The following is a 56,568-nucleotide window of genomic DNA, read 5'->3' as shown; positions in this document are numbered from 1 at the left end:
GGTTCGCGGCTCGGCCGTATCACCACCTTCATGGTCGACATTCTGAGCGGCGTGCCGTCCATCGTGGCCGCGCTGTTCATCTATGCCCTGTGGATTACAACGTTCGGGTTCAGTAAGTCCGGCTTCGCAGTAGCGCTGGCTCTGCTGCTCCTCATGCTGCCGATTGTGATCCGTTCGGGCGAGGAAATGCTGCGGATCGTTCCGATGGATCTGCGGGAGGCGTCATACGCTCTCGGGGTTCCCAAGTGGAAGACGATCGTGCGGATCGTGATTCCGACCGCACTGCCGGGGATTATCACCGGCCTCATGCTCGCGATCGCACGCGTGATCGGTGAGGCGGCACCGCTGCTGATCCTCGTGGGGTATGCGACCTACATCAACTACAACATGATGGAAGGCGAAATGGGCTCGCTGCCCGGCATGATGATCGCCGAACTCAACAACCCTTCGGTGCCTGGCCGTGAACGGCTGTGGGGAGCTGCGCTCACCCTCGTCCTCATCATCGCGCTACTGAATGTGGTCGCGAACCTGATCAGCCGTTACACCGGCGCCCGCAAGTAAAGCCCTTTAGAAGCATCGGAGTTGTCATGGCGAAGCGTGTAGATCTCAAAGACTTGAACATTTACTACGGCAAATTCCACGCCGTATCGGACGTCACGCTGTCGGTGGCACCGAAGAGCGTCACGGCGTTCATCGGGCCGTCCGGCTGCGGTAAGTCGACGGTGCTGCGTTCGCTGAACCGTATGCACGAGGTGACGCCCGGCGCACGTGTCGACGGTGCTGTGATGCTCGACGGTCAGGACATCTACGATAACGGCATCGATCCGGTGGGTGTGCGACGCACTATCGGGATGGTTTTCCAGCGTCCAAACCCCTTCCCGACGATGTCGATCCGTGACAACGTCATCGCGGGCCTGAAGCTGCAGGGTCAGCGCAACAAGAAGACACTCGACGAGGTCGCGGAGAAAGCGCTGCGCGGCGCAAACCTATGGGACGAGGTCAAAAACCGCCTCGACAAACCAGGCGGAAGCCTGTCGGGTGGTCAGCAGCAGCGACTGTGCATCGCACGAGCTACGGCGGTTGAACCCGAGGTTCTTTTGATGGACGAGCCGTGCTCGGCGCTCGACCCGATTTCCACTCTCGCGATCGAAGATCTGATCACGGAGCTGAAGAAGGACTTCACAATCATCATCGTCACCCACAACATGCAGCAAGCTGCACGCGTGAGTGATCGCACTGCCTTCTTTAACCTCGAAACTCAGGGCCGCCCCGGTCAGCTCATCGAGATCGATGACACCGCGAAGATCTTCTCTAATCCTTCCAAGAAAGCGACCGAAGACTACATCTCCGGCCGCTTCGGCTAAGAACGCGTATTTGCCGCGTCACACCACCTGGTCTTCAGGGACTCGCCCGGTGACGAGATAAATCACCTTGCGTGCGACCTCCACTGCGTGGTCGGCAAAGCGCTCGTAGTAGCGGCCCAGGAGCGTGACGTCGACGGCAGCGGCCACGCCGTGCTTCCACTCACGGTCCATCAAGACGCTGAACAAGTGGCGGTGGAGATCGTCCATCGCGTCGTCTTCGTCTAGCAGGTCTTGAGCCATCTGGGCGTCGTGCGTTTCCAGCACCTCCGCAGCGCCTTTCCCCAAGTGAACCGCTACGCGGCCCATTTCCGCGAAGTACGCTTTGACCTCCTCAGGCAGCGCTTGCTTCGGATGTCGGCGACGAGTGATCTTCGCCACATGCAACGCGAGGCGCCCCATCCGGTCGAGGTCGTTCACTGCCTGGATGCCCGCAACCACGGACCGGAGATCGCCTGCGACCGGCGCTTGGAGGGCTAGCAGCGCGAAAGCCTTCTCCTCGCATGACGCACGTAGCGTCTCCATCGCGTCGTGATCCGATATGACCTTTTCAGCTATGGGCAGGTCGGCTTGAAGCAACGCCTGGGTAGCCTGCCCCATCGCATCCTCCGCCATCCGGCACATAGTGGCCAGTGATGTCGCGAGGTCCGCGATCTTTTCCGTGTAAGCAGCCCGCATAACCCCCTAGAGTACGGCGAATTGGGGCCTTGAGCACGATCCGGCGCTTAACGACACGTGAATAGCGTGGAACTCAGGAGCAGGTTGTGTCGCCTGCGTTGGTTACGTCGAGATCCTCAGGAAGTTCCTGATGCGGCTGCAGGCTGCCGGAACTCGAGATCGGCAGCAGGGTGCCCACCGCCGCCGGCGCGATCACGCTGGCGTCGAAGTCGGTCCCAAGCACTAGTTCAACGATCGTTCCGAGCCCACGGACCGGCTGCAGCACCGCGCCGGGGAAGGAAGACGCGAGTGTCGCCGCCGCAGCCTCGTTACCGCGCGAATAGCGAATCACAGTCTCATCCACCACTCGCGGATGGTCGCCAACGCTGTAGATCTGGAAGCCGTAGCCGGCAAGGACGCTAGCGGTGCTGCTGGCCAAGCCGTAGGTCAACGCGCCGTTTGCCACGCGGACTGACACGAGACTGGGATATTGGGCCTCGTATTCCCCGGTTTGGTCGTGCGCATCAGCGCCATTGCGCGCCGGGGCCGCGTCTGTCGCGGGAGGGTCCGACGAGGCATCCTCAGCGTCACCGGACGATTCGCCTGGAAGTGGGCGGTCGTAGATTATTGCCTCGAAGATCGCGTTGATGTCGTCCTCGCGCGGAATTTCATTCATGAACTCGTTGGGTCCCGCTGTGGGGATGGTGAGGAAGGTGACACGGCCCGCGTCGACGCCCTGCATCGATCGTGCGAGCGTGAGCAGCGACTGCGTATCAACATTTTCGACGAAAGTGTGGGTGGTGAACGCATCGACGAATTTGCCGAGCTTGCTCGGGTCGAACATCACCTTGTTAGAAAGCGCCTCGCGCAGCACGGACGACAGCAGCAGTTGCTGGCGTTTGATCCGGCCGTAGTCGTTCGTGCCCTCGGTCGGGACGCGGCGGGCTCGCACATAGTCCAGCGCGGTGTCGCCGTTGACGGTCTGTGTCCCTGCTTCACGAAGAATCCAGCCGAGTTCCTCGTCCCACATCGGTTCGGTTGTGCAGACTTCGACGCCGCCGAGTGTGTCCACCATCGCTTCGAAGCCAACAAAGTCGATACCAACGAACCGGGTGATGTTCATTCCGGAGATCTTCTGGATCGTCCGGATGAGGCACTTCGGCCCGCCTTCGTAGTAGGCGCTGTTGAGTTTGACGTTGTCCTCTTCGGGGACTACCTCGTCGGTGTACGTGGCGGAGTCGTTGTCCCAGCGGTCGCACTCTGGCCGCGTTATGTTCAGGTCGCGCGGAAAGGAAACGATGACCACCCGGTGCCGGTCATCGGGGATGTTCACCAGCATGATCGTGTCGGACCGAGAACCTTCGTGCTGCCACCCGGTGCCGCCGATGGCGGCGTTCTCACCGGCCCGGTTGTCGACGCCAACGACGAGGAATGTTTCGTCTCCCGCCTGGTCCCCAGGGCTGCGGACATCACCGGAATTGCGGTCAAGGGCGTCGACGATAGTGAGTGCCGAATCGGTGCTGCGCACATATGTCCACACCGTGCCGGTAAGCACCAGCGCGCTGAGCGATACCAGGGTGACGAGGGCTCGGGCGGCAATCAGCGCTTTCGAGCGCCGTTTCCGGACTGGGGCGGGGCTCTCGGTGACTCCCACGAATTGGGGGAGGGCCCGTGACCGCGGCTCTGCGCCGTTTTCGTCCGGTTCGCTCACTCGTCCATCCTCGCCTCGTTACTGGTGCTGCCGCGACGGACTGGGCATGTGCGTACGCGGACTCGTATTGACCAGACTAAACATGAAGTTCAGCAGACACCTGATCGCGAGGGTAGAGCACTCGGAAGCAGCAGCGTTGTTTGTGATACTAGTGATTCGGTTTTGTTGTTGTGCGACTCTAGTTACCCGCCGGAATGCATCGCGTCCGCACCCTCTGGCACAGTGCAGTCGAACGGATCGGCCAGCCAGCCATGCGGCAGCACTACCTTCGCCGGTGAGCCCTGCCGGCCCCGTGGGCCCTCCGCGGCAGCTGGGAACGGGGCTTCCCAATCAAGCTGCGCAAGCAGCGTTTCCAGCTCGGAAAGGCTGGTGACGAGGGCCAGTGCTGAACGGAGCTCCGACCCCACGGGGAACCCGCGCAGGTACCAGGCGATGTGCTTGCGGATTTCGCGTAGTCCCTTGAATTCCCCGAAGTGATCCGCCAGCAATTGCGCGTGCCGGTACATGATTTTCGCCACTTCGCCCAAATCGGGCGCCGTCGGCATGGGTCGATCATTGAGCGCAGCGCTCAATTCAGCGAACAGCCAGGGCCGTCCGAGACAGCCCCGGCCCACGACCACACCGTCACAGCCGGTCTGTGCCATCATGCGCGCAGCGTCTTCGGCGCTGAAGATGTCACCGTTGCCGAGAACAGGGACCTCAGTGACGTGTTCTTTCAGCCGTGTGATCTCGTCCCAGTCCGCGGTTCCCGAGTAGCGCTGCGCCGCGGTGCGTGCATGCAGCGCAACTGCCGCGGCTCCTTCAGCGGCGGCAATCCGGCCGGCGTCGAGGTGCGTATGGTGCTCCGCGTCAATGCCAACCCGGAACTTCACCGTGACGGGTATCTGGGTGCCCTCAGTCGCCCGGACTGCTGCAGCCACGATCTGGCCGAACAGATTGCGCTTGTACGGAATGGCGGCGCCGCCACCTTTGCGCGTCACCTTGGGAACCGGGCAACCGAAATTCATGTCGATGTGATCGGCCAGATCTTCCTGCGCGATCATCCGGGCAGCCTCGTAGGTGTACTTCGGGTCAACGGTGTACAGCTGAAGCGAGCGCGGGGTCTCTGTGGGCCCGAACGTCGTCATATGCATGGTGGCTTCGTTGCGCTCCACCAGTGCGCGTGCGGTCACCATCTCGCACACGTAAAGGCCCGCCGTGCTGCCCATCTTCGCGGTCTCGATCTCACGGCACAACGTGCGAAAGGCCACGTTGGTGATGCCCGCCATGGGTGCGAGGACTACGGGGCTGCCCAGCTCAAGCGGACCGATGCGGAGCCGGGACGCTGGCGCCACGGGCATGACGGAGACCTCTGCCACCTGCACTGGACCTTTCTTCGGGACGCAAACACTACAACGATGGTCCCGCGAATGTCCCGCCATTCAAAATGCAGCAAGCGGACTGGTGTTTAGCGCGGCGCCTGCCGGGCACGCGTAACTCATCATTCGGCGCCGCCGGCGTGGCGGTGGAGTTAGCAACAGGTTGATGCCCATGTTCGGAATAGCCTCAGGCATTCGCTTCGTATCCGCCCTCGCTGTGGACACTGTGCACGCAGCTGGCAACGTCATGGCGGGCCGTCAAGTGTGGGCGAATGCCCAGCGCGTCCATATCGAGGCGCGCGGTACACACCGTGCCGACGCGCCCGCGAGCTATCTCGCAGCACTCAAACGTGAAGTGGGAGCTCTCCAAGGTGTTCGCTGGGTGGCCGTCAACGGCATCCTCGGCGATGTCATCGCCGAACATGATGACACTGCTTCGCTCGCGGACTTGCGCGACACAGTTCAACGCGTAGAACACGATTACGGCGCGAATGACCTGCCGCGGGATCGCCCGCTGCACCCAGGCGGCTTCGAGCCAGTGCTGGATGGATTGATCGAGCTAGCTGGTGACGCCGTCGGTGCGACTCTGGGAGTGCTCGGACGGGTTCTGCCGGTGTCGTTGCCGCCGGAAACGATGGCGCTCGTCGCAGGCCTGGACCTGCTGCCAGGGGTCCGCCAGCGCCTTGAGGATCGGTTCGGTCCGGAACGCGTTGAAATGATGCTGTCACTGGCCGCGTCGGCGATCGGCGCTGCGGCGCACAGCCCCATCTCGTCGCTCGCCGACGCCGGTTTGCGTGCTGTCGAGCTGCCAGCGGCACTTGCGCGCCGACGGACGTGGGAGCAGCGGTCACACGAACTCACCGCCACTTCGCGGTTGTCTTCAGCTCGTGCACAGGAACCCCCATCCGCGCGGCCCGTCCCGCTCCCTGCCGGGCCCATCGAGACATATATGCAGCGGGCAAGTACCGTCACCGACGCGACCGCGGCCGCTGCGGCGCTGCTGCAGCTGGGGAACGTGCGCAAAGCTGCCCGTGCGGTTGTCATCGGTGATCCGAAACCCGCCAAGATGGGGTCCGACGCCTTCATCGCTGAACTCGGGCGGACGCTGTCGGTGCGCGGCGCCCTGGTGCGCCACCCAGCGGCACTGCGATGTCTCGATCGCGTCGATACCGTCGTGATCGATGCGGGCGCGCTGGCGTCGCGTGAAACCGGCGAACTCAATCCCCTCAGTGAGGCTGTCATGGCAGCGGCCCATTCAGCGGGCAAAGTTGTGGTGTCACCGAAGTCTTCCGGGTTAGCGGAGCGTGTTGGTGCGGACGACAGCATCGGGGGAGGTTCGCACCTGGCGTCGTCCGTGCATGACTTGCAGGCCAATGGCCATGTCGTGGCTCTAGTCGGTGACCGGAATGATCCTGCTTTCGCTGCTGCGGACTGCGCGATCGGGATCATCACGGAAGACCAGCATCCGCCATGGGCTGCCGACGTCCTCTGCGGTCCCGGCCTCGAAGATGCGTGGTTGCTCCTCAAAGCCTGCACTGTCGCGCGGGTAAGCAGCAACCGCAGCGTGCAGCTGGCGATGCTCGGGTCTTTGTGCGGTGCCGTGCTGGGCCTGTTAGGGCCCGAGCGGGGTGCGTACCGCCGTGGTGCGCTGCCCGTCGCTGTGTCAGCTTTTGTGGCGATGATGGCGAGTGTCTGGTCAGTGCGGGGGCTCACCCATCGCCGTCCGCCCGCGCAGCGTGACGCGACACCGTGGCATGCGATGGCCGTTGCAGAGGCGCTCGAAGCACTGCGTACCGATATGTCCGGACTTCGGGCAGAGCAGGTGGCAGAGCGCCAGACCAACGGGGACGACGATGACTCATCGCAGCAGAATGGTCTGCTGCACGCGACCGCGTCGGAGCTCGACACCCCGCTCACCGCGCCGCTGGCCGCAGGCGCGGGTATGTCGGCGGCGAGCGGATCGCTTTTCGACGCCGTGATCGTCAGCGTCGTCATGCTTGGCAACGCAATCCTCGGTGCCGTACAGAAGCTGGCGGCTGGCCGCGCGGTGCGTACGCTTTCCGAGGCCAGCGTGGTGCGGGCCACCCTGCGTCGCGATAACCGGGAACATACTGCACCTGCCAGTGAACTCGTTCCCGGGGACATCGTGAAGCTGGAAGCGGGTGACTCAGTGCCAGCGGACTGCCGGTTGCTGGAAGCAGAGCATCTCGAAGTTGACGAGTCCAGTTTGACGGGCGAATCCCTGCCGGTCCTGAAGAATCCAGCACCGGTTGATGCCGATGACCTCGCCGAGCGGGCCAGCATGCTCTACGCGGGCACATCTGTGATCGCCGGTGCCGCGACTGCGGTCGTCGTCTCCGTCGGGGATGCCACGGAAGCGGGGCGCAGCAGTGCTCTGCTTGGAGAAGGCAGTCTGCCGGGCGGAGTCGAGGCCCAGCTGCGCACGCTGACTGCGACCTCGATACGCGTGTCGGTGGGCGCCGCAGCCGCGATGCTTGGCATAGGTTTGCTGCGAGGACGGCTTTCGGCGACGGCCAGTTCAGCGGTCGCGCTTGCGGTTGCTGCGGTGCCGGAGGGTCTGCCCTTCGCGTCCACCATCGCCCAGCTCGCCGCCGCGCGGCGGCTTTCGCGCCGCAACGTGCTTGTGCGGGCGCCGCGCACTCTCGAGGCGCTGGGCCGGGTCAGCATGGTGTGTTTCGACAAAACTGGGACCCTCACTGAGGGCCGGATCGAACTGCGCAAGATCAGCGACGCAGCTACCGATAAGCCGCTTAGTGAACTGGATGAGCGTCTGCGGCCGGTACTTGCCGCGGCGCTGCGTGCAACACCAGTTAGTACCGGCGAGCTCCGGCACGGTACAGACCGTGCCCTTGTGTCCGGCGGCGAATTGACGGGCACTGTGCGTGAAGCCGATGAGCCCGGCTGGACGATGGTGCGCGAACTGCCCTTCGCCTATGACCGCGGGTTTCACGCGGTGCTGGGCCGTACCAATGGCCGTCAGATCATCAGTGTCAAAGGAGCGCCAGAGGCCGTGCTGCCACGGTGCTCCGCGCTCCGTGAGGATGGTGCGGTTCGTGAGATGACTGCCACGGAGAGGGAACGTCTGCAGGGGCGTGTCGACGAGCTTGCGGCAGAAGGGTTTCGCGTGCTTGCCGTCGCGGAGCGCGACGCCTCGGAGCGAGAAGACTTCGACGCGGAACGTATCGAGCGCCTCGAATTCGCCGGATTACTCTGCCTGGGCGATCTGGTGCGGTCGACAGCGGCCGAAGCAGTCCGGAATCTGCGCGCGGCGGGCGTCGAAGCGATCATGCTTACCGGTGACCATCCCAGCACAGCTGAAGCGATTGCGGCCGAGCTCGGCATACGGTCAACGGGCCGCGTGATTACTGGACCTGAGGTCGAGACATTGAGCGACACGGAACTTGCGGAGCTGGTCGCGGAGTCCGCCGTTTTCGCGCGGGTGACGCCGACGCATAAGGCAGCGATCGTGCGTGCGCTGCAGGCCGCAGGAAACGCCATTGCAGTGACAGGCGATGGCGCGAACGATGCACCGGCGATCCGGCTCGCCGACGTGGGTATCGCGCTCGGCGCCAATAGCACTCCCGCAGCCAAACAAGCCGCTGACATTGTTGTCACCGACGAACGCATCGAAACGATCGTCGACGCAGTGATCGAAAGCCGGGCCATGTGGCGCTCTGTACGCGAGAGTGTTGCGCTCCTCGTCGGCGGCAACCTCGGTGAGATCGGGTACGCGCTTGGCTCAACGCTCCTCTCGGCGCAGCCTGGCCTCAACGCGCGACAGTTCCTCGCCATCAATCTACTCACCGATCTTGCGCCGGCGCTCGCACTTGCCGCGCGGCCACCACGCGACGTCACCCCAGCCGAGCTGCTCGAAGAAGGACCTGACGCAGCTGTGGGCAACGCACTAAACGGTGAACTCATTGCACGCGCCGCAGCCACCTCCGTGGCAGCGCTGTCCGCCTGGCTCGCGGCCCGTGCTATCGGCCGAGCCAGCGGAGCGCGGTCGGTTGGTTTCGCAACTCTCGTGGGCGCTCAGCTGGCGCAGACGGCGGCGAGCGCGAAAGGCGATCGTGCCGTTCTCACGGCGACAATCGTCTCGGCCTTCGTGCTGTTCGTTCTTGTTCAGTCGCCCGCCAGTTACCTGTTCGGCTGCCGTCCGCTGGGACCGGCCCGGTGGTCCATTGTGATCGCGGCGTGCTGGCTTGCGATCCGGATTGCGGCGCGCATGTCGGAGCGCGCAAAAGAGGAAACACCAGCCGACTGATTCTGGAGCTAACCCCGCCCGATGAATTCGGGCGGGGACCGTCAGTGAGAGTGCCCCCTCTCGGGCTCGAACCGAGGACCTGCGGATTAAAAGTCCGTAGCTCTACCAACTGAGCTAAAGGGGCGTGCGTACTCATTGTGGTGAGCATGCGGGAACCATGCTAGCGAATAGCCGGGCATGCGTGCACGCGGGGCATCCGGTTGTCAGTCTGGAGAGTCAGCCGATCGCTCGACCGTTACATACCGGCCCCGCTGGAGGCCAAATTTCTTGACCGTGAGGCGCGCCAACCACTGATTTTGTACTTTGGCGCCACGTGTCCTATGCTTGCTTCGCTCCCAACGGAAACACTCGTTGGGGAAGCCAGCTGGAGTGATTCAGCGGGCCCCCTTCGTCTAGAGGCCTAGGACGCCGCCCTTTCAAGGCGGTAACGCGGGTTCGAATCCCGTAGGGGGTACACTCTCTTGGGAGTGGAAAGTTGCATATGGCCCTGTGGCGCAGTTGGTTAGCGCGCCGCCCTGTCACGGCGGAGGTCGCGGGTTCGAGTCCCGTCAGGGTCGCTTCGTTGTACGATCGAAGCTCGTCAGCTCCCTCGGGGGCTGGTTCGGCCAGGTAGCTCAGTTGGTACGAGCGTCCGCCTGAAAAGCGGAAGGTCGCCGGTTCGATCCCGGCCTTGGCCACCATATTCTTTACGCTGGTAACGGCGTTATTCGCGCAGGGTATCCGGCGTTGGGTTTCGGGCTTCGATCTTTGCCGCGCCCTCGGCCTGCAGTACACCACCGCGTGCCATCGGCGGGCTCGAATGCCTTCTCGACCTGGTGGAGCGTGTCCATTGCGAGGCGGCCGTAGACGAAGCCCGCGATGATCGCGGGGTGGCCGCGCAGAGTCTGAATTCGAATGTGCCGGAATTCGCACTTACAAGATTAAACGGCGCGCTGCGCGCCCAGACGAACTGCAGTGGTGCGGTTAAGTGCTCCGGGCAGCCGGGCGCGAACAACGCTGTCCGGTCACGTCAGATCGGCAGCCGCCGAATGAGGATCGGCTCCTCGCCGAGGATGGCAACCGCGCCAGCGTCGACGAGAAGGCTCGGCGACAGTCTCTCCCTGGTGAGCCTCCGACGGTTAGCTTGAACTTTCACGCGTGTGATTCAAGCTTTCGCTAGTTAGCTTGAATCACTTACCGACGGTGCAAGGTACCTTGAACGTCGAAGGCCCTGGTTGAAGCAAATCGCAAAAAGGTTGAACAGCATGGACGTCGACGCTCTTGGGAAGTCGCCGATTGGCAAGCTTGTGCCTATCGGGGGCCTCGATCCTCGTACCTCGCGCGAGTGGAAGTACTGGGCGTACCTTCCCGACAACCTTCCTGAACACCCGGCGCTTTCGGCGAAGGCCCTCAATGCATCAGCCAAAGCCGCGATGTCGGTTGCCCGGTTGGACGAGGCTGTTTCACAACTTCCGCGACCCGAGATCATCGTCCGCCCGATCGTTCGCCGGGAGGCCGCGAGTACGTCGGCCCTCGAGGGTACCTACGCGTCGTTCGACGAGGTTCTTGAAGCGGACTTCCTTGAGGACCGAGAGATGTCTTCCGAACAGCGGGAGATCCGCAATTACACGATCGCGACCGAGGCAGCCGTGAAGCAGGTCCACGCGCGCCCTATCTCGCGAACATTCTTGGGGGAGTTGCAGCGGACGATCGTGAGGGGAACGCGCGGAGATACGCCCGACGCCGGTGATCTTCGACCCCATCAGGTGGCGATCGGTCCGCACAACTCGCCGATTGAGGAGTCACGATTCGTCCCGTGCCCACCCGGGGATCAGCTGGAAGCAGGAGTGCTGGCTTGGCAGGAATGGGTAGAGGGCGACAATGATGTCTTGATCATTGCCAAGATGGCCCTCGCGCACTATCAATTCGAAACCCTGCACCCGTTTGGCGACGGCAACGGTCGGCTTGGGCGTTTAGTGGCGCTCCTTCAACTGATGCGTGTTGGCGAGCTGAAGTATCCCGTCCTGAGCATCGCGCCGTGGTTTGAGAGTCGCCGACAGCAGTATCAGGACGGGTTGCTTGCGGTCAGCATCACTGGTGATTTCAATCCCTGGGTGTTGTTCTTCGCCGAGGCCGTCGACCGTCAGGCGCGTGAAGGTCTTGAGCGAATTCAGCGCCTTCTCGCGCTTCGGGACGATATGGTCACGGACGTCAGGGAGTCGGGTCTTCGCGGGTCCTCGGTTGAACTCGCTGAGCTCATCATCGGTTACCCCGTGATCGACGTCCCGACCGTAAAAGCGCTCATCGGAATATCGTTCGAGGCGGCGAACCAAGCAGTGGCCCGGCTCGTCGACAAAGGTCTCCTCCGGGAGATCACTGGACGGAGGCAGAATCGGCTCTTTGTTTGTCCCGCGGTTCTCGAGGCAACGCGATGGAACTAGCTCGCGGGGACCACGAGGCTCATTTTCATCCGCTTTTTTCGCCACGAGGCTCTGATAGTGGATGTTTGACCCTCAATTTTGGTTCGGTTCGATCCCGGTCTTAGCCACAGTGGGCAGTTTCCTTCTATAGAGGGCTGGCATCAGCCCCTGTTCTTCCTGGCGCTCGATGACGGACCAGTCTCATTGCTCGCGATCGCTCAGTTCATTTGTTGTGATCGCAGCGAAAGCGGCAGCATCCTGGATGTGGGGGTCCACGCGGTGCATGGCAGGCCACACGCCGCTCAGCCCTGGAAACTAGTCCATTGCCCGCCCAGCATCGGGCCCTGCTCGAAGATCGTGGGCTCGAACCCCTGTGCGAGCAGCCACCGCGCCGCGACAATACCTCCTGGTCCGGCGCAGATCACCGCGACGGTGCCCTTCATTGAACTACTGTCGCACGAGACCCAACACGTAGTTTTCTTTGTCGCGAATTTCCGGCTGGGCATGGCGCTCGGACGCTGATGATCGTAGGGTCCTAATCATGTATGGATGGACGGTCGGCGAAATGAATGATCAGTCGGGCCGTACGTTCGTAGTAACCGGTGCGAATAGCGGTCTTGGTGCCGTGACAGCCAGGGTGCTCGCGGAGGCCGGCGCTACTGTCATCCTCGCCTGCCGAAATACCGATAAGGGCGAGCGTGTCGCCGAAGACATCGTCGCGCGCCACCCTGAAGCCAGCTGTGAGGTGCGGGAACTCGACCTTGCTGACCTCAGTTCCGTGTACGAATTCGCGAAAAGCTGTCCACGCTTCGATGTGCTGATCAACAACGCGGGCGTTATGGCGGTGCCGAAATCCCGCACCAAAGATGGCTTCGAGATGCAGTTCGGCACAAACCATCTCGGTCATTTCGCCCTAACCGGGCTGTTGCTTGATCGCCTTGGCGATCGGGTCGTCACTGTCTCTAGCGGGATGCACCTCCTTGGCAAAGTCAACCTTGCTGACCTCAACTGGGAGCGGCGCACTTACCGGCGTTGGCCCGCGTACGCGCAGTCAAAGCTCGCGAATCTGCTGTTCACTTACGAATTGCAGCGACGACTCGACGCAGCCGGCTCTCAGCTTCGGGCAGTTGCCGCACATCCGGGTTACGCCTCGACAAACCTGCAGTCACATACGGGCACGATCCAGGACCGGCTGATGAAAATCGGTAACCGGGTCTTCGCGCAAAGCGCCGAGGGCGGAGCGCTTCCGAGCCTTTATGCGGCCACAGCGCCGAGTCTGCCTGGCGGTAGTTACGTCGGCCCCGGTGGACGCTTCGAGCAGCGGGGCTCACCTGTCCTAGTTCGATCTAGTAAGCGTTCACATGATCGGCGTACGGCAGCTTCGCTGTGGGAGGAGTCCGAGGCACTCACGGGAGTGCAGTACGGAATCCGAGCTAGTTTGGACCCAAAGCAAAATTAACTAGTGGTGGTTAGCTGATTCGGCTGCGAAGACCGGGGCAGATGGCTCACGATAGTTGAGGCTTAGTGGTTGCGCGCTCTCGGTGAGCGATCATATAGGTCCGGCGATGAAGCCAGGGGGCAGATGAGGGAGGCGATGAGGGCTCTGAGCACGACAGCCGTCAACGCGCGGACGGAAACGCACATGTCTACCGATCGACTGCCGAAGGGATTCGCGGTACGCCTCGATTCCCGGGTACGCATCACGGATCGCAGCGCGCGGGGACAGGGTGGGGCGAATCTGGTAGCGCCGTTCGGCACGGTGGTCGCCTTGACGGCACACGAATCGGGCATGATCGATGACGGCGTGCTCGAAGTCACTGACCATGTCAGTGGCGCACTTGCCAGGCGCCTTCTCGATCTCGGCGTGGCTCACCCCCGCCCGTCGCGTGGGCCATCGCGTGCCGAACTCACTGTTGTGATTCCTGTTCGCGACGGCGCCGCCTCATTGGATCGATTGCTCGGTGCGCTGACTGGAGTGTCCATCATCGTCGTCGACGACGGCTCGTATCCGCCTATCGAACGACCCGGCATTACCGTGATCCGCCACCAGCAGCCATTTGGTCTCGCGGAGGCGCGGAACACGGGTCTGCGCGCGGCGCAAACCCCGTTTGTCGCGTTCCTGGACCCTTGTGTGCAGCCCGGTTCGCTGTGGGCAGAGGCGCTGCTCGCCCATTTCGCCGATCCTGACGTGGGGCTTGTTGTGCCGCGGTTGAACCCTCTGCCCAGCCGCCGCCGGTGGGCGCAGCGCTACGACGCGATGCGTCCCTCACTTGAGCCCGGCCGCCGCGAATGTGGCTTGAGCCCCGGTGCCGCGCCCTTTGGTGTGCCAGCGTCGGCCCTGGTAGCACGGCGGAAAGCATTGTTGGCAGTAGGCGGGTTCGACGCGGGTTTCCCGGCCGCGAACGGAACTGATGTGTGCTTACGCCTCGTCAATGACGGCTGGCGCGTTCGCTTCGACCCAGTGGCGGTGGTGCAGAGCGAGGCGCCGAGCGATCTGGCGCAATGGGTGAAGGCACGTGCTGTGGCCGGCAGCGCGTCGGCGCGGTTGTCGGCGTCGTTTTCCGATGCGAGCCGACTGGCGCTCTGGTCCCGGGTGTGGCCGGCCTTGCTCGCGGTGTTCGTGTTGTTGGGCAAGCGATCGACGGCCCTGGGGTTGTTCGTGCTGGCGCTCGGCGGGTCGGCTCGTCTGGCGCGCCGGGTGCCGCCCGTCGATAACACCCTCCAGACTGCGGCGACGATGGCCGCGCTCGAACTGCGCGGAGCGTTCTGGCGATGCTCAGCTCTGGTGCTCCGTCACGCGTGGCCGGTGTCGCTCGCTGCGGCTGTGGTGTCCCGGCGTGCGCGGTATGCCCTGGCCGTGCTCGCGCTCGCGGAAGGTGCGTTCGACTGGATGTCGCGCCGCGACTCTGACGACAGCCTCGACCTGGTTCGCTACGCCGTTTTGCGCCGGGTGGACGATATGGCATTCGGTTTTGGGGCGTGGCAGGGGTACCTCGAGGTCAGGAAACTCCGGCAGCGTTAGTCCGGAATTCGCCAGGGCTGCTGCCCGTCCACCTCTTGAACGCGCGCCGGAATGCGCTGGGTTCCGAGAAACCAAGCCCTGCCGAAATCTGGTCGATGGGTTCGCCGCGTCGCAGGCGAGCCAATGCTGCGTCACACAGCACCTCCTGCCGCAACTGATTCACGGAGGTGCCCTCGGCGCGCAGCAGCCGCCGCAAGTGCGATTCGCTCATCGACACTCGTTTGGCCAGCGTCGCAGCATCGGGAATACCGCCCGCGACGCCGCGCTCGAGCATCCGCCTGACCTTCGTGGTGAGCGGTGTTTCACCTGCGGGTTCGCTGAAAAGAACCGCCGGTGAGTTCCGCAGAAACTCACGGAGCGTGTCCTCGTTCTGGACAACTGGGGCGTGCAGTGTGGCCCGGTCGAACACGATTGTGGCGGTGGGGGCGCCGAAGTGCGGTGCCACACCGTAGAGCGTGCGATAAAACCCCGGTTCGAAATCACCAGGTGCGCTGTGCGGCAGTGTCACGCTGACCGGGGTGATCGCGCGCCCGATCAGCCAGCTCGAGAAGCGGTGGATCAGCAGGAAACACAACTCGATCAGCAACTGGGTGACTAAATCAGGCGGCCGGCTGCGCAGATCTAATTCGATTGCTCCGGTCTGCGCCGGGGATTCGGCAGGTGCGTGAAAGCGGAAGTCGATCGGCGTCATCGCGGGCAATGCGGGCAGAGAGGACATCATGCGTCGCAGCGCATGCTCGAGGTCGGGCGAATGAATCAGCGCTAGCGTCACCAGGCGGAACGTACCGCGGGGGACTGGGGCGGCGCCCAGTCCGCCAAGCTCATCACCAGTGATGTCCCAGACTGCCTGGGTAAATGCCGTCGCCTGCTCAGGGGTGATCGGCACGGAGGGATCGTCCAGCATAGGCACGATCTGCGCCCGCTGAAGTGCAGGCTGCAAGTCTATTCCGCGCCGGTCCGCTGCGCGGATCGTGCGTGCGACGTAGTCAGTGGGTATCGGGCGTTTCATCATGTGGCGCTGGGCGTGAGCGTTTTGGTCACACCCCACTCTATGTGATCGGTTCGGTCATAGACTCCGCGCGCCACGGTCCTCGCCCGTGAAGTTACTGCGTCGTAGTGTTACACCGACCGTAGTGTGGTCAAAACCGATCGAAGGAGACCTTCAGCGTGGAACGCTCCCTCTTCACCGATGAACAGATCATGTTCCGTGACTCGTTCCGGGCCTTTCTCAAGGAACATGTCGCACCACACCACGAGCAGTGGGAGAAGGACGAGATCGTCCCGCGCGAATTATGGGTCGAGGCCGGCAAGCTCGGTTTCCTCGGGACTGCTGTCGACGAGAAGTACGGTGGCGGCGGTGACCCGGATTTCCGCTTCAATGCGATTGTGTCGGAAGAGACCACCCGCGGCGGGTACAGCGGTGTCGGCTTCATGCTGCATAACGACGTGGTGCAGCCGTACCTGACCGAACTCGCGACTGATGAGCAGAAAGCTCGCTGGCTGCCCGGTTTTGTCTCCGGTGAACTCATCACCGCGATCGCGATGACGGAGCCTGGCACCGGGTCGGACCTGCAGGGCATCAAGACCAATGCCAAGAAAGACGGCAGTGACTGGATCCTCAACGGTTCCAAGACATTTATTACGAACGGCATCAATGCTGACCTCGTTGTTGTGGTCGCGCGCACCAATCCGGACGCCGGTGCACAAGGCTTCAGCCTTTTTGTTGTCGAACGTGGCATGGAAGGCTTCGAACGAGGCCGCAACCTGGATAAAGTCGGGCTGAAGGCGCAAGACACGGCCGAGTTGCACTTCAACAACGTCCGGGTGCCCGCCGAGAACATGCTGGGTGAGGAAGGCCAGGGCTTCATCTACCTGATGAAGAACTTGCCGCAGGAGCGCCTGTCGATCGCCGTCGTCGCCGCGGCTGCGATGGAGCAGTGCCTCGACATGACGATCGAGTATTGCCGCGACCGCAAGGCCTTCGGCCGAAACATCGGAGCTTTCCAGAACACGCGGTTTGTTCTCGCTGAGCTGGCGACCGAGACCCAGATGGTGCGTCTTGCCGTTGACAAGTACATCGAAATGCTCAACGCGAAGAAGCTCAGTGTCCAGGATGCTGCCATGATCAAGTGGTGGTCGACCGAGCTGCAGACCAAACTCATCGACCGCTGCGTGCAGTTGCACGGTGGCTACGGCTACATGCGCGAATACCCCATCGCGAAGGCATTCCTCGATTCGCGTGTCCAGACCATCTACGGCGGAACGACCGAAATCATGAAGGAAATCATCGGTCGCTCGCTCAACCTCTGAGGACCTTCGCTAAGCGTGTATCGATGTCCCCTCCGCAAGGCGCGCCAGGCGCCGGGCGGCCTCGCCGAGCACCTGGTGCCGTTTGCAGAACGCGAACCGCACCAGGTGTTTCCAGGCTGCGCTATCAGCGTCGTCAGTGAACGCACTGACTGGTACCGCCGCGACGCCGATCGCGGTGGTCAGCTCCCTGCAAAAGACTGCAGCATCGCTGTAACCGAGGGGGCGTGGATCAGCGCAGATGAAGTAGGTACCGTCGCTGGTGTGCGGAGTAAGGCCCGCGTCGTGGAGCGAGCTAGCAAGAAAGTCTCGTTTGCGCTGCAGCGCGTCACGCAATTGAGCCACCCAGGGCTGTTGCGCGCTCAGCGCTGCCGCGACCGCGGGCTGGAACGGGCCGCCGCCCACAAACGTCAGGAATTGCTTCGCGGCACGGACCGCGGCGACGAGCTCGCGCGGCCCGCACACCCAGCCGATTTTCCACCCGGTGACGCTGAACGTCTTCCCCGCACTGGAGATCGCAAGCGTACGTTCACGCATCCCCGGGAAGCCCGCGAGGGGAGTGTGCACCTTCCCGTCGAACAACAGATGTTCGTACACCTCGTCGGTGATCACGATCAGATCGCGGTCGACCGCGAGTTCCGCGATCGCCAGCAACTCGTCCTGGGACAAAACAGTGCCGGTGGGGTTGTGTGGCGAGTTCACCACCAGCACCTTCGTTGCCGGGGTGACCGCGTCGCGCAGCGAATCAAGGTCGAGCGTGAATCCGCGGCCGTTCGGCACCAGCTTCGCACTGCGATGCCGTGCCCCAGCGAGCGCGACGGCAGCGGCATACGAGTCGTAATACGGCTCGATGAGGGCAACCTCGTCGCCGCGGTCGACGAGGGCAAGCAGCGACGCGGCGATCGCTTCCGTCGCGCCGACGGTAACCAGAACTTCACCGTCAGGGTCGTAATGCGTCCCGTAGCGTGCACCCCGGTCGGCGGAGATGGCTTCACGCAGGGCAGGCACACCCGCACCGGGCGGGTATTGGTTGAATCCGCCGGCAATCGCGTCACGCGCCGCGTCCAGCAAGCTGGATGGTCCGTCCTCATCAGGAAAACCCTGGCCGAGGTTGATTGCGTCATGTCGCACAGCCAATTCGGTCATTTCGGCGAATATCGTCGTCCGGAAGGGTTCGAGGCGCGGCACCAGCATCCAGACACTGTAACCGGAATTCCCAGCCCCCAACGGGCCGCGGGAACTCCCGAAACATCACCACAGAAATAGAAAGGAAGATGCACTCGTGACCACAAACAGCGAGGCATTCATCTACGAGGCTATTCGCACGCCCCGTGGCAAAGGTAAGGCGAACGGCTCGCTGCACAGCGTCAAGCCGCTCTCGCTCGTGGTTGGGCTGATCGAGGAACTGCGTCATCGCTACCCCGATCTCGATGAGAAGCGCGTCTCTGACCTCATCCTTGGCTGCGTCACGCCCGTTGGCGACCAGGGCGCAGACATCGCGCGCACAGCAGTGCTCACCGCCGGGATGCCCGACACGGTGGGTGGTGTGCAGATCAACAGGTTCTGTGCGTCCGGTCTTGAAGCCGTCAACATGGCGGCGCAGAAAGTGCGTTCCGGCTGGGATGACATGGTGATCGCGGGCGGCGTCGAGTCCATGTCACGCGTCCCGATGGCGTCCGACGGTGGTGCGTGGGCGATGGACCCAGCCACCTCGTTCGACACCTACTTCGTGCCGCAGGGCATCAGTGCCGACCTCATCGCGACGCTCGAAGGGTTCAGCCGTGATGACGTCGACGCGTACGCGGTGCGTTCGCAGGATCTCGCGGCGAAGGCATGGTCGGGCGGCTACTTCGCGAAGTCCGTTGTTCCGGTGAAGGACCAGAACGGGCTGACGATTCTCGACAACGACGAGCACATGCGTCCCGGTACGACCGCGGACAACCTGGCGGGCCTGAACCCGTCCTTCGCGGGCATCGGCGACATGGGCGGTTTCGACGCTGTCGCGCTGCAGAAGTTCCACCAGGTCGAGAAGATCAACCACGTGCACCACGGTGGCAACTCCTCGGGCATCGTTGACGGCGCCGCACTGGTGCTCCTCGGCACCGAGCAGGCCGGTAAAGACTTCGGGCTCACCCCCCGCGCGCGCATCGTCGCGACGGCAACGAGCGGCGCAGATTCCACGATCATGCTCACCGGTCCGACTCCCGCGTCGGAGAAGGTGCTGGCAAGCGCGGGCCTGACCACCGACGACATCGACCTGTTCGAGATCAACGAGGCGTTCGCGTCCGTCGTGCTGAAGTTCCAGAAGGACCTGAAGATCCCGGACGAGAAGCTCAACGTCAACGGTGGCGCGATCGCAATGGGTCACCCGCTCGGTGCGACCGGCGCGATGATCCTCGGCACGATGGTCGACGAACTCGAGCGCCGCGACGCACGCCGCGCCCTCGTCACGCTGTGCATCGGCGGCGGCATGGGCGTCGCAACCATCATCGAGCGCGTCTGAACCTGTAGATCCTGCGGAATATTCTCGAAAGGCAACAAAATTGAGTGACAACATGATTGCTTGGGAGCAGGACGCCGACGGCATCGTCACGCTCACCATGGACGACCCGAACCAGGGCGCCAACACCATGAATGAGCTGTTCGGCCGGTCCTTCAAAGCGACCGTTGAGCGTCTCGTCGCGGAAAAGGACACCATCACCGGTGTCGTTCTGACGTCCGCGAAGAAGACGTTTTTTGCGGGTGGCGACCTTGACGATCTGATTCAGGCGCGTCCCGAAAACGCCCAGCAAGTGTACGACCAGGTCGCGGAGCTCGCGAAAGGCTTCCGTGCGCTCGAGACTCTCGGCAAACCGGTCGTTGCGGCGATCAATGGTGCCGCGCTCGGCGGCGGTCTCGAACTCGCCCTCGCGACGCATCACCGGATCGTCGCGAACGTGCGTGGCGTGCAGATCGGTCTGCCTGAGGTATCGCTCGGTCTGCTGCCCGGTGGCGGCGGCATCGTCCGTACCGTTCGGATGCTCGGCCTCCAGAACGCGCTCATGCAGGTGCTCCTGCAGGGCCAGCGCCACCGCCCGGAAAAGGCGAAGGAAATCGGTCTCGTCAACGAGCTCGTCGACTCGGTCGACGACCTGATCCCAGCCGCGAAGGCATGGATCAAGGCCAACCCCGAGGCGCAGCAGCCGTGGGACGTCAAGGGCTTCAAGATTCCTGGCGGAACGCCGTCGAACCCGAAGTTCGCGCAGATGCTGCCCGCATTCCCCGCGAACCTGCGCAAGCAGATCAAGGGCGCACCGATGCCCGCGCCGCGTGCCATCATGGCCGCTGCGGTCGAGGGTTCACAGGTCGACATCGACAACGCGGCGAAGATCGAGCACCGCTACTTCGTTGAGCTGGCCACCGGACAGGTCGCGAAGAACATGACGCAGGCGTTCTTCTTCGACCTCCAGGCGATCAACAAGGGTGCCTCCCGCCCGAGCGGCATCGCGCCGCGTGAGATCAAGAAGGTCGGCATCCTCGGCGCCGGCATGATGGGTGCGGGCATCGCTTACGTCTCCGCCAAGGCTGGCATGGAGGTCGTCCTCAAGGACGTCACCATTGAGGCCGCGCAGAAGGGCAAGGGCTACTCGGAGGCGATCGAGCAGAAGGCGCTTTCGCGTGGCAAGACCACCGAAGAGAAGTCGAAGGTTCTGCTTGACCGCATCATGCCGACGGCGGATGCAGCCGACTTCGAGGGCGTCGACTTCGTGATCGAGGCCGTCTTCGAGAACCCAGAGCTGAAGGCGAAGGTCTTCCAGGAGATCGAGGACGTCGTCGACTCCGACGCCGTGCTCGGATCCAACACCTCGACGCTGCCGATCACCATGCTCGCGCACGGTGTGAAGCGTCAGGAAGACTTCATCGGCATTCACTTCTTCTCGCCGGTCGACAAGATGCCGCTGGTGGAGATCATCAAGGGTGAGAAGACGTCCGATGAGACGCTGGCTCGCGTGTTCGATTATGTGCTCGCGATCAAGAAGACCCCGATCGTCGTCAACGACAGCCGCGGGTTCTTCACCTCGCGAGTGATCGGCATGTTCATCAACGAGGCCGTCAAGATGCTCGAAGAAGGTGTCGAGCCGTCGACGATCGAGCAGGCGGGCCTGCAGGCTGGCTATCCCGCCGCACCACTGCAGCTGTCGGATGAGCTGAACTTCCAGACAATGCAGAAGATCTTCAAAGAGACCCTGGAGGCCGCCAAGGCTGAGGGCAAGAAGATCGATGACGCCGCGATCGCGTCCGGCCGTGTCATCGACAAGATGATCGGCGAGTTCGAGCGCACCGGCAAAGCTGGCGGCGCCGGGTTCTACAACTACAAGGACGGCAAGCGCGATGGCATCTGGCCGGGCCTGCGCGAGACGTTCAAATCGTCGCCAGAACTGGACGTGCCGCTCCAGGATCTGATCGACCGCATGATGTTCGCGGAGTCGCTCGAGACCGTCAAGTGCTTCGACGAAGGTGTGCTCATGACGCATGCCGACGCGAACATCGGCTCGATCTTCGGCATCGGCTTCCCGGCCTGGTCGGGCGGTGTCATCCAGTTCATCAAGGGTTACGAGGGGGGCGTTGATGGCTTCATCAAGCGCGCCGAGGAGCTTGCCGCCACGTACGGCGAGCGTTTCACCCCGCACCCGCGGCTGAAGGAAATCGTGGGTAAGTAGCAGCGCAAACTGGGCCCCGGGTGTGCGAGATTGAACACCCGGGGCCCAGTGCTCGTTTAGCTAGCTGAAGTTGAACAAGCTGCCCAAATCGATGCACAAGAAGCCCGTGCAACGTTCTTGAGCAGGGTCGGGCGTGAAGGAAATGACAACGCGAGGCTGCGTAGTGGGCGGTGCGATGCTGATGTCATCGCCAAAGGACGAACCCCCGCCACCCCCGCCAGCCGAACCAGGTGCCGCATCCGCGCCGCCGCCCCCGCCACCGTACAGGCCACTGCCTCCGCCGCCGCCGGCTATTTGTGCGTTGCCGCCTCCGTTGCCGCCAATGCCGACATCGCCCGCCGAGCCTGAATCACCTGAACTGCCGGCGCTACCGCCGGTTCCGCCAGCCGACTCCGTCCCTGGACCACCCCCACCGCCAATACCAGAACCTCCAGCGGCGCCAGCGTGACCACCACTATTGTCTGGCGCGGAGCCTGCGCCGCCTCCGCCGCCGCCCGCGGCAACGATAAGCCGAGAGTCTAGATCCGCTGGGTTGCGGCGAATATCTGATGCCCCGCCTCCTCCGCCGCCCAGAAATGCGCCGCTGCCGCTATCCCCTCCACCATTGAACCCGCCGGCCCCGCCGAAGTGTCCGCTCACGCCGTCACCGCCGACGAAGATGAACAGGCGTGGGGGGTACTCGGAGATCACGCTTGTGACCTGCCCTCCTTGGCCTCCGTCACTTCCTCCTATGCCCTCAGCGGGCATGCCAGCGCCTCCGCTGCCACCAATGGCAACCACATGGAGGTCACCGGTGCCGCCGAAAAGGTCAAGGACATACTGCCCGGGCGAACTGTACGTGCACGTGACGGTGGTTCCGGACGCCGTGCACTCAGACGGAAATTGTGCGGCCGCCGACGAGGGGAGCAGGGTTAGGTGGCCGAGGGCCAGTGATCCGGCCGCGAATACCCCCAATCCGCGCGAACGTGGGCGTTCTCGCAGGGACTTCTGGCTAGTGAGTTCACTGTCCATGGCCGCAGTCCGATCAGTCGAGCCGGATAGTCAAGCGAAATTAAAGGGAAGGCTATCAGTCAGCAAAGCGACTGGGTGGTGTTTGCGTCCATTTTGTCTCGTCCCCTGACTGCTTCCGGCGGTGTGCAAAAGGATGCAAAGCATGCAGCGTTTATGTGAATTGCCACCATCAACATTCGGCCACAGCGCACCTCGGGTCGTTGACAAATTAGTTACAGGGTATTGCTAACTAGTTCCACTGAGAGCAAGCTAGATCATTGTGGCGTGGCCCACACTTGAATCCATCCGTCCTGACTGGAGCGTGCACATGAGCACCACCGAGAATCCTGCCGCCCCTCCGAAGCTGCGCCCCGTCGACATCGCGCACCACACTCACTTGACCGGCGTGTTCGCGCCGCAGCGGGAAGAAGTTGACGTCCACAACCTCGCAGTGGAAGGCGAACTGCCGCACGATCTCTCAGGTGAGTACCTGCGCAACGGCCCGAACCCGCGATTCGACCCCATCGGCACCTATGTGTACCCGATCGACGGCGACGGCATGGTGCATCGCATTGCCATTCGCGACGGCGCGGTGAGTTACACCAATAGGTTCGTGCGCACCCCCATGGTGGTTGCCGAGGAGGCAGCGGGGCGTGCCATTTGGGGTGGCGTCATGGACCCGTACGCACCGCCCGCTGAAGAAGTCGGCCCCGAACTCGCGGGCCGGTTGCGTGATCTCCCAGACATCAATGTTGTCCGCCATGGTGGCCGCCTGCTGGCGATGGCTGAAGCGGCGCAACCGTACCGGCTTGATCCGAAAGATCTCAGCACCCTCGGGCCCGACACGTGTGGCGGCGCGATGCCAGTTGGCAGCACGGCGCACCCGAAAATCGACCCGGAAACCGGGGAGATGGTGCTGTTCAACTATCTATTCGAACCGCCGTATTTGACGTGGGCTGTCATTGCAGCAGACGGCTCGGTTGTGCGCACACCGACCGTCGTTGACGGCTTGGACAAGCCGCTGATGATCCATGACATGGCACTCACCCGCAGATACATAGTGCTCTTCCTCTGCCCCTTGGTCTTTGACTTTGTAGCGGTGTTCCGTGGCGGCTCAGTGCTGGATTGGCGTCCGCAGGACGGGTTGCGTGTCGCGCTCATACCGCGGGACGGGGGACCGGTCCGCTGGTGCGACACCGACGCATTCTGGGTGTGGCATTTCGCCAATGCCTTCGACACGCCGGACGGGCGAGTCACGGTGGACTACGCCGAATGGTCATTTCCCAGCGGATTCACAGGCCAGGAGGAACCCGCTCGCGGAAGAATGGCGCGGGCCGTCATCAATCCGGAAACAGGTGCATTCGACCGAACGGTCGTGAGCGACCGCGACGTCGAGTTCCCGCGGATCGACGATCGCCGCCTCGCTGGTGAGCACAGGCACGCCGCGGCAGTCGGCGATAGTGGCGGGCGCGACGGCGTTTTCGACAGCCTGCTCTTCTTCGACATGGCGCAGGGCCGGGAAACGAGCTGGAACGCGGGCGCGCTATCGGTGGGTGAACCGATCTACATGCCCGGTTCGGAGAATGACTACTGGGGCATGATTGGTACGGACCGCAACGACATGACGTCGTGGTTTGTGATCCTGCCCGTCGACGATCCTGCGTCCGGTCCGCTCTGCCGAGTGCGTATGCCGATCAGGGTGCCAGCCGGGCTGCACGGAGCGTGGCTTCCGGACTGAATGCATTGACAGTCGTGATGGCTCCAGCGTTTACCGTTGAGCCATGACGCAGATCGTTCGCACATCCGCGGTTGCGTGCTAAGTATGTCGGTTTTGGAGCGACTGCAAAGTGTCTTCGTTGCGCTTGCAGCGCTGCTCGGACTCGCTGCGGGCATCGCGCTGCCGATAGGTGCGGCGGTGGGATCTATCGTGCTGCCCGCACTACTGCTGATGATCACGGCTGTTTTTCTGCAGATGGACGCCGCGCAGGTTCGGGCCGCGCGGGACACGAAGAAGCTTGTCGCCGTGAGTCTGGTGATCAACTTTATGTGGACGCCGCTCTTCGCCTGGATGCTCGGAGCGGGACTGCTTGGCGGCGCTCCGGATCTCAGAATCGGATTGCTGTTGCTGCTCGTAACGCCATGCACGGATTGGTATTTGGTGTTCACCGCACTCGCGCGCGGCCATCTTGGCGGTGCGGCGGCACTGCTGCCGATCAACTTGGTACTGCAGTTGCTGTTGCTGCCGGTGTATGTGCTGTTGCTGGGCGGCGAAGCGGCGATGATCGGGGTGGGCCCGCTCTTTGAGGCGATTGTGCTGGTGCTGGCGGCGCCTCTGGTAGTGGCGGTGGTGCTCCGCTGGCTGACAGCGGGGAGTGCGCGCGGCCGAACGCTGACTAACTCGGCTTCCCGGGCGATTCTGCCGCTGCTGTATCTCGCGGTGTTTGCGATGTTCGCGTGGCAGGGTCGGGTGGTGGCAGACCACGGGGGAGAGTTGCTCCTTCTGCTCATTCCGCTTGGCTTGTTTTTCGTGGTGACGCCACTCATCGCGCGGATGGCAGGCTCTCTCAGTGCACTTCCGGATGATCAGCGTGTGACACTGACGATGACGACGGTGGCCCGAAACTCGCCGATTGCTTTAGCTTTAGCGGTGGCAGCGTTCCCGGACCGGCCGCTGATCGCCGTGGCCTTGGTTATTGGCCCGCTGGTGGAGTTGCCCGTGCTTGCGTTGCTCAGTCAGCTGGTGCGGCGCCCAGTTCGCGCGTAAGAGCCGCGATGCCGTCGAGGATGCGTTCGAGCCCGAACGTGAAGTCGAAGTCCAGCTCGTCGTCGGCGTCGAACACGCCGGCCTGGAGGACTCTGGTGACGGCGGGGAAGTCGTGGCGGTTGGTGAGTCTGCGCAGCAGAGCGGCGTACCCGGTGAGCACTTCAGTGGAGTTGCTGCGCTGCATCGCCGCGGTGATCTGGGCGGTGAGAGTGGATTCGCTGCGGACGAACATGCTGACGAGCAGCACCGCCGAGGTCTGCTCCGTTTCGGTGAGCCCGCCACGAGCGAAACAGCGAAGGGCGCTTTCAAACCACCGCACCGAGTTGGGGGTGATGGGCGGGCCGGGGATCGGCACGTTCATCGTCCACAGGTGTTGTTGGTAGCGCGCCCGGAGGTCCCATGCCCACCGGGTAATCCCGCTGCGCCAGGTGTCGGTATCGGTGGGCAGGCCGGGTTCAGGGGGGCCGACGGCGGTGTCGACCATGAGGCTGAGCAGTTCCTCTTTTGACGAGATGTGCCGGTAGAGCGACATTGGCCCCGTGCCCAGCTCAGAGGCGACCCGCTTCATAGAGACGGCGTCGACCCCGTCGGCGGCCGCAACGTCGATGGCAGCGCTGATGATCCGTTCTGCACTGAGGCTCGGCTTGGGGCCGCGCGCCGCCGCGGCTGAAACGCCCCACGCCTTGGCGAGGGCAGGTGTCAGCAGGCTGTTGTCGCTGGGCACGGTCATTCTTCTCCTTCAGTATCGACAACAACCTTAGTGCGCGTATATGATACGCAATTAAGCGTATAGCATACGCAAAAGGAGGAAGAATGACCGATACGATCTGCGAAGTGCGGGGTCTTCGCAAGGCATATGGAAGCCTCGAGGTGCTCACCGGAGTGGACTTCAGCGTGGGAGCAGGAGAAGTCTTCGCGCTCCTTGGTCCCAACGGCGCCGGCAAAACCACCACGGTACGCATCCTGTCGACCCTCACCCAGCCCGATGGCGGCACCGCCACCATCGCTGGGCTCGACGTCGTCAAGGACCGCAAAAGCGTGCATCGCATCATCAGCCTGACGGGGCAGTACGCAGCCCTGGACGGTATGCAAACAGGAGAAGAGAACCTGCGCATGATGGGCCGACTGACGGGACTCTCTCGGGCTGCGGCCCGAGAACGCGCACACGAGTTGCTCACGCTTTTCGACCTCGCGGAGGCGGGCAGACGGCGAGTTGTTACTTATTCAGGTGGTATGCGCCGCCGGCTCGACATTGCCGCCAGCCTCGTCGGCCAGCCGGCCTTGATCTTCCTAGACGAGCCGACCACTGGCCTTGATCCGCGAAGCCGCAAGACGATGTGGGACACGATTACAGCACTTGCCGCGGATGGCGTCACAGTTCTCTTGACGACGCAATACCTCGAGGAAGCGGATATGCTCGCGGATCGGATCGCGCTCATCGACCACGGCCGTATCGTTGCGAACGGCACGCCCGCCGAACTCAAACGACTTGTCGGTCAGGAGCGCCTCGACGTCCGATTTGGGGAAGCCGAGGCGTTCACCCGGGCCACCAGCCTGCACTCGCACGTTATTGCGAACCGCGAGGCGCTGACCGTCGGCTTCGCAACCGACGGTACCGCCCGGCACATCCGTGAATTGCTCGGCACCGTCGACCCGCTCGGCACTGACATCGAGACATTCTCGCTGCACCAGCCGACCCTCGACGACGCCTTCCTGGCTCTCACCGGGCAGCCGAAAGGCAAGGAGACCGCACATGTCTAATGCGATCGTCATGGTGGAGCGCAACATTCGCTTGAGCACGAGGAATGTGGAAGCACTGCTCACCGCGGTGATGTTGCCGATCCTCATCCTCGTGCTCTTCGTCTATCTGTTTGGCGGCGCGATCCAGACGGGCTTCACCGACTATGTCGATTACGCCCTGCCTGGTGTGCTTCTGCTGTGCACGGGGTTTGTATCCGCCCTCACGGCGACTCGCGTCAGCGAGGACCTGCAGGAAGGCATCGTCGACCGTTTTCGCTCGCTCGGGGTGGGCGGTGCGGCAATGCTCGGTGGACACGTTGCGGGCAGTGTGCTCCGCAACGCGGTCTCGATAACACTGCTGATCGCTGTCGCGTTGCTGATCGGTTTCTCACCGAACGCGTCAGCGGCCGAATGGTTGCTGGCACTCGGGGTGCTGCTGCTGTTCGTCTTCGCGATCTCCTGGCTGGCTGCAGTATTCGGGCTGCTTGCGAAAACACCCGAGGGCGCGGCGGGTTTCCAGTTCTTCATCATGTTCCTGCCCTATCCCAGCAGCGCGTTCGTGCCGGTGGAGACGATGCCGACGTGGCTGCACTGGTTCGCGGAGAACCAGCCAGCCACGCCCGTCATCGAAACGGTGCGGGGCCTGCTCCTCGGGACGCCCATCGGCTTAAGCGGTGTGCTCGCCGTAGCGTGGTGCGCCGGGATCGCGGGAGTATCCATGCTCCTCGCTGCACTGCTGTTCCGCCGGCGAGTGCGCTGATACCAGGTTCACGAGTAACGGGACACGTTCACGGGCAGTTGTCGTGAATCTGTCCCGTTACTCGTGCGTTTGGCAGGGCCACCGTTACTGTCAAGTTGTGGCGCTCGCAGTGTGTCTGCTTTTTGATCCGGACTCAGACCGCGCGGTGCGGCAACTGTGGCGCCGCGCAGAGGAACTGGGCTTGCCGACCCTCCTCTCGCACACTCATGGCCAGCACCACGCACATCTGTCGTATGTCGTACTCCTCGAATGGGAGCAGCGGAAAGTTGAGATGGCCCTCGACACTCTGGAGCGCCGGGGCCCCTTCACGCTGTGGTTCGACGCGGTCGGTGTGATGCGACGGGGGAGAGTCTGCTTGATGCCCGCTCCCACCTCCGACCTGGCTGCCCGCCAGACCGCTGTCTTAGACGCCGTCGAGAGCACGGGGGCGCTGGTGCACAAACACTACGCGCGCGGGCGCTGGCTGCCACATTTGTCGATCGTCACAAGGGCGGCGCGGGACCGCGTGCCTGCGGTCTCACATGTTCTCTTCGACGTCCTGCCGCTGCAGCTCACCGTCGCGGGAACCGCGCTGATCGACTCCGCCACCGGAAGAATGTGGCGACTGCGCGGAGTTTTGTGAACTCCCGCTTCACCGGTTTGCCAAAGCCGTCGACGCCCGTAATGTGCGTTATATGGAGCACACGTCAAAGTCGACAATCCGCAGGGTCGGGCTCGCCGACGTCCTCAAGAAGGCACCCGCCCTAATACCGGATGCGCCCAAGATGTTGCGCGGCGCGGTCGGGCTGGTAACCGTCACCGGGGACACCAAAAAGTCACTTGGCCTGGTTTTCCAGGACGCTGCAAGCAGGCACCCGGACCGGCCCTTCTTGCGGTTCGAGGGTGCGGAAATCAGCTACGGTGACGCCAACCGGATCGTCAACCGCTATGCCGCCGTGTACGCCAAGCATGGCGTCGAAAAAGGTTCGGTGGTAGGGATTCTCGCATCGAACCGTCCGCATACGCTGCTCGCTGCGCTCGCCGCAGTCAAGCTGGGTGCGACCGCGGGCATGCTGAACTATAACCAGCGCGGCGATGTCCTCGAACACAGTCTGAAGCTGCTCGGCAGCACGGTGCTCGTGGTTGGCGCGGAATCTCGGGAGGCGCTCGAATCGGTTTCCGCGGAGAAGGTCAAGGGCGTCGTCATCGGTTTGCGACACGGGGACGACATGCTCGACGGAGCAGCCGATCTGGACGACCTCGCCGAAGGGGCTTCGGACGCAGACCCGCGCGCGTGCGCGAACGTCTCTGCGAGAGACAAAGCGTTTTACATCTTCACCTCCGGCACAACGGGGATGCCGAAGGCCAGCACGATGTCGCATATGCGCTGGCTGAAGAGCATGTATGGACTCGGTGGCCTCGGCGTGCGGTTAAAGAGCGACGACGTGCTGTACTCCTGCCTGCCGCTGTACCACAACAACGCGCTGACGGTGTCGCTGTCCTCGGTTCTCGGCGCGGGCGCGACCCTCGCGCTCGGCCGGTCATTCTCGGTGTCCCGCTTCTGGGACGAGGTCGTCGCGACCGACGCGACCGCGTTCTGCTACATCGGCGAGCTGTGCCGGTACCTGCTCAATCAGCCGGAGCGACCGGCTGAGCGGCAGCACAAGGTACGCGTCATCGTCGGCAATGGGCTGCGCCCCGAAATTTGGGATGACTTTCAGCGCCGTTTCGGGATCGAGCGGATCGCCGAATTCTACGGTGCCAGCGAATGCAACCTCGCGTTCGTCAACGCACTCAACATCGATAAGACCGCGGGAGTGTGCCCGCTGCCGTTCGCGATTGTCGACTACGACCAGGAGACCGAAGAGCCGCGCCGCGGGCAGAACGGCAAGCTGCGTAAGGTGAAGCCGGGCAAGCCAGGGCTGTTGATCACCAAAATCACGAGCCGCGCGCCGTTCGACGGTTACACCGATCCCGAAGCGTCCGAGAAAAAGGTGCTCCGCAACGCGTTCAAAGACGGGGACGAGTGGTTCAACACCGGGGACCTCGTGTACAAGCAGGGACTGTTCCACATCGCTTTCGCGGACCGGCTTGGTGACACGTTCCGCTGGAAGGGTGAAAACGTCGCCACGACGGAAGTCGAGGGCGCGCTCGGAAGCCACCCCGGCGTCGATCAGGCAGTCGCTTACGGTGTTGCTGTTCCCGGAACTGACGGCAAGGCAGGCATGGCCGCTGTTAAGCCTTCCGAGGGTGCTGAGTTCGACCCGAAGGCGATCGCTGACCACCTCTTCAGTGAGCTGCCGAGCTACGCGATCCCGCTGTTCATCCGGGTGATCGGCGAAGTGGAGCAGACCTCGACCTTCAAGAGCCGCAAGGTGGATTTGCGGAATGAGGGTTATGACCCCGACAAGGTCTCTGACCCGATCTACGTGCTCGCTGGCAAGGACAAGGGCTACGTCGAGTTCTACCCCGAATACGCCGACGACGTCGCCTCGGGCAAGATCCGCGTGTAACCCCAGAAACAAGAAGTGGCTCCCGGGATTCCCGGGAGCCACTTCTCAATTTTTCGTCAGGCCCCGATCGCGGACGCGATGAGCGGCCAGGAGTCCTTCAGGTCATCCTGCCAGTAACCCCACGAGTGGGTGCCGGTGGGACGCCAGTTGAAGTGCGCCGGAATATCGAGGCTGGCGAGACGTGCCTGCAGATTGACCGTGCAGGGGATCGTCGCGGCTTCGATGATGCCGCCCACGACGATCTGGTTCGCCAATGTCACCGGGTTGTTGTTGACCAGCGGTGACTCGAGAGTGTCGTGGTGGCCGGGCAAGCCTGTGCCGTTAGAGACGTAGATCGCGGTGCCGCGAAGTTTTTCCGCGTTCAGAACCGGATCGTGAGCGCGCCAGCCCGGCCCGTCATACGGGCCCCACATGTTGGTTGCGTCAGCCTGGCCGCGTCCTTCGACAACGGTGCGGACGTACGCCTGGCCCAGCGGGTCAGACACTTGCGCGCAGCCACTGTACGAGCCGACGGCCTTGAACAGGCCAGGACGGGCTATCGCCAGGTTGAGCACCGACGTGGCCGATGTCGACAGGCCCGCGATGGCGTTCACGCCGTTGGCGCCCAGCGCCGCGTCGATGACGGGTGGCAGCTCTTGCGTGATGAACGTCGTCCACTTGTGACGGCCGAGGGTCGGATCGTCACGCTCCCAGTCGGTGTAGTACGAGAGCATGCCGCCGATCGGTGTGATCACGTTGACGTTCTTGTTCGCGAAGAAGTCTTCGTAGTCAGTGCGGGCCGCCCAGGTCGCCGTGTCTTCGCCACCGCCTGCGCCGTTGAGCAGGTAGAAGGTGGGGCGCGGGACACTCGTGTCAGCGGGCCGCAGCACCTCGATGGGAACGATCTTGTTCATCGAGGGGGAGTAGACGTTGACCGTCAGCTTCCGCGGACCTTCTTGGACGGTGGACGTGACGTATGCGCCGGATGTCTGCGCGGTGGCGACAGAAGCTGTCATCGTCATCGGGGCGGCTACGAGAGCTGCGGCAGCGAGAGCTGTGACCAGCTTGCGTCGGAACGTCGTTCGGCGCATTGAAGACCTCACCTTGGTGCGTAAGAAAGTTGACGTGTCGGGTGCCCGAGTTGCGTGCGTACAGGTGTACGAATCGAACAATAAGGTATGGCGCGCACCAGCGCGTCAAGTTGGTACAAATTGGTGACACTCTGTGCCACTTCGGTTATCGCAGAGACAAAGCGGCCCCGGGCGCAGGCCCGGGGCGAGGAGATCGTCAGCCGAAGAAGCTGACCAGATCGTTGATGAACGCGATGAACTCCAGCACGCCGCTCGCGGCACCGAAGATGTCGGAGATCGAGAACGCGAGGTCGGAGCTGGTTTCGAGAGAGCCGCCGATTTCAGCGAGGGATTCAAGACTCATGGGGGACAGTCCTTTGCGGTTTTAGGGGCAGATGTCGGGTTGTGCGTCGCACATTTTCTAGCACAGGGGCAGGCACAGAAAGTGTGCGGCCCTTCAGTGCCCGGAGGCACTGAAGGGCCACGCGTGACCGTTAGGCCAGTGGATCGTCACTCACCGTTGCTAAAGAAGTCGATTGAGCCGATGAAGCTGTCGTTGAACGAAGCGGAGCCGGAGGTGAAGTCACCGAGGCCGCTGAAGAAGGAGCCGAGGTCGGCGAGTGCTGCTGCGAGTTCTGCGAAGTCCATGACTTACTCCTTGGTTTCGTACCTAACGGGCCACGTGTTGACCCCCGGGAAGTTTTTTTACACGACTTCTTAGACAATTTGGTGGGTCCGTTTAGAGAGTTAACGTAGTAGCCAGCTGTCATTTGTGTGACTGACGTCACGTTGATGATCAACTAAGGGTTGCCTGCCTGCAGGTTTTCCCACCATTAACTTTGTGTTCACCCAATGCAATGTGACCATCATCACGCACAATCGGACTAACTTTTAACGCCGACTTCACACGCGGATCACCGCAGGTCATGGCTGTGATGACCGCTCGTCGCAGGGCGCTGACGACTAGCGATCATGATCTTCGGGCGTCCGATCACCGTTTGGCGACTGGCCCGCGGCTCCGTGTTGGGACTTTGCGGGCAAGAATTGTGACGCGCAGCGCAGTGTTTTCGTTCTGTGATAGGCATTGCTGACGATTTGTCGCACCGATTGTTTCACAATAAACAATGCGAATTCATTGATGTGACTGCGGCGCAGGGCGATTCGTTCGCATCCTGGGTGGTTTCCCGGCAGTTCATTCGCCCGGTCGCCGCGGCCACGGCGCCCACAGGTCAGGCAGTGGGCGTCCCTGTTCCCGCGCCGCGGCGAGCCGCTGTGTGATGCTGTCGCGGAATCGGCCGCGCGTCACCAAGCTGCTGCCGGATCGCTGACGCCCGGGACCGCCGAGTGAGTACCTCAGGTGTGCCGTGAAGCCGCGGACGAACTTTTCTTGGTAGCCGCCGCTCACCACATCGAAGACGTGCCTCTCGAGCCGTGCCGCCTCCTCTTCCCAGGTGTCATCACACGCGTCACACCCGCACGAAGGAAAGTACGTGTCGTGCAGGTAGCCCGCGTGCAGCGCGATGCCGGGGTAGGGCGTGTAGCCGAACGTCAATGGAGCGGCGTCACGCCTGGCTGGAGTGAGGCGGACGGCGCGGACGAGGTCTGAAGGCGGCCGCATGAAGTCAGCGCCGCAGTCGTCGTGCTCGTCAACACGCACGTCGTAGCTGGCGGAGAGATGCGCGATCAGCGCGTCCGCCACGAGGTGCAGGGGAGCGAACCGCTCGGGGTGCTGTGTGACGCTGTAGGCGTCCTCAGGCGGGTCGCCATCCCAGCGCTCGCCGTAGTTGATCACCCGACCGTCGTCGTCATGAAAGACGCGGGCGGTGACTGGCGGCCGGACGTACTCTGCGAACACGGCCCCGACCATACGGGGCAAATGAACTCCGCGCAGCTGAGTTTTCAGGGAGGGAGCCCCTGTTAGCGCAGGTCGGCAGGGAGTTCCGCAGGGGGCAAGGTGAGGTAGCCGCGTGATTTCTCGGCTTCCTCGCTCCGTTTGGCGTGCTTGGCGAGAACTTTCCACTCCGAGTCTGAAATCGCGCGTTCCGCCCGCTTGAGCACTTCTTCGTCGCGTGCGGCCCACGCGATAGGTACGGGCTGCACGCGTTGCCAGTACGGCGACATCTTTGACGCATCAGTCACCGCGACGCAGGGAACGCGCTCGCCGACCTTTACCCGGTGGCCGGGCAGGTTCTGGGCGCGACGGGGAACGAGCGCCCACCGCGATTCTTGTGAGCGGTCCCGGGTGAGATTGACCAGCGCGAGCATCGTGAAGCCCCGCGGGCGCACCGCGCTCACGACGGCAGGGACCAGCTCATGCTCGGTGTACATCTTCTTGAGGTCGGAGGCACGTTGCGGCGCGACGACCCCGGCGTAGACGCACCCGATGGCGGCGCCGATGAGGATCATGCCGGTGATGATCGCCCAGGTTTCCCCGACGATGAAGAGGCCGATCGCGGCGCCGAGCATGGCGACCGCGAAAATCCCGGCAGACACCTGCAGCCGGCGCAAGTCGGCGAGCTGCTCGTTCACGCGGCGGGCATGGGGGATGTCGACAAGGAAATCCAGTGTTCGCACATCGACAGCCTACTGGGACGAGTGTGGTGAGCAGGCGCACATCGGCGGGTGCTTCGCCCGTTTCAGTCTTGGCCGCTCAGGTGGCGGTCAAGCCGCACCGCTACGCCATCGAGGAACGTGGCTAGGGTGTCGAGAAACGCGACCTCAAAGGAATTCGACTGTGGGCGGTCGCTGAACGCTCCCGCGTTCAGTACCTCTTGGAGTGCGGGGAATCGTGCCGGGTCCATGACGGCGAGCATGCTCGGCCCCTGGTGTTCCCACCACTGTTCGATGGTCAGCCCGGTCTCTTCGATGAAGCTGATGTTTTCGATCGACGCCCGGGCGGCGCCGCGCACCACGTACTCGATCGCTTCGTTGATCGCGACGGCCGCGTCAGGTGGCAGGCCGGTGCTGAGCACCACGGCGAGGGCCGCGTCATACCGCTCCATTGACAGCGGCCCGGGCGAGACGCGGTCGAGTGGCAAGTCAAGCATCCACGGGTGGCGGTGAAACAGCGCCCACTGCTGATGCGCGCTGCTCTCCAGCTTGGCGCGCCAATCTCCCGGGAGCTCAGATGCGGGTGTGGTTTCACCGTAGGCGCGCTCGAGCATCAGGGCGACGAGTTCCTCCTTGCCCGGCACGTAGCGATATAGCGACATCGTGCCGAGTCCGAGCTGGTCGGCGAGGCTGCGCATGGAGACGGCGTCGATCCCGCGGGCGTCAGCGATCGAAATTGCAGTTGCGACAACCTCGTCGCGGGTGAATGCTCGCTTAGGGCCGCGGGTGCGCGGGGGTTCAGGATTCCAGAGGGTCGTCACGATGCGCTCGAGTTGAGCCTGGATCTCTGAACGTTTGATACCCGAACGTGAGAAGGGGGTGGGCACGGTCACCTTCCTGCACCAGCGTTGCCGGCTAAAACGAAGTATGGTGTACTCAGTAATAACGAAGTACGCTGTACTCAGTTACAGGTTCGATAGTACCAGCAGCACCAATACTCTTGGGGGAGCGTCATGGGGCAACCCGCCCAGATGATTCGTGCGCGCGGCCTCGTCAAAACCTTTGGCGAAGTGCGGGCACTCGATGGACTCGATCTCGATGTGCCGGAAGGCAGTGTGCTCGGCCTTCTCGGTCCCAACGGCGCGGGCAAGACCACCGCCGTCCGTATTCTCACTACTCTGCTGACACCCGACAGCGGCACCGCCGAGGTAGCGGGCGTCGACGTGCTCGCAGACCCGTACGGTGTCCGCTCACGCATGGGCCTAGCCGGCCAGTACGCCGCAGTTGACGAGCACCTCACCGGTTTTGAGAACCTCGACATGGTCGGCCGCCTTTATGGTTTCGACCGTAAACGATCTCGCGCGCGGGCCCGTGAACTCCTTGAGCGGTTCGGCCTTGCTGACGCCGGGGATCGCCCGTCGAAAACGTACTCTGGCGGTATGCGCCGGCGTCTCGACTTAGCCGGGGCGCTCGTCGCCGAGCCAGCAGTCCTCGTGCTCGACGAACCTACAACGGGGCTCGACCCGCGCAGCCGCAACCAGATGTGGGACGTCATTCGTGAACTCGTCGCGGGCGGCACCACGCTGCTACTCACAACGCAATACCTCGAAGAGGCCGATGTCCTCGCCGACAACATCGTGGTGATCGACCACGGGCGCGCTATCGCCGAGGGCACTGCCGATGAACTGAAACGCCAAATCGGCGGCGAGCGCGTGGAACTCGTCATTGAAAACAACGCAGACATTCCAACCGCGCAGGCGGCGATAGACGCAATCGCCACCGGTGAAGTGCATGTCAGCAACTCGGGGCGGTCCTTCAGCGCGCCCGTCAGCACCGGGCCTGAGGCGCTCATGCACCTCCTGCGCGCGCTCGACGGCGAAAAGGTCAAAGTGCTTGACGTTGGACTGCGGCGCCCCACCCTCGACGACGTCTTCCTGTCGCTCACCGGTCACGCCGCCGAAACCAGCGACGAACAAGACAACGCTGACAATGAACCTGCCAGCCAGGAGGCACACCGATGACCTCGACGCCCACACTGAAGCGCACCGTCACCGACAGCGGTGTCATCGCGAAACGCAACCTGATCAAGATCAAGCGAGTGCCAGAAATCCTGGTGTTCGTGCTGATCTCGCCGGTGATGTTCGTCCTGCTCTTCGCCTACGTGTTCGGCGGCGCGATCGACCCCGGAGGGGACATTCCCTACCGCGAATTCCTGATCGCCGGCATCTTCGCGCAGACCGTGGTGTTCGGCGCGACGTTCACCGGTGTCGGCCTCGCCGAGGATATGCAGAAGGGCATCATCGACCGATTCCGGTCACTGCCGATGTCACGCTCAGCCGTCCTCATCGGCCGGACTGTCTCCGACATCGCCTACAACGTCTTGTCGATCGCCATCATGGCGCTGGCCGGTCTGGTTGTGGGCTGGCGGATCCGCGGCTCAATCGTCGACGCGATTACCGCGTTCCTGCTCCTGCTCATTTTCGCGTACGCGGTCAGCTGGATTATGGCGTTCGTCGGACTGATTGTGCCGAGCGTTGACGTCATCAACAACGCGTCCTTCGTGGTGATCATGCCGCTGACGTTCATCTCCAACGCATTCGTCCCGCTCGAATCGTTCCCGCCGGTGCTGCGCACCTTCGTGGAATGGAACCCGGTTTCCGCGGTGACGCAGGCCGTGCGTCAGCTCTTCGGCAACGTCGACCCGAACGTCCCGGTGCCAGACGTGTGGTCAATGCAGAACCCCGTCTTGTACTCACTGATCTGCGTCGTCGTGATCCTGGTGATCTTCGTGCCGCTCTCCGTCAGCCGGTACAAGGCGACAAGCAAGTAGGGCTTCTCCGGGCTGGGTCAAATCGTGGAGGATCAGGGCGCTCAGACCGCCCTGATCCTCCACGATTAATCAGGTGGCACCATGCCGGGGCTGGGGTTCACCCACGGCAGTTCGTATCTGTACCAGCCATCGCCGAGTGGAATCAGTTCAAGGAAATCGTTATCTGGGGGCCCTGCAGGGGCGTGCATCCATCCCTTATTCGCGCCATAAATTGTGAACTTAAAGTACACGTTGCCGTCGGCGTCCTCGTGGACGAACCTGATATCGAAGCGCTCTAGCGGTGAGTCGTTCCACCAGGACACCGACGAGTCATCAGGATCGGCGCGGAGTTCAGCGGCGATCTCGTCCATCTTTGGACGTGCCTGCTCGAAGCTGGGCGCGCCCCACAGCGCAACGAGAATCGCGATGCCCACTGCTACGGGGGCGGGGAGAATCCACCATGACCACCGGCGATCCTGCCCAGCTACATAAATGCTCCGGATTGCCCACCAGAGTCCGCAGCCAAGCAGCACGAGCCCGGAAGCGACGCTGGTAAGGACAGCGCTGTCGTCTCGCGGCCACCAGCGGCACCACGCTGCGACCGCCACTATGAGCGCCGCCACCGTCACTGCGAAATGCCATGTGCCCGGAGGCTTGTTCATCGCTGGGCGCACTGGCTGTGGGGGCGGCACTCCCGAGACAATACGTCAGTCACCGCGAGCCCTTAGGCTGTGTCCAACGTGAGGTGGAGGAGTTCCCATGTCCGACACGACAGTGGCTGCAGTGCTAGCCGAGTTGGCTGCACTCGAAGACCCGAAGATCCGCGCGGTCAACGAGAACCATGGTGACGATCATGGCGTGAATCTCACGAAGTTGCGTGCGATTGCGAAGCGACTCAAAACGCAGCACGAACTGGCGCGGGAACTGTGGCAAACAGATGACACCGCAGCGAAGCTGCTAGCGGCGCTGATGTGCCGCCCGAAGGCGTTCGATCGCGACGAGCTCGACGCTATGCTTCGCAGCGCTCGCACGCCTAAAGTGCACGATTGGCTCGTCAACTATGTGGTGAAGAAGAGTCCGCACGCCGAAGAGTTACGGCAAGCGTGGTTCGAGGACCCAGACCCCGTGGTCGCGAGCGCCGGCTGGGCCCTCACGGCCGAGCGGATCGTGAAGAAGCCCGCCGGGCTTGAGCTGGCGAAGCTCCTCGACACGATCGAAGCAGATATGAAAGATGCACCAGACCGGCTGCAATGGGCGATGAACACCTGCCTGGCTTACATCGGGATCGAGCACGCCGAATGCCGGGCCCGCGCCCTGGAGATCGGCGAGCGCCTCGAAGTCCTCAAGGACTACCCGACGCCACCCGGGTGCACCTCGCCCTACGCGCCCCTGTGGATTGGCGAAATGGTGCGGCGCCAGGAGGAGGCGGCACAATCGTGAACGATCAGGGCGCTCAGGCCGTCCTGATTCTTCACGATCGAGGTCTAGCCAGTCCTGTCGCCGATCGCGGGGCCGGGCAGGTCATCTGCGTCGACGATGCGGTAGGCATACCCCTGTTCGGCGCGACGTTCCCGAACGTCCCGGTGCCAGACATGTGGTCAATGCAGAACCCCGTCTTGTACTCGTTGATCTGCGTCGTCGTGATCCTGGTGATCTTTGTGCCGCTTTCGGTGAACCGGTACAAGGCGACAAGTAAGTAGCGCCGTCAGGTCCGCGGTCTAATGCCGTCCATGATCTGTGTGATGACGTCGCCCAGCATGGTCTCGGCCAGGGCAGCGGGGACAAGCCCCGAGCTGACGAGGGTCGCCATACCGTGGATCGTGGCGAACGAGGCGAAACCGATCGCGGTCGGGTCTCCGTTGATCACTTCGCCGTTACCCTGTCCATCGGCAATCAGCGCGACGGGAACTGAGAATGCCCGCTCGGCGGCGGCGGGCAATTCAATCCCGGCTTCGGGATTGTGCTTCCGGGCGAACATCAACTCCAGCAGCGCGGCATTCTCGGTCGCAAACCGCACATAAGCTCGCGCCACCGACTCGAGCCGCTGCGTGAACGAACCCTCGGACACCGCGCCGGTGAACAAGGCGCCGAGACGCTCGAATCCTGTCAGTGCAATCGCGTCCAACAGTGCCTGTTTGTCACGGAAGTGCCTGCTCGGGGCGCCGTGACTGACGCCGATGTCCCGTGCGAGCTGGCGGAGCGAGAGGCCATCCACGCCTGATTCCCGAAGCGTCTGCTCGGCGCGATCGAGGAGTTCACCACGCAGATCGCCGTGGTGGTAGGAGCGGGGGCTGGATGACGTCATGATCACTGAGGATATCCGAAACCAGCGCCAATGTGGTCATTGACTACTTTGTGGTCAATGTCTACATTGGGTTCATGACGAAATCTTCCTGGACCTCAGCAGAACTTCCCTCTTTCGAGGGCAAGACCGTCCTGGTCACCGGCGCGAACAGTGGCATCGGCCTAGTGGCAGCCCGTGAACTAGCCCGAGTTGGCGCCCGCGTCGTGCTGGCCGTCCGCGATACGCACCGAGGCGCGACCGCGGCCGCCACCATCGCGGGCACCACCGAAGTCCGTGCGCTCGACCTCGCTGACCTCGCTTCGGTTCGCCGCTTCGCCGACGAATGGACTGGCGCCCTCGATGTGCTGGTCAACAACGCGGGCATCATGATGCCGCCCGAAGGCAAGACCAAAGATGGCTTCGAAACCCAGATCGGCACGAATCATCTCGGCCATTTCGCGTTGACCAACCTTCTGCTTCCGCACATCACTGATCGCGTCGTCACTGTCGCTTCGGCGGCGCACCGACGTGGCACGATCGATCTTGACGACCTCAACTGGGAAACGCGCGCCTACAACCGCGTCGCCGCCTACGGACAGTCCAAACTCGCCAATCTGCTATTCAGCCTGGAACTGCAGCGCCGCCTCACGGAGGCCGGCTCCCCGGTGCGGGCCCACAACGCGCACCCGGGCTGGGCTGCGACGAACCTGCAATCACACTCCGGAAACCGCCTGTACGACGGCCTGATGAACCTCGGCAACAAGCTTTACGCTCAGGACGCCGAAGCAGGCGCCGCGCCCACGCTTTACGCGGCGAGCCAGGACCTGCCCGGTGCTAGCTACGTCGGCCCCGACGGTCGCTGGGAGCTGCGGGGCAACCCCAAACTTGTCGGACGTTCACGCGAGGCGCGGGATACTGAACTCGCGAAGAAACTGTGGACCGCATCCGAAGAACTGACAGGTGTACAGTTTCCCGCCGCGGCAGTGAGTGGTGGCCGGTCCGGACAGAACTGACAGGAAGGCACCGCAAAGCCGGGCTCGCAGCGAGCCCGGCTTTGTCGTGCGCTTGCCTCAGGAAGCTGCGCCGACGAGTTCCCTCTTCGACTCGGCCGTGGCGAGCGGGGTGACTGTCGCCTTCTTGGCTGCCGCGCGCTTGCCGACGAACGGCAGCTTGTTGATCAGTGGCAGCTCATCCGGAAGTGAGTAGCGGAAGATCTTCTTCCAGACACTTCCCAGTTGCCGCGCCATGGAAGCCTCGTGGTAATCGATGCCGTAGCGGTCGCAGATCTCGCGCACCTCGACCGCCATTTCCGCGTAGCGGAAGGCCGGGATGTCGGGAAACAAGTGGTGCTCGATCTGGTAGCTCAGGTTGCCGGACAGAACGTTCACCCAGTGGCCGCCGGTGAAGTTGGCGGAACCGAGGATCTGACGGTAGTACCAGCCCGCGTGGCTCTCGTCCTGAGTCTCTTCAATCGAGAAGGTCTGAACTTCCTCGGGGAAGTGGCCACAGAAGATCACCGACGACGCCCACAGGTTGCGCACAAGGTTGGCGGCGGCGTTTCCCGCGAACGTGAACGGAGCTCCAGGGCCCGAGAGGAGCGGGAAGATCACATAGTCTTTCAGTGCCTGCTTGCCGGCCTTGTCACGGAAGCGAGCGAAGCCTTCTTTCGCCTCTGCCCAGGACTTCTCGCCGCGAATGATCTTCTCCGACTCGAGCTCCTGTATGGCCGTGCCCCACTGGAACAACGTCTGCAGGAGCGCTGCGAAAACCGGGTTGAGCAGCCAAATGGGGTGCCATGGTGTTTCGTCGGTCACCCGCATGACGCCGTACCCGGTCGCGTCGTGGTCTTTGCCCACAACGTTCGTGAAGGTGTGGTGAATGTAGTTGTGGGTGTACAACCAGCTGTCGCCGTGGATTGTGTTGTCCCACTCGAAGTTCTTTGAGGTGAGCGCCGGATCCTGCATCCAGTCGTACTGGCCGTGCATGACGTTGTGGCCGATCTCCATGTTGTCGATGATTTTCGACAACGACAGCGCTGCGACGCCACCGAGCCAGGCTGGCGGAAGGAAACCGAGGAAGAGAAGTCCACGGCCAGCGACTTCGAGCTTCTTCTGCAGCGATACGACACCGCGGATGTACTCCGCATCACGTTCGCCGAGATCGGCGACGACGCGGGCGCGGAGCGCGTCCATCTCCTTGCCAAAAGCTTCGATCTGCTCGGGGGACAGCTTTTTGAGGTCATTTGCAGACATGGGGTTCTCCCGGAGTGGTCTAGAAGGATCAGAGGTCGATGGAGACGTCGCCGACAGGCTCGGAGACGCAAAGCTTCACGCTGGTATCGCCATCGCTGCAGACGTCACCAGTCAGGACATTGCGGGTGGTGCCGGAGTCTTTCCGGCGTACGCACGAGAAACAGATACCCATGCGGCAGCCGTACTCAGGTGTGAGACCGGCATCCTCGGCCTGCTCCAGAATCGTTCGTCCACTGTTGGCGACGGTGGTTCCAGTTGCGGAGAAAACGAGTTCACCGGAAGCGTCCTCGCTGCTGGCGGTGCGCACTGGCGCGGTGAACTGCTCGAGGTGCAATTGGTCCGTCAGACCCTCGTCCTCGTATACGGCACGGACGGCATCCATGAGCGGCAGCGGCCCACAGAGGAAGGTTTCCGCTTCCGCGTAGTGCCGGTCAGCAGCGAGCAGGTGCTCCTTGCTGAAATAGCCGTGCAAGTCGCCGCCATCCTTTTGCTCCGTGTAGGCGTGCACGATGTTGATCGATTCGTACTTCGCCTTGATCTCTTCGAGTTCGCGGCGGTAGATGATGTCCTCTTCGGTGAACGAGTAGTGCAAGAAGGTGATCTTGCCGTTGAATGCTTTATCGGTCAGAGTCCGCAGCATCGACATGACGGGCGTGACGCCCGAGCCGCCGCTGATCAGCAGGATTCGCCGCGGGTGCGGCAGCGGCAAGACAAACTCGCCCTGCGCAGGAGAGATTTGGACGATCATCCCAGGTTTGGCGTGTGCCTGGAGGTGCCGCGAGACGAGGCCGTTGGGATCAACCTTGATGGTGAGTTCGATCCGGCCGTCACGGCGGAATTCGGAACAGGCTGGTGAGTAGCAGCGAGTGCGGCGAACACCGTTGATTTCGACTGAGAGGCGGACGAACTGTCCGGCGCGGAACCCAGTCCAGTTTGCGTTCGGCCGCAATGTCAGCGTGACGCTGTCTGCGGTCTTTCGTGCAACGTCGGTGACCTCAGCCCGGATCTCAGTGCCTGACCACAGCGGATCGATCATTTCGATGTAGCGGTCAATTCCGTGCGGGGTAGTCGCGGCCTTTACGAGCGAAGAGCTCAACACACGACGGCCGAGTCTGGATGAAGTGAGAACCTGCGCGCCGAGTGTCATCGATGACTCCCTTTCGGTGAACGTCTGTACACTGAAAGACAGTAGGGTGCGGCTGGATAAAAGTCCAAGTAAAACGAGTGTGACTGTCAATACAGTGGACGATCGTCCGTTGATGAGTGAACGTGCCGGTAGTGGGCGGGCCTGAGTAACGAGCATCCGGTCGCGTAGCGCGAATATCGCAGGTGTGACGGTGGCGCTCAGGGCGTTCGCGGGCTCGCGCTCCACTGCTCACTTGAGGCACCCGCGTGGGACCGAGTGTGTGAGCAAGATGAGGCCACCGGTGGGGTGGCGGCGCTGGAGTGTTCGGTTGTGGGGCGGAGGTTCAGGAAACCCGGTGGCGGTGTGGCGGCGGTGCCTCGCTCGGAGACATCACGGGTGTCGCGGGACATGGCGCTACGCCAGGAGGAGGCGGCAAAATCGTGAAGGATCAGGGCGGCCTGAGCGCCCTGATCCTTCACGATCGAGGCCTAGCTGGTCATGTCTCCGATCGCAGGTCCTAGCAGGTCATCGGCGTCAACAATCCGGTACGCATATCCTTGTTCAGCGAGGAACCGCTGCCGATGCGCTGCGTACTCGGTATCGAGGGTGTCCCGAGACACCACTGAATAGAAATGGGCCTGGTGCCCGTCCTTCTTCGGCCGAAGCAACCGGCCAAGCCGCTGGGCTTCCTCTTGCCTGGATCCGAACGTCCCTGAAACCTGCACGGCAACTGTCGCTTCTGGAAGGTCGATCGAAAAGTTCGCTACCTTACTGACCACCAAAGTCTGGATCTCGCCCCGGCGGAACGCATCAAACAGGGCTTCACGTTCCTTATTTCGCGTCGAACCCTGAATCACAGGCGCATCGAGTTCGGCACCCAGCTCTTCCAGCTGATCGATGTAGGCACCGATAACGAGAGTCTGTGCCCCCGCATGGCGTTGGAGGATTGACTTCACCACCGCTACCTTCGTGTGCGCGGTGGAACATAGCCGGTACCGTTCTTCGGGCTCGGCGACGGCATACGCCATGCGCTCAGACTCCGTCAGCGTGACTCGCACTTCGATGCAGTCCGCGGGCGCGATCCAGCCCTGCGCCTCGATGTCCTTCCACGGCGCGTCATAGCGTTTCGGGCCGATCAGCGAGAAGACGTCACCCTCACGGCCATCTTCCCGGACCAGTGTCGCCGTGAGGCCGAGCCGCCGGCGGGACTGCAAATCAGCTGTCATGCGGAACACCGGCGCGGGGAGCAGGTGCACCTCGTCGTAAATGACGAGCCCCCAGTCCCGGGAGTCAAACAGCTCCAGATGCTTGTACTCACCCTTCGTCCGGCGGGTGATCACCTGGTAAGTCGCGATCGTGACGGGGCGGATCTCCTTCTTCTCCCCGGAGTATTCGCCGATCTCTTCCTCAGTCAGTGACGTGCGGGCGATGAGTTCACGTTTCCACTGGCGGCCCGCCACGGTGTTCGTCACCAAGATGAGCGTCGTGGCTTGGGCTTTCGCCATCGCTGCCGCGCCGACGATAGTTTTCCCGGAACCACAGGGCAGCACTACGACACCGGAGCCGCCTTGCCAGAAAGAGTCCGCGGCCATGCGCTGATAGTCACGCAACTCCCACTCGTCGTGGGTTTCGAGTGATATCGCGTGCGCCTCGCCGTCGACGTAGCCAGCGAGATCCTCAGCGGGCCAACCGACTTTGAGGAGCATCTGCTTGAGGCGGCCGCGCTCACTGGGATGCACGATCACGGTGTCGTCGTCGATCTTGGCGCCGAGCATCGGATTGATTTTCTTGTTCCGCATGACCTCAGCGAGGACGGCACGATCCAGGCTGACGAGCGTCAGGCCATGCGCGGGGTGCTTCACCAGTTGCAGCCGCCCGTACCGCGCAATGGTGTCGACGATGTCCACGAGCAGCGGCTGCGGAACCGGATAACGGGAGAAGCGCACGAGTGCGTCCACAACTTGTTCGGCGTCGTGGCCGGCGGCCCGCGCGTTCCACAGCGCGAGGGGCGTCACCCGGTACGTGTGCACATGCTCGGGTGCACGTTCGAGTTCTGCGAATGGGGCGATCGCCGAACGTGCCTGGTCCGAAAGTGGGTGATCGATCTCGAGTAGCAGCGTCTTGTCTGACTGAACGATCAGCGGACCGTCGGTCACGTCGAATCTCCCTCACTGGTCACTTGCGGCGAACACACCATTGTCCATGGAATCCCCGCCGCCGGCCAGTGCGCAGGTGTACCGAACCTCAGCGTCCCAGGATGGGGCGCAGCCGGTCGAGCACGGCAGGGTCCTCGATCGTTGAGGGCAGCGGCTCATCGCGGCCGTCCGCGATGCCGCGCATCGTCTTACGCAGAATTTTGCCGGACCGGGTCTTCGGAAGCGCCGGGACGACGTCCACGTGCTTGAACACCGCCACCGCGCCGATGTGTTCGCGAACGGCCGCCACAAGCTCAGCTTGCAGTGTGTCCGCATCGATTTCCGCGCCCGCCTTCAGCACGACGAGTCCGCGCGGCACCTGGCCCTTCAGCGGATCGGCAACACCGATCACCGCGCACTCTGCCACTGCGGGGTGTGCCGCGATGACCGCTTCCATCGACCCCGTTGACAGGCGGTGACCTGCGACGTTGATGACGTCATCAGTGCGGCCCATTACGAACAAGTAGCCGTCATCGTCGAAATAGCCGCTGTCGCCGGTGAGGTAGTAGCCGGGGAAGGCGGAAAGGTAGGCGGCGACGTATCGGTCATCATCACCCCACAGTGTCGGCAGTGTGCCCGGCGGCAGCGGCAGCTTGATGCAGATGGCTCCTTCTTCACCGACTGCAGCTTCGGTGCCATCAGGGCGCAAGATTTGCACGCCATAGCCGGGCACCGGGACGGTGGGGGAGCCGGCTTTGATGGGCATCGGCTCAAGTCCCATCATGTTCGCCGCGATGGGCCAGCCTGTCTCGGTTTGCCACCAGTGGTCGACAACTGGAATGCCTAATTTTGTTGCGGCCCAGTGGTAGGTGTCTGGGTCGAGGCGTTCGCCAGCCAGGAAGAGGCAGCGCAGCACGGAGATGTCGTATTTCGATAGGTATGCCGCATCCGGGTCTTCTTTGCGGATGGCCCGGAACGCGGTCGGTGCGGTGAACAACGCCTTGACGCCGTATTGGGAGATCACCCGCCAGAACGCGCCGGGGTCGGGCGTGCCGATCGGTTTTCCCTCGTAAAGCACAGTTGTGGCGCCAAGCAACAGCGGCGCATAGACGATGTAGGAGTGTCCGACCACCCAGCCGATGTCAGATGCGGCCCAGTACACGTCGCCAGGCTGGATCCCGTAGACGTTGCGCATGCTCCACAGCAGTGCGACCGCGTGGCCACCGTTATCCCGCACAATGCCCTTCGGTTTGCCTGTCGTCCCGGACGTGTACAGCACGTACAATGGGTCGGTCGATGCGACCGGCACCGGATCCGCCTCGGGCGCCGCCGCGATGAACTCCGACCAGGCAATGTCTCGGCCTTGCAGCAGTTCCGCAGCAGACTGGGGCCGCTGCAGGATGACGCACTGTTTCGGGCGATGCGCGGCGAGTTCAAGCGCCTTGTCCAGCATCGGCTTGTATTCCACCACCCGGGAAGGCTCGATCCCGCACGACGCAGAAAGCACCACAACAGGCTGAGCATCGTCGATGCGCGCCGCTAGTTCCGCCGGGGCGAACCCGCCGAATACCACTGAATGGACGGCGCCGAGGCGCGCGCACGCGAGCATCCCGATCACGGCCTCCGGCACCATGGGCATGTAGATGACTACCCGGTCACCTTTGCCCACCCCCGCGTGCTTCAGCGCGCCAGCGAATCGCGCCACCTCGGACAGTAACTCGGCGTATGTGTAAGTGCGGTCCGTGCCCGTCACTGGAGAGTCATAGATGAGCGCGAGGTTATCGCCGCGCCCCGCCGCGACGTGCCGGTCGAGCGCGTTCGCGCACGTGTTCAGCTCACCGTCAGGGAACCAGCGATAGAACGGGGCGTTTGAGTCGTCGAGTACCTGTGTGGGCTTGCGCGTCCAAGTGACGTCACTGGCAGCGGCCCGCCAGAAGTCGTGCGGATCGTCGATGCTCGCGTCGTACGCCGCTTTGTACGCTCCTGCCGGTACTGCCACAACAAACCTCCAGTTCGGTTAGTTATCTAGTAGCTCCACTGAACTCATGCGGGCAAGAGAAAAGCGCCGAACGGCGTCTGCGGTGGGATCAAAGGCATGCAACTGTCCGGCCTGCACTGCAACCGGCTCGACCACCCGCACACCGGCGGTGCCTTGCGCATCGACGAAACTGATCAGCACGCGCCGCTGTGCCTGCACCGCGAGTTGCAGCAGCGCAACCGTCGCAGCGGTGCTGCCGGACGCGGACGCGCGCGAATGTGAGGTCCGGATCTGTGTCGCGCGAAGTCCTTCCACCACGCTGACGAGTTGCTCATGTTTCGGCACCGGAAGTGTCCGCGGCACCGCAACTGACCGCTGGCGCCGCGCCTGCAACCGAACACCCCGGGGACGCAGATCGATGATGTCGCCGCTCTCGTCCTCACCTGCTGGGGTAAAGCCCGCTGAGCGCAGACGTTCCAGCACGTCACCAAGCGGCAGTTGGGACACCGCCACCGTGGGGGCCAGCGCCCGCAGGCCCAGCTCGGCCGCCGCGGCTGAGGCAAGGACTTCCTTCATCATCGCGGGGTCTTCGCACCGGATGAATGACGACGCCATGCCCGCGCGCAGTTGCCCGTGCCGCCGCGCCGTGTCGTCAACCAGGTATTTCAGGGCCTGCGGAACGGGTGTCCGCGAATGTTTGTCGAACAGAGTGTGTATGGCGGTTGCTGACATGCCGCTGTCCAGTGCGCGGAGCACGCTGTGTTCGGTGACGCGGTACACCGTTGCCGCGCCAGCCGATTCGACGTCCGCCACGAGGTTGACCTGGTCGTGGAGCTCCGGCACGAGCGGCCCGGGCGCGACAACGGTCAGGTCGGCCTGGACAAGCACATGATCGAGCGGTTGCGGCAGTAGCGGCTGCATAATGTCCGCGAGTTCAGGAAGATCAGGGTCTGTGAGCAGCGCCCGCCCGGGGGCGGTGAGGATGCCGCCCACGACCAGCCCGAGCGCGGACGCTTCGGCGAGCGTGCTGATGACCGCCTGCCCGGCGAAGCGCCGAGCCGCGCGGGGGCGCCGCCACGTCAATAATCGCTGTGCGTCGTCTGCCTGGAGCACAGTACCTTCGGGGACCGCGGTCCAGATCGAAAGCATGTGGCGGCGGTCCGCTTCCGCAGTGTGCGAGACGATGTCCTCCGAGAGCGCGGCCGCCGGTTTGTCGGTGGCGCCCCGCCATCCGATTAGCCATGGGCGGCTCTTCATGCTTAACCAGGCGCTCGCGACTTTCGCCCACTGCGCCGCGGTGTCCGCGTCTAGCCACGCATCGGCGATCTCAGATGGCGCCCACACCGGATCACCGGATGCGAGATAGTCATCACCCTTCGTGATGAGTGTCGCCGCAGCGAGAACCTCGACAAGCAGGCCGGTGCGTTCCTCGGAGAGCCCAGCGGATTTCGCGATGCGGCGCAACTCTCGGACACCTAGCCCGCCGGCTTTGAGGTCCGGCGCGGGCGCGGTACCGAGCACAGCGATGATGGAGGTGCAGTCGCGGAGGAACTCCATCGCTTCTCCGGCGGCGGACGCGTTCGCCGCCCGCATGTCTCCCGTCTTGAGGTCTGTTGTCGGCTCTGTCAGGACATGCGGATCGAGTGCCGCCTCGCCGCGCACCACCTGGCCAACGTGGAACGGCAGTTCGACTGTGTGGTCATCGATGCGGGCGAGCAGTCCGGCCGCGATCAGCTGCGGTATCGGGCGTTCGGGGTGCGCGTCGGGTGCGGCGTCTCGCGTCGAACCGAACGGCGTGCCGTGGGCGAGCTTTTCAACGATCACCGCTTGTTCGGGCGGCAGTGTTTGCAGCCGTTTCGGCAGACCGTCGAGCGCCGCTACATGCTGCAGCGTGCTGAGACGGCCGATCCGCCACGGAACGGCGTCTGCAGCGCCGTCAATGAGTTGAAGATCGTCCCCCCAAATAAGGGCGCGTTCACGGAGCCAGTCGATCCGGGCGTCAATTTCGCGGGTGAGTTCGGCGCCGTGGAGGCCAGCGAACATCCCGAGCAGGGCGGCGCGGTTAACGCGTTGTTCGGCAGCCCCGAGCAGCGCAAGGGCTTCGACCACGGTGAGCGTCAGCAGATCGGCATCATCGAGGGCGCGTTGCACCGATGCGCGCAGGCATACGCGATCAGTGAGCACGTTCATGTTCAACGGGGGAGGTACTGCCAGGTCAGGGCGGTTTCGAAGGAGCATGACGAGGTCCGCGTCGCTCAATTGCGTGAGCCACGCGCCGAACGCAGAGTCCCGCCCGCTGCGGGAGGCAGGGTGAGTCGAGGGCGTCATCGTGTACCAGCGTAGAGAGTTTTCCCACCCGAAAGGCGACCTCGGGTGCGCGCCTCAGAATCGAACTGTCAAAATGGACACGTGGCTGAGAAGAAGAAAAACAAGTACGTCGATCCGGGCTGGCCAGCGGTAGAGGACGGCGACCACGCCGTGACTGAGCTTTCCTCGGACCGCGCCGGCGGTCTTTCACCATTCGGGGAGACCTCCTTTCCTCTTCCCGTGGAGCAGGTCCACTACGTCCATCCCTACACGGTCGTTAACCGCTGACCGCGTACTAGTTCCGTGAATGAGCTGAATACTCCAAGCGGCGAGCCCCGCCTAACCCACGTGGACAGCCGGGGCTCTGCCCGCATGGTTGACATCAGCGAAAAATCGGAGACTGCGCGCCGCGCGGCCGCTGCTGGACGTTTCGAGACCACCGCCGAAGTCATCGGTTTGCTCGCGGCTGATGGTCTCCCTAAGGGCGATGCTCTCGCGACGGCGCGTATCGCCGCGATCATGGGGGCGAAAAAAACTCCTGAGTTGGTGCCCTTATGTCATCCGATTCCACTTGCCGGTGTAACAGTCGAGTTTGATCTTGGCGATACGTACATTGACGTAACCGCGTCCATCAAAACTACGGGCCGCACTGGGGCTGAAATGGAAGCCCTGACGGCTGTGGCCGTCGCCGGTCTCACCCTGCACGACATGGTGAAGGCCGTCGACCCTGGAGCGACAATGAACAATGTGCGAGTCGTCTTCAAAGAAGGCGGCAAAACGGGAAGGTGGGAGCGGCCGTGAAAGCCGCCGTTATCGTTGCCTCGACGCGCGCCGCGCAAGGCTTGTATACCGACCGCACTGGGCCGGTTATCACGGAGTGGCTGCTAGGGCGCGGTTTCGCCGTGGATTCTCCGATCGTCGTGCCTGACGGTGAGGAAGTCGGTGACGCGCTGCGCAAGGCTATAGCTGATGGCTGCGGGGTCATTTTCACGACGGGAGGTACGGGGCTGACACCGACCGATGTGACACCGCAGCACACCGCCGCACTTATCGATTACGAGATACCGGGGATCGCTGAGGCGATCCGCCGGGCAGGAATCGCGAAGGTCCCCACAGCTGTGCTCTCCCGTGGACTGGCAGGTGTGGCTGGGCGGACATTCATCGTGAACCTCCCCGGATCGCGCGGCGGCGTCAACGACGCGCTTTCGCTTCTCGACGGCATCCTTGAGCACGCGCTAGACCAGATCCGTGGAGGTGGCCATGCAGAGTGACACGTCGCCGTGCTGTTCGGTCCCGAAAGGGGCACTCGAACACACCCCGGTGGTACGACGTGCGGCCGTCAGTTCTGAACCACTGGATGTTGCAGAACACGAGGCTCTGGTGGCTGATCGCTCAGCCGGTGCTGTCGTGAGCTTCGCCGGTGTGGTGCGTGACCATGACGGCGGCCGAACGGTAACCCGGCTCGAATACTCTGCGCACCCCACCGCGGGGGCTGTCGTCGCGCGGGTAGCTGACGAGGTGGCGGCCCAGGCGTTCGGTGTCAGAGCGATCGCGGTGAGTCACCGGGTGGGGCCGCTGGAGATCGGTGACGCAGCGCTGGTGTGCGCAGTTGCTGCCGATCACCGGGCCGAAGCCTTCGCCACATGTTCCGGCCTGGTTGAACAAATAAAAGCCCAACTTCCGGTGTGGAAGCGCCAGATCTTCCCCGACGGCACCGACGAGTGGGTGGGCTGCGCCTAGCGGGTTGTGGTTCTGTGGCATTCTTGCCACAGTGAACTGTGTTTGTCGCCGCTAACCGGGCCACAGAGTCCAGCCAGATCGCTGTTAATTCGCGGTGGGCTCCGGTTCGGAGATTGCACGACGGCGCGCTCGCTGCAGTTGAATTGCAGCTGTGCGGACCGCCAGGCACGCGCCTATCGGCGCCCCGGGCCTTGCGGGAATCAGCGCGCGCCATGCAGGAGACGCAGTCGCTTGATGCGGTAAAGCTTGCGATTGCCCCCCAGTCAGCGCCGATGCCGGTGCTCGTGTCGGTTGACCTTGAATCGCCGACGGTCCCGGGTATTTCCGAGTCTGTGCTGCACGTCATCACCATCACGCACCACGCGTTCGCCGAGCAGCCAGCCTATGCGCTGCGGGCCGCGATCGAAGCCAGGGACGCTGGCCGGCTGATAGCGCTGGACTCAGTCGGCTCGGCGCCGCAATCGATAGCGCTTCTGCCACTGATCGAGCCGGATATCGTGATCTTCAGTCCAGAACTCATTGCTCGCCGAGCGGACGCCGATGTCTCGCGCACCGTCCACAGCGTGGCCAGTTGTGCCGAGCGGCACGGCACGGTGCTGATCGCCGATGGTGTCGACAGCGAACTGCACCGGCGCCGTGCCCTCGCGACCGGTGCGACGCATGGGATGGGCAAACTGTACGAACCCGCAACATCTCTGGCAGAGATCACGACCGAGCACGTTGCGCCGCTGCCCATTCCGCCGGCTGCGCCAACTCGCGCCGTCGGCGAAACTCCATTCACCATCGTGTCAGGGCTTCGCGCTCCGGTGCGCAGCGCGAAGCGTTTGCTCATCGAAATGAGCATCGGTCTGGAGACCCTTGCTTCCGGACTTGGCAGGGACGCGATCTGTGTCGGCACCTTCCAGTACGCGGAGAACTTCACTGAGCGCACCGCCGCCCGCTGGCGGAACCTCGCCCGGCATGTGACCTACGCGGGCGTGTACGGCGTCGGAATGAGCCTGACCGCGATAGACGGAGTGCATCACGCGCCGCTCGACACCTCGGACCCGCTCACGAGCGAGTGGAACGTTATTGTTCTCTCACCGCACTTCTCCTGCGTGCTCAGCGCCTTGGATCTGCGCCGCGGCACTGCGGACCAGGATCGTGAATTTGACTACGTCGTCTCCTATGACAGCGACGTCGTGAAGCGTTCGGCACGTGCAGTGCTGCGCCATTTCGAGTGAGCGGGCTGGGCAGAATTACTGTGCCAGGGATAGGCTGCGCACGCCTCGCCGGCTAGCGCTTTCTGCTGCGTCGCTGAGGGAAGCATGCACCGTTACGCCCGGCTGCTGCTGAGCGAGCGCGAAGACTGAGCGCACATGCTCTGGGGCGATGATCGCGATGGCTGTATCGCTCAGTGCGTCGCGCATGCGAAGTTCAGTGAGCGCACGCACTGCGGAGACAGAGCAGAAGTCGACGCGGCTGAGGTCGACGAGCAGCTGCGCTGGTTCGCTGAGCATCTCCAGAATGGTGAAGAATCGCGGAAGGGACAGCGCGTCGAGAGTGCCACTTAGCTTCAGCACGGTGTGGGGCTGCATACTGTTCGGTGATATATGAGTAAACGTGATCGAATGTATGTTTTACTGAGTGTGTGAAGTTGGCCGAGTGGGCGCGTACTCAGGGTGTGCATCCGCAGACTGCGTATCGGTGGTTCCGGGAGGACCGGATGCCGGTGCCTGCTCGGCGGCTGGACTCGGGGACGATCTGGGTCGACGTGGCCGAAGCCCGGCCCGATGGCCGGGTTGTGGTGTACGCGCGGGTGTCGTCGCATGATCAGCGTGCCGATCTGGATCGGCAGGTCGCGCGCCTCACGCAGTGGGCTGCCAACAACGGGCATGTGGTGGGTGAGGTGGTGACCGAGGTCGGGTCCGGGCTGAACGGGAAGCGTCCGAAGATCCGGAGGGTTTTGTCCGACCCCTCTGCCAGTGTGGTGGTTGTGGAGCACCGCGACCGGCTGGCCCGTTTCGGGGTTGAGCACCTAGAAGCGGCCCTGTCCGCGCAGGGCCGCCGGATTGTGGTGACCGGCGAAGGTGAGACTGAGGACGATCTGGTACGGGACATGATCGAGGTGCTGACCTCGATGTGTGCCCGCCTCTACGGGCGGCGGGGAGCGAGAAACCGCGCGATGCGCGCGGTCACCGCCGCCAAGCACTCTGGAACCGAGACGGCCTGATGGCTGAGAGGTTCGAGGTTCCTGATGGTTGGGTGTTGCAGGCGTATCAGTACGCGCTCGACCCAACTGCGGCGCACATTGCCGTGTTGGAGTCGCATGCGGGCGGCGCGCGGTTCGCGTATAACACGATGCTCCGCGCGGTGAAAGCCAACCTGTCCCAGCGTGAGGCCGAGAAGTCTTACGGGATCACCGACGCTGATCTCACCCCAACCCTGGCATGGACGTTCCAATCGCTACGCAACGACTTCAACCGGCGTAAACACCAGGTGGCGGTCCGCGAGGACGGCACCCCGTGGTGGCCGGAGAACTCGAAAGAGGTGTACGCCAACGCGTGCAAGAACCTCGCGGCCGCGTTGAAGAACTGGGACGAGTCCCGCAAAGGCAAACGCAAAGGCCCGCGCGTCGGGTTCCCGTCATTCAAGTCGAAGCGTTCGGCCAGGGCGTTCGCGTTCACCACCGGAACGATCCGCGTCGAACCAGGCCGGCATCACGTGACACTGCCCCGGCTAGGGACGCTGCGGGTGCACGAGTCGACCCGCAAACTCGCCCGCCGCCTCGAACACGGCACAGCCCGGATTCTGAAGGCCACGGTTCGGTTCGAGCGTGGGAGTTGGCTGGTGAGTTTCACCTGTGTGGTTGAGCGTGCCGCCAGCCGTCCGGCTCATGTGAAGCGCCTCGCCCCGGTGGCCGGTGTTGATCTCGGTGTCAAAGACTTGATCGTCGCAGCCACACCCGACGGTGAGGAAGTCCTGCGGTGCAAAGCCCCACGGGAACTCAAACAGGCCTCGCGGACGTTGCGGGCGCTGCAACGTAAAGCCGCCCGCCAGCAAGGCCCATGGGACGCGGAAACCGAAACCCGGCGGGAGCCGTCGAACGCCTGGCAACGCACACAGGCAGTCATCGCGAAACAGCACATACGGGTGGGTAACCTGCGCCGGGACCGTCTGCACAAACTCACCACCTCGTTGGCGCAGTCCTTCGATGTGATCGGCACCGAGACGCTTGCGGTGAAGAACATGATGACCGCCGGTGGTGCCCGCAAGAAGGGTTTGAATCGTTCGCTCGCTGATGCTGGTTTGGGTGAGTTCTCCCGGCAGCTCGACTACAAAACCACCCGGTACGGCTCGGTGCGTGTACAGGCCGACCGGTGGTATCCCAGCTCGAAGACGTGTTCTGGTTGCGGTTCAGTGAAAGCCAAACTGAGCTTGTCAGACCGTTTGTACGTCTGCGACAACGAGCACTGCGGGTTGAACATCACCGGTATCGACCGTGATCTTAACGCCGCGATCAACCTCGCGCGGTATGCGCGGGCGGAGCAGAGTGCCTGCTTCGACAATGGTGGAGCCGACCGTAAGACGACCGCTGCGGCGGCGCTGGTGGCAATGAAACCTGAATCCAGCAATGGAAGCGCCTCACCGCAAGGCGAGGCTGCCTAATGAACGAGCGCACTCACATTTGCTCACCAGAAGGCAACGGTCGAAAGGGTTCATGCTCGGACGTCCCTTCATTCGGCGAGCCTCGACGGCCTGCCTGGCCGTCCGGGGTGACCTCAACCCTCGTCCCCGCAGATAGCGCTTCGATAACTCGAAAAATAACGTTCGGATATCGTATTGATCTCGCGTTGGTAACGTTGGTTGACGGGTCAGCCGGCCGAGCGGCCCTGTATCCGCGCCACCACCTCTGGGCGCCGCAGTGGAGGAACCGTTGGTGGCGGCTGTTTTCGGGGCGGCAGTTGTTCGAGCAAGCGCGTCGTCGCAGCGGCTACCTCAGCGACGGCAGCGTCGAATGCGTCTCGGGTGGTATCAGAGACCTTGCTGATTCCAGCGACCTTGCGGACGTACTGAGTGGCCGCGGCTTCAATTTCCTCGGCGGTGGCTGGGGGCTCGAGGCCGCGCAGCACGGTGATGTTACGGCACATGAATCAACGGTACGTGTTTCACCGAACAGCATGAACCCCGCACCGAGGGGGGAGTGGTGCGGGGTTTCATACACACCTGACGGCAGGAAGGGGGAGGGAGTTGCCGCCAGGGCGATATTCAATTGGTCTGTTGTCCCTAGGGATCAGAGGCTGTTGGCCCAGGCCTCGAGTTCCGCCGGAACGGGGATGCCAGCTGCCTTGGCATCTGCGATCATGCGCAGTGCATCTGCCTTCATCTGCGACTGCAGATCAGCGATAGGCGCCGCGGCCGCGTTGCCGTGCTGTACAACAGGAGCGGCGATGTTCTGCGGCGCGCTGTTCGGGTGCGGGCGCTGCGTCGGTGCGCTGCTCAGGCCCAGACGGCTCGAGCATGACGGCCATGCGCCCCAGCCCTGGCCCGCGAGAGTCTTCTCTGCGACGTAGATCTGCTGCTCGCGAGTCGCGAGGTCAGCGCGCGGCGCGAACTCGGTGCCGCCATACGCTGCCCAGGTGCTCTGCGAGAACTGCAGGCCGCCGTGGTAACCGTTGCCCGTGTTGATTGCCCAGTTGCCACCGGATTCGCACTGTGCGAGGCGATCCCAGTCGGAGTCCGGTGCGGCTGCGGCGGGTGCTGCGAGAGCGACACTTCCGGCAGCCATGGCTGCACCGATGAGGATGGTCTTGGTAAGGGTAGCGGTCTTACGACGTGCGCTCATTAAAGAAGTGGTCCTCTCGTGTGGGCGCCTGCGAAGTAAGCTGTCGGGTGCGGGCTGCGAGAGTGTGCCCGGCCAGGCGTCACCGCGGACGATGCTGGCTTTACCCCAAGAGGCACCGTGCGTGGTTCGCACGGCACCCCGGATCCCTAGGGGATGGTGGGTCCCCCGCCTCTGTCCCTCAAAGTGTCGGGTACCGGAACCATGGGACAGAGCTCGGCGCGTGGTTCCGGGGGTGGCTGGTTTGTTCAGCCGCGGTAGACGCTACGTCGCCAGCGCCGTGGCGTCACCCCTTTAGGTGACCGCGCGCCCGCTTTAAGAATTGATTACGGTACGCGTATAAGTGGTGCAAATTCCCAGCTAATCCTGCAAAAATCACGAAAAGATATCGTCCCGTTATCGGTTCGTTATGTGATGAGCCTCACGCGATCGTGGGCGGTGAGTTCTCACGATATGGAACAGATCTGGGGTTTTCCGGTAGCTAACCCCCTGCAAATGGGGGCAGGACATCCACGAGAGCGCCGTCACTCAACGGCATAGTTGTGTCTGAAGCCGCTTGTTCGTTCACGAGAAATTGACATTTATTGAGAACTCGCGCTAATTCCGCATTTCGGTCAGAAAGTGCGTTAATAAGATCAGACAACGTTGTGCCCGGCGTCACGGCGCGCACTTCTTCGTCCGCGCCAGCCGCGCGGCTCGCCGCAGCGAAATACCGTATCGTGATCGTCACTCTCAACCGCCAATCGCACTCATCGACCGATGAGGCTGGAGGAAACCAGGATCATTGATTCCATGGCCCGGTAGCTTGCGCCACATGGCAGCTCGCCAGGCCTGCGCCAGCACAGCGTCGCCCTCGGCCCCGTCGGCAACCTGGTCGCAGCTGTCACCACGGAGCAGGGCCCGTAAATCGGTCTCGCCGTGTGAAAACAAGCAGCTGCGGATCTGGCCGTCCGCTGTGAGCCGGGTACGG

At 63.1% G+C, this 56,568-nt stretch carries 54 protein-coding genes, 4 tRNA genes and 1 riboswitch (2 of these 59 running past the window's edge); of the genes, 30 read left to right on the top strand and 28 right to left on the bottom strand.

Features of this window, described 5'->3' with window-relative positions; all coding sequences use genetic code 11:
• Together pstA and pstB are read left to right on the top strand one after the other, a co-directional pair.
• Window positions 1-561 carry the 3' portion of a phosphate ABC transporter permease PstA gene (gene pstA, locus ONR57_RS22470; protein WP_265125934.1) on the top strand. 348 nt of this gene lie to the left of the window's left edge, so 561 of the gene's 909 nt are visible here — the last part of the coding sequence; its start codon lies beyond the left edge, outside the window; its stop codon occupies window positions 559-561.
• A gap of 26 nt (window positions 562-587) precedes the next feature.
• Complete coding sequence (gene pstB, locus ONR57_RS22465; RefSeq protein WP_265125933.1) at window positions 588-1,364, top strand: phosphate ABC transporter ATP-binding protein PstB; 777 nt, start codon at window positions 588-590, stop codon at window positions 1,362-1,364.
• 18 nt (window positions 1,365-1,382) lie between these two features.
• Here pstB and phoU read toward each other — a convergent pair whose 3' ends face one another.
• From phoU to dusB, 3 genes are all read right to left on the bottom strand, one after another.
• Window positions 1,383-2,039 (bottom strand): phosphate signaling complex protein PhoU, encoded by a 657-nt coding sequence (gene phoU / locus ONR57_RS22460; protein WP_265125932.1) that lies wholly within the window; start codon window positions 2,037-2,039, stop codon window positions 1,383-1,385.
• Window positions 2,040-2,112: 73 nt separating this feature from the next.
• Window positions 2,113-3,729: an LCP family protein gene (locus ONR57_RS22455; protein ID WP_265125931.1), complete on the bottom strand. Its 1,617-nt coding sequence runs from the start codon at window positions 3,727-3,729 to the stop codon at window positions 2,113-2,115.
• A 182-nt stretch (window positions 3,730-3,911) separates the two neighbouring features.
• Window positions 3,912-5,069, bottom strand: coding sequence for a tRNA dihydrouridine synthase DusB (gene dusB, locus ONR57_RS22450; protein ID WP_265125958.1), 1,158 nt, complete (start codon window positions 5,067-5,069; stop codon window positions 3,912-3,914).
• Window positions 5,070-5,253: 184 nt separating this feature from the next.
• Here dusB and ONR57_RS22445 point away from each other — a divergent pair, with 184 nt between their 5' ends.
• Window positions 5,254-9,372: an HAD-IC family P-type ATPase gene (locus ONR57_RS22445; RefSeq protein WP_265125930.1), complete on the top strand. Its 4,119-nt coding sequence runs from the start codon at window positions 5,254-5,256 to the stop codon at window positions 9,370-9,372.
• Between the two features lie 51 nt (window positions 9,373-9,423).
• On the opposite strand, the gene ONR57_RS22440 is transcribed toward ONR57_RS22445, so the two are convergent.
• Window positions 9,424-9,496 (bottom strand) — tRNA-Lys (locus tag ONR57_RS22440).
• Between the two features lie 257 nt (window positions 9,497-9,753).
• Between ONR57_RS22440 and ONR57_RS22435 the strand changes: the two genes are divergently transcribed.
• From ONR57_RS22435 to ONR57_RS22425, 3 genes are all read left to right on the top strand, one after another.
• Window positions 9,754-9,826 (top strand) — tRNA-Glu (locus tag ONR57_RS22435).
• Between the two features lie 29 nt (window positions 9,827-9,855).
• Window positions 9,856-9,929: transfer RNA gene (locus tag ONR57_RS22430), tRNA-Asp, on the top strand.
• Between the two features lie 46 nt (window positions 9,930-9,975).
• A tRNA-Phe gene (locus ONR57_RS22425) sits at window positions 9,976-10,052 on the top strand.
• 329 nt (window positions 10,053-10,381) lie between these two features.
• On the opposite strand, the gene ONR57_RS22420 is transcribed toward ONR57_RS22425, so the two are convergent.
• Window positions 10,382-10,507: a hypothetical protein gene (locus ONR57_RS22420; RefSeq protein ID WP_265125929.1), complete on the bottom strand. Its 126-nt coding sequence runs from the start codon at window positions 10,505-10,507 to the stop codon at window positions 10,382-10,384.
• Between the two features lie 109 nt (window positions 10,508-10,616).
• Between ONR57_RS22420 and ONR57_RS22415 the strand changes: the two genes are divergently transcribed.
• Complete coding sequence (locus ONR57_RS22415) at window positions 10,617-11,792, top strand: Fic family protein (protein ID WP_265125928.1); 1,176 nt, start codon at window positions 10,617-10,619, stop codon at window positions 11,790-11,792.
• A 281-nt stretch (window positions 11,793-12,073) separates the two neighbouring features.
• Here ONR57_RS22415 and ONR57_RS22410 read toward each other — a convergent pair whose 3' ends face one another.
• Complete coding sequence (locus ONR57_RS22410; RefSeq protein WP_265125927.1) at window positions 12,074-12,214, bottom strand: NAD(P)-binding protein; 141 nt, start codon at window positions 12,212-12,214, stop codon at window positions 12,074-12,076.
• Between the two features lie 98 nt (window positions 12,215-12,312).
• Here ONR57_RS22410 and ONR57_RS22405 point away from each other — a divergent pair, with 98 nt between their 5' ends.
• Window positions 12,313-13,230 carry an oxidoreductase gene (locus ONR57_RS22405; RefSeq protein WP_265125926.1) on the top strand — a complete coding sequence of 306 codons (918 nt, stop codon included), beginning with the start codon at window positions 12,313-12,315 and terminating at the stop codon, window positions 13,228-13,230.
• A 183-nt stretch (window positions 13,231-13,413) separates the two neighbouring features.
• Window positions 13,414-14,793: a mycofactocin biosynthesis glycosyltransferase MftF gene (gene mftF, locus ONR57_RS22400; RefSeq protein WP_265125925.1), complete on the top strand. Its 1,380-nt coding sequence runs from the start codon at window positions 13,414-13,416 to the stop codon at window positions 14,791-14,793.
• On the opposite strand, the gene ONR57_RS22395 is transcribed toward mftF, so the two are convergent.
• On the bottom strand, window positions 14,771-15,805 hold the full coding sequence (locus tag ONR57_RS22395) for an AraC family transcriptional regulator (protein ID WP_265125924.1): 1,035 nt from the start codon (window positions 15,803-15,805) through the stop codon (window positions 14,771-14,773). The two genes, mftF and ONR57_RS22395, sit on opposite strands and share 23 nt — an antisense overlap.
• Before the next feature lie 155 nt (window positions 15,806-15,960).
• On the opposite strand from ONR57_RS22395, the gene ONR57_RS22390 reads away from it, so the two are divergent.
• Complete coding sequence (locus tag ONR57_RS22390; RefSeq protein ID WP_265125923.1) at window positions 15,961-17,103, top strand: acyl-CoA dehydrogenase family protein; 1,143 nt, start codon at window positions 15,961-15,963, stop codon at window positions 17,101-17,103.
• A gap of 9 nt (window positions 17,104-17,112) precedes the next feature.
• Here ONR57_RS22390 and ONR57_RS22385 read toward each other — a convergent pair whose 3' ends face one another.
• Window positions 17,113-18,294 (bottom strand): pyridoxal phosphate-dependent aminotransferase, encoded by a 1,182-nt coding sequence (locus ONR57_RS22385; protein WP_265125922.1) that lies wholly within the window; start codon window positions 18,292-18,294, stop codon window positions 17,113-17,115.
• Between the two features lie 88 nt (window positions 18,295-18,382).
• On the opposite strand from ONR57_RS22385, the gene ONR57_RS22380 reads away from it, so the two are divergent.
• Window positions 18,383-19,603: an acetyl-CoA C-acetyltransferase gene (locus ONR57_RS22380; protein ID WP_265125921.1), complete on the top strand. Its 1,221-nt coding sequence runs from the start codon at window positions 18,383-18,385 to the stop codon at window positions 19,601-19,603.
• Window positions 19,604-19,643: 40 nt separating this feature from the next.
• Entirely contained in the window at window positions 19,644-21,800 is a 2,157-nt protein-coding gene (locus ONR57_RS22375) for a 3-hydroxyacyl-CoA dehydrogenase NAD-binding domain-containing protein (RefSeq protein ID WP_265125920.1), read from the top strand.
• Between the two features lie 60 nt (window positions 21,801-21,860).
• Here ONR57_RS22375 and ONR57_RS22370 read toward each other — a convergent pair whose 3' ends face one another.
• Window positions 21,861-22,811: a glycine-rich protein gene (locus ONR57_RS22370; protein WP_265125919.1), complete on the bottom strand. Its 951-nt coding sequence runs from the start codon at window positions 22,809-22,811 to the stop codon at window positions 21,861-21,863.
• 307 nt (window positions 22,812-23,118) lie between these two features.
• On the opposite strand from ONR57_RS22370, the gene ONR57_RS22365 reads away from it, so the two are divergent.
• Both ONR57_RS22365 and ONR57_RS22360 read left to right on the top strand, forming a co-directional pair.
• Window positions 23,119-24,528, top strand: coding sequence for a carotenoid oxygenase family protein (locus ONR57_RS22365; RefSeq protein ID WP_265125918.1), 1,410 nt, complete (start codon window positions 23,119-23,121; stop codon window positions 24,526-24,528).
• A gap of 84 nt (window positions 24,529-24,612) precedes the next feature.
• The gene (locus ONR57_RS22360) at window positions 24,613-25,554 is read left to right on the top strand and encodes an arsenic resistance protein (RefSeq protein WP_265125917.1); all 942 of its coding nucleotides are present in this window, start codon (window positions 24,613-24,615) and stop codon (window positions 25,552-25,554) included.
• Here ONR57_RS22360 and ONR57_RS22355 read toward each other — a convergent pair.
• Entirely contained in the window at window positions 25,520-26,284 is a 765-nt protein-coding gene (locus tag ONR57_RS22355; protein ID WP_265125916.1) for a TetR/AcrR family transcriptional regulator, read from the bottom strand. The two genes, ONR57_RS22360 and ONR57_RS22355, sit on opposite strands and share 35 nt — an antisense overlap.
• An 83-nt stretch (window positions 26,285-26,367) precedes the next feature.
• Between ONR57_RS22355 and ONR57_RS22350 the strand changes: the two genes are divergently transcribed.
• The 4 genes from ONR57_RS22350 (at window position 26,368) to ONR57_RS22335 (ending at window position 30,546) form a co-directional block, all read left to right on the top strand.
• Complete coding sequence (locus ONR57_RS22350) at window positions 26,368-27,315, top strand: ATP-binding cassette domain-containing protein (protein ID WP_265125915.1); 948 nt, start codon at window positions 26,368-26,370, stop codon at window positions 27,313-27,315.
• A complete protein-coding gene (locus ONR57_RS22345) occupies window positions 27,308-28,054 on the top strand; it encodes an ABC transporter permease (protein WP_265125914.1) in 747 nt (248 codons plus the stop codon). Before ONR57_RS22350 ends, ONR57_RS22345 begins: the two co-directional genes overlap by 8 nt.
• A 97-nt stretch (window positions 28,055-28,151) precedes the next feature.
• Complete coding sequence (locus ONR57_RS22340) at window positions 28,152-28,676, top strand: 2'-5' RNA ligase family protein (protein ID WP_265125913.1); 525 nt, start codon at window positions 28,152-28,154, stop codon at window positions 28,674-28,676.
• A gap of 52 nt (window positions 28,677-28,728) precedes the next feature.
• Window positions 28,729-30,546, top strand: coding sequence for a long-chain-acyl-CoA synthetase (locus ONR57_RS22335; protein WP_265125912.1), 1,818 nt, complete (start codon window positions 28,729-28,731; stop codon window positions 30,544-30,546).
• 56 nt (window positions 30,547-30,602) lie between these two features.
• Here the strand turns inward: ONR57_RS22335 and ONR57_RS22330 are convergent, their stop codons facing one another.
• From ONR57_RS22330 to ONR57_RS22305, 6 genes are all read right to left on the bottom strand, one after another.
• Window positions 30,603-31,616: an alpha/beta hydrolase family protein gene (locus ONR57_RS22330; protein ID WP_265125911.1), complete on the bottom strand. Its 1,014-nt coding sequence runs from the start codon at window positions 31,614-31,616 to the stop codon at window positions 30,603-30,605.
• A 196-nt stretch (window positions 31,617-31,812) separates the two neighbouring features.
• A complete protein-coding gene (locus tag ONR57_RS22325; RefSeq protein ID WP_265125910.1) occupies window positions 31,813-31,959 on the bottom strand; it encodes a hypothetical protein in 147 nt (48 codons plus the stop codon).
• 146 nt (window positions 31,960-32,105) lie between these two features.
• Entirely contained in the window at window positions 32,106-32,243 is a 138-nt protein-coding gene (locus ONR57_RS22320; protein ID WP_265125909.1) for a hypothetical protein, read from the bottom strand.
• Window positions 32,244-32,787: 544 nt separating this feature from the next.
• Window positions 32,788-33,450 (bottom strand): DUF6226 family protein, encoded by a 663-nt coding sequence (locus ONR57_RS22315; protein ID WP_265125908.1) that lies wholly within the window; start codon window positions 33,448-33,450, stop codon window positions 32,788-32,790.
• A gap of 62 nt (window positions 33,451-33,512) precedes the next feature.
• Window positions 33,513-34,169, bottom strand: coding sequence for a DUF3239 domain-containing protein (locus ONR57_RS22310; protein WP_265125907.1), 657 nt, complete (start codon window positions 34,167-34,169; stop codon window positions 33,513-33,515).
• A gap of 62 nt (window positions 34,170-34,231) precedes the next feature.
• Window positions 34,232-35,032, bottom strand: a complete 801-nt coding sequence (locus ONR57_RS22305; RefSeq protein WP_265125906.1) for a TetR/AcrR family transcriptional regulator — start codon at window positions 35,030-35,032, stop codon at window positions 34,232-34,234.
• Window positions 35,033-35,158: 126 nt separating this feature from the next.
• Here ONR57_RS22305 and ONR57_RS22300 point away from each other — a divergent pair, with 126 nt between their 5' ends.
• Both ONR57_RS22300 and ONR57_RS22295 read left to right on the top strand, forming a co-directional pair.
• Window positions 35,159-36,166, top strand: a complete 1,008-nt coding sequence (locus tag ONR57_RS22300) for an ATP-binding cassette domain-containing protein (RefSeq protein ID WP_265125905.1) — start codon at window positions 35,159-35,161, stop codon at window positions 36,164-36,166.
• Window positions 36,163-36,975, top strand: a complete 813-nt coding sequence (locus tag ONR57_RS22295) for an ABC transporter permease (RefSeq protein ID WP_265125904.1) — start codon at window positions 36,163-36,165, stop codon at window positions 36,973-36,975. The genes ONR57_RS22300 and ONR57_RS22295 overlap by 4 nt, the downstream gene beginning before the upstream one ends.
• A 65-nt stretch (window positions 36,976-37,040) precedes the next feature.
• Here the strand turns inward: ONR57_RS22295 and ONR57_RS22290 are convergent, their stop codons facing one another.
• The gene (locus ONR57_RS22290; protein ID WP_265125903.1) at window positions 37,041-37,646 is read right to left on the bottom strand and encodes a phage holin family protein; all 606 of its coding nucleotides are present in this window, start codon (window positions 37,644-37,646) and stop codon (window positions 37,041-37,043) included.
• 67 nt (window positions 37,647-37,713) lie between these two features.
• Here ONR57_RS22290 and ONR57_RS22285 point away from each other — a divergent pair, with 67 nt between their 5' ends.
• The gene (locus tag ONR57_RS22285) at window positions 37,714-38,394 is read left to right on the top strand and encodes a DNA alkylation repair protein (RefSeq protein WP_265125902.1); all 681 of its coding nucleotides are present in this window, start codon (window positions 37,714-37,716) and stop codon (window positions 38,392-38,394) included.
• Window positions 38,391-38,654, top strand: a complete 264-nt coding sequence (locus tag ONR57_RS22280) for a hypothetical protein (RefSeq protein WP_265125901.1) — start codon at window positions 38,391-38,393, stop codon at window positions 38,652-38,654. Before ONR57_RS22285 ends, ONR57_RS22280 begins: the two co-directional genes overlap by 4 nt.
• 5 nt (window positions 38,655-38,659) lie before the next feature.
• On the opposite strand, the gene ONR57_RS22275 is transcribed toward ONR57_RS22280, so the two are convergent.
• Window positions 38,660-39,259 (bottom strand): TetR/AcrR family transcriptional regulator, encoded by a 600-nt coding sequence (locus ONR57_RS22275; protein ID WP_265125900.1) that lies wholly within the window; start codon window positions 39,257-39,259, stop codon window positions 38,660-38,662.
• Between the two features lie 74 nt (window positions 39,260-39,333).
• Here ONR57_RS22275 and ONR57_RS22270 point away from each other — a divergent pair, with 74 nt between their 5' ends.
• A complete protein-coding gene (locus ONR57_RS22270; protein WP_265125899.1) occupies window positions 39,334-40,251 on the top strand; it encodes an oxidoreductase in 918 nt (305 codons plus the stop codon).
• Window positions 40,252-40,308: 57 nt separating this feature from the next.
• Here the strand turns inward: ONR57_RS22270 and ONR57_RS22265 are convergent, their stop codons facing one another.
• From ONR57_RS22265 to ONR57_RS22245, 5 genes are all read right to left on the bottom strand, one after another.
• A complete protein-coding gene (locus ONR57_RS22265) occupies window positions 40,309-41,490 on the bottom strand; it encodes an acyl-CoA desaturase (RefSeq protein ID WP_265125898.1) in 1,182 nt (393 codons plus the stop codon).
• Window positions 41,491-41,518: 28 nt separating this feature from the next.
• Window positions 41,519-42,637 carry a ferredoxin reductase gene (locus tag ONR57_RS22260; protein WP_265125897.1) on the bottom strand — a complete coding sequence of 373 codons (1,119 nt, stop codon included), beginning with the start codon at window positions 42,635-42,637 and terminating at the stop codon, window positions 41,519-41,521.
• Window positions 42,638-43,104: 467 nt separating this feature from the next.
• Window positions 43,105-44,772, bottom strand: a complete 1,668-nt coding sequence (locus ONR57_RS22255; RefSeq protein ID WP_265125896.1) for a DNA repair helicase XPB — start codon at window positions 44,770-44,772, stop codon at window positions 43,105-43,107.
• Window positions 44,773-44,860: 88 nt separating this feature from the next.
• A complete protein-coding gene (locus tag ONR57_RS22250; RefSeq protein WP_265125895.1) occupies window positions 44,861-46,750 on the bottom strand; it encodes a propionyl-CoA synthetase in 1,890 nt (629 codons plus the stop codon).
• 18 nt (window positions 46,751-46,768) lie between these two features.
• Complete coding sequence (locus tag ONR57_RS22245) at window positions 46,769-49,057, bottom strand: helicase C-terminal domain-containing protein (RefSeq protein ID WP_265125894.1); 2,289 nt, start codon at window positions 49,055-49,057, stop codon at window positions 46,769-46,771.
• Window positions 49,058-49,138: 81 nt separating this feature from the next.
• On the opposite strand from ONR57_RS22245, the gene ONR57_RS22240 reads away from it, so the two are divergent.
• From ONR57_RS22240 to ONR57_RS22220, 5 genes are all read left to right on the top strand, one after another.
• Window positions 49,139-49,324: a hypothetical protein gene (locus ONR57_RS22240; RefSeq protein ID WP_265125893.1), complete on the top strand. Its 186-nt coding sequence runs from the start codon at window positions 49,139-49,141 to the stop codon at window positions 49,322-49,324.
• 84 nt (window positions 49,325-49,408) lie between these two features.
• Complete coding sequence (moaC, locus tag ONR57_RS22235) at window positions 49,409-49,837, top strand: cyclic pyranopterin monophosphate synthase MoaC (protein WP_265125892.1); 429 nt, start codon at window positions 49,409-49,411, stop codon at window positions 49,835-49,837.
• On the top strand, window positions 49,834-50,307 hold the full coding sequence (locus ONR57_RS22230; RefSeq protein WP_374116509.1) for a molybdenum cofactor biosynthesis protein B: 474 nt from the start codon (window positions 49,834-49,836) through the stop codon (window positions 50,305-50,307). Before moaC ends, ONR57_RS22230 begins: the two co-directional genes overlap by 4 nt.
• Window positions 50,297-50,776 carry a molybdenum cofactor biosynthesis protein MoaE gene (locus ONR57_RS22225; protein ID WP_265125890.1) on the top strand — a complete coding sequence of 160 codons (480 nt, stop codon included), beginning with the start codon at window positions 50,297-50,299 and terminating at the stop codon, window positions 50,774-50,776. Before ONR57_RS22230 ends, ONR57_RS22225 begins: the two co-directional genes overlap by 11 nt.
• A gap of 212 nt (window positions 50,777-50,988) precedes the next feature.
• A complete protein-coding gene (locus ONR57_RS22220) occupies window positions 50,989-51,999 on the top strand; it encodes a DICT sensory domain-containing protein (RefSeq protein ID WP_265125889.1) in 1,011 nt (336 codons plus the stop codon).
• Window positions 52,000-52,014: 15 nt separating this feature from the next.
• On the opposite strand, the gene ONR57_RS22215 is transcribed toward ONR57_RS22220, so the two are convergent.
• The gene (locus ONR57_RS22215) at window positions 52,015-52,338 is read right to left on the bottom strand and encodes an STAS domain-containing protein (RefSeq protein WP_265125888.1); all 324 of its coding nucleotides are present in this window, start codon (window positions 52,336-52,338) and stop codon (window positions 52,015-52,017) included.
• A 68-nt stretch (window positions 52,339-52,406) separates the two neighbouring features.
• Between ONR57_RS22215 and ONR57_RS22210 the strand changes: the two genes are divergently transcribed.
• A complete protein-coding gene (locus tag ONR57_RS22210) occupies window positions 52,407-52,988 on the top strand; it encodes an IS607 family transposase (protein WP_265125887.1) in 582 nt (193 codons plus the stop codon).
• On the top strand, window positions 52,988-54,424 hold the full coding sequence (gene tnpB / locus ONR57_RS22205; RefSeq protein ID WP_265125886.1) for an IS607 family element RNA-guided endonuclease TnpB: 1,437 nt from the start codon (window positions 52,988-52,990) through the stop codon (window positions 54,422-54,424). Before ONR57_RS22210 ends, tnpB begins: the two co-directional genes overlap by 1 nt.
• Window positions 54,425-54,630: 206 nt before the next feature.
• On the opposite strand, the gene ONR57_RS22200 is transcribed toward tnpB, so the two are convergent.
• The 4 genes from ONR57_RS22200 to moaA form a co-directional block, all read right to left on the bottom strand.
• A complete protein-coding gene (locus ONR57_RS22200; RefSeq protein WP_265125885.1) occupies window positions 54,631-54,906 on the bottom strand; it encodes a DUF2277 domain-containing protein in 276 nt (91 codons plus the stop codon).
• Between the two features lie 143 nt (window positions 54,907-55,049).
• Window positions 55,050-55,601, bottom strand: coding sequence for a resuscitation-promoting factor Rpf1 domain-containing protein (locus ONR57_RS22195; RefSeq protein WP_265125884.1), 552 nt, complete (start codon window positions 55,599-55,601; stop codon window positions 55,050-55,052).
• Between the two features lie 8 nt (window positions 55,602-55,609).
• Window positions 55,610-55,830: riboswitch (cyclic di-AMP (ydaO/yuaA leader) on the bottom strand.
• A gap of 249 nt (window positions 55,831-56,079) precedes the next feature.
• On the bottom strand, window positions 56,080-56,328 hold the full coding sequence (locus tag ONR57_RS22190) for a MoaD/ThiS family protein (protein WP_265125883.1): 249 nt from the start codon (window positions 56,326-56,328) through the stop codon (window positions 56,080-56,082).
• A 2-nt stretch (window positions 56,329-56,330) separates the two neighbouring features.
• Window positions 56,331-56,568, bottom strand: partial view of a GTP 3',8-cyclase MoaA gene (gene moaA, locus ONR57_RS22185; RefSeq protein WP_265125882.1) — the end only. It continues 878 nt past the right edge of the window; the window shows 238 of its 1,116 coding nt (coding positions 879-1,116); the start codon falls outside the window, past its right edge — the gene reads right to left on this strand; its stop codon occupies window positions 56,331-56,333.

Origin of the sequence: Hoyosella sp. YIM 151337 (assembly GCF_026041215.1) — a bacterium.
In the GTDB taxonomy this organism is placed as follows: Bacteria; Actinomycetota; Actinomycetes; order Mycobacteriales; family Mycobacteriaceae; genus Hoyosella.
Note: the sequence above shows the minus strand (reverse complement) of the source record. Positions and strands in the feature narration are given on the sequence as shown.

Excerpts from the sequence above, each read along its gene's own strand:
- ONR57_RS22285 (WP_265125902.1), top strand. The coding sequence starts at position 37,714 with ATGTCCGACACGACAGTGGCTGCAGTGCTAGCCGAGTTGGCTGCACTC.
- mftF (WP_265125925.1), top strand. The coding sequence starts at position 13,414 with ATGTCTACCGATCGACTGCCGAAGGGATTCGCGGTACGCCTCGATTCC.
- ONR57_RS22405 (WP_265125926.1), top strand. The coding sequence starts at position 12,313 with ATGTATGGATGGACGGTCGGCGAAATGAATGATCAGTCGGGCCGTACG.
- dusB (WP_265125958.1), bottom strand. The coding sequence starts at position 5,069 with ATGCCCGTGGCGCCAGCGTCCCGGCTCCGCATCGGTCCGCTTGAGCTG.
- ONR57_RS22370 (WP_265125919.1), bottom strand. The coding sequence starts at position 22,811 with ATGGACAGTGAACTCACTAGCCAGAAGTCCCTGCGAGAACGCCCACGT.
- ONR57_RS22445 (WP_265125930.1), top strand. The coding sequence starts at position 5,254 with ATGCCCATGTTCGGAATAGCCTCAGGCATTCGCTTCGTATCCGCCCTC.
- ONR57_RS22330 (WP_265125911.1), bottom strand. The coding sequence starts at position 31,616 with ATGCGCCGAACGACGTTCCGACGCAAGCTGGTCACAGCTCTCGCTGCC.
- ONR57_RS22260 (WP_265125897.1), bottom strand. The coding sequence starts at position 42,637 with ATGACACTCGGCGCGCAGGTTCTCACTTCATCCAGACTCGGCCGTCGT.
- ONR57_RS22225 (WP_265125890.1), top strand. The coding sequence starts at position 50,297 with ATGCAGAGTGACACGTCGCCGTGCTGTTCGGTCCCGAAAGGGGCACTC.
- ONR57_RS22195 (WP_265125884.1), bottom strand. The coding sequence starts at position 55,601 with ATGAGCGCACGTCGTAAGACCGCTACCCTTACCAAGACCATCCTCATC.
- ONR57_RS22415 (WP_265125928.1), top strand. The coding sequence starts at position 10,617 with ATGGACGTCGACGCTCTTGGGAAGTCGCCGATTGGCAAGCTTGTGCCT.
- ONR57_RS22325 (WP_265125910.1), bottom strand. The coding sequence starts at position 31,959 with ATGAGTCTTGAATCCCTCGCTGAAATCGGCGGCTCTCTCGAAACCAGC.
- ONR57_RS22355 (WP_265125916.1), bottom strand. The coding sequence starts at position 26,284 with ATGACCGTGCCCAGCGACAACAGCCTGCTGACACCTGCCCTCGCCAAG.
- ONR57_RS22300 (WP_265125905.1), top strand. The coding sequence starts at position 35,159 with ATGGGGCAACCCGCCCAGATGATTCGTGCGCGCGGCCTCGTCAAAACC.
- ONR57_RS22395 (WP_265125924.1), bottom strand. The coding sequence starts at position 15,805 with ATGATGAAACGCCCGATACCCACTGACTACGTCGCACGCACGATCCGC.
- phoU (WP_265125932.1), bottom strand. The coding sequence starts at position 2,039 with ATGCGGGCTGCTTACACGGAAAAGATCGCGGACCTCGCGACATCACTG.
- ONR57_RS22335 (WP_265125912.1), top strand. The coding sequence starts at position 28,729 with ATGGAGCACACGTCAAAGTCGACAATCCGCAGGGTCGGGCTCGCCGAC.
- ONR57_RS22350 (WP_265125915.1), top strand. The coding sequence starts at position 26,368 with ATGACCGATACGATCTGCGAAGTGCGGGGTCTTCGCAAGGCATATGGA.
- pstB (WP_265125933.1), top strand. The coding sequence starts at position 588 with ATGGCGAAGCGTGTAGATCTCAAAGACTTGAACATTTACTACGGCAAA.
- ONR57_RS22245 (WP_265125894.1), bottom strand. The coding sequence starts at position 49,057 with ATGACGCCCTCGACTCACCCTGCCTCCCGCAGCGGGCGGGACTCTGCG.
- ONR57_RS22365 (WP_265125918.1), top strand. The coding sequence starts at position 23,119 with ATGAGCACCACCGAGAATCCTGCCGCCCCTCCGAAGCTGCGCCCCGTC.
- ONR57_RS22275 (WP_265125900.1), bottom strand. The coding sequence starts at position 39,259 with ATGACGTCATCCAGCCCCCGCTCCTACCACCACGGCGATCTGCGTGGT.
- ONR57_RS22360 (WP_265125917.1), top strand. The coding sequence starts at position 24,613 with ATGTCGGTTTTGGAGCGACTGCAAAGTGTCTTCGTTGCGCTTGCAGCG.
- ONR57_RS22320 (WP_265125909.1), bottom strand. The coding sequence starts at position 32,243 with ATGGACTTCGCAGAACTCGCAGCAGCACTCGCCGACCTCGGCTCCTTC.
- tnpB (WP_265125886.1), top strand. The coding sequence starts at position 52,988 with ATGGCTGAGAGGTTCGAGGTTCCTGATGGTTGGGTGTTGCAGGCGTAT.
- ONR57_RS22345 (WP_265125914.1), top strand. The coding sequence starts at position 27,308 with ATGTCTAATGCGATCGTCATGGTGGAGCGCAACATTCGCTTGAGCACG.
- ONR57_RS22385 (WP_265125922.1), bottom strand. The coding sequence starts at position 18,294 with ATGCTGGTGCCGCGCCTCGAACCCTTCCGGACGACGATATTCGCCGAA.
- ONR57_RS22410 (WP_265125927.1), bottom strand. The coding sequence starts at position 12,214 with ATGAAGGGCACCGTCGCGGTGATCTGCGCCGGACCAGGAGGTATTGTC.
- ONR57_RS22265 (WP_265125898.1), bottom strand. The coding sequence starts at position 41,490 with ATGTCTGCAAATGACCTCAAAAAGCTGTCCCCCGAGCAGATCGAAGCT.
- ONR57_RS22220 (WP_265125889.1), top strand. The coding sequence starts at position 50,989 with ATGCAGGAGACGCAGTCGCTTGATGCGGTAAAGCTTGCGATTGCCCCC.
- ONR57_RS22295 (WP_265125904.1), top strand. The coding sequence starts at position 36,163 with ATGACCTCGACGCCCACACTGAAGCGCACCGTCACCGACAGCGGTGTC.
- ONR57_RS22200 (WP_265125885.1), bottom strand. The coding sequence starts at position 54,906 with ATGTGCCGTAACATCACCGTGCTGCGCGGCCTCGAGCCCCCAGCCACC.
- ONR57_RS22270 (WP_265125899.1), top strand. The coding sequence starts at position 39,334 with ATGACGAAATCTTCCTGGACCTCAGCAGAACTTCCCTCTTTCGAGGGC.
- moaC (WP_265125892.1), top strand. The coding sequence starts at position 49,409 with ATGGTTGACATCAGCGAAAAATCGGAGACTGCGCGCCGCGCGGCCGCT.